Origin of the sequence: Paenarthrobacter sp. 2TAF44, from assembly GCF_052114885.1 — a bacterium.
GTDB lineage: Bacteria > Actinomycetota > Actinomycetes > Actinomycetales > Micrococcaceae > Arthrobacter.
Window position 1 is genome coordinate 56,755 of the sequence record NZ_JBFRFP010000010.1, and the last position, 55,444, is coordinate 112,198.

Annotated in this window: 53 protein-coding genes and 1 tRNA gene (1 of these 54 cut by a window edge); 28 read left to right on the forward strand and 26 right to left on the reverse strand. The window is 61.8% G+C overall.

Features of this window, described 5'->3' with window-relative positions; translation table 11 throughout:
- Positions 1–108: the final stretch of a hypothetical protein gene (locus tag AB4Z15_RS11455; protein WP_442017369.1), read on the forward strand. 723 nt of this gene lie to the left of the window's left edge; only the last 108 of its 831 coding nucleotides appear in the window; its start codon lies off the left edge, out of view; it ends in the stop codon at positions 106–108.
- Between the two features lie 185 nt (positions 109–293).
- Positions 294–1,052 (forward strand): MerR family transcriptional regulator, encoded by a 759-nt coding sequence (locus tag AB4Z15_RS11460; RefSeq protein ID WP_442017370.1) that lies wholly within the window; start codon positions 294–296, stop codon positions 1,050–1,052.
- A gap of 29 nt (positions 1,053–1,081) precedes the next feature.
- Here the strand turns inward: AB4Z15_RS11460 and AB4Z15_RS11465 are convergent, their stop codons facing one another.
- Genes AB4Z15_RS11465 through upp form a run of 4 tightly spaced genes read right to left on the reverse strand, consistent with a single transcriptional unit; the run spans position 1,082 to position 4,336 of the window.
- Positions 1,082–2,473 (reverse strand): pyridoxal phosphate-dependent decarboxylase family protein, encoded by a 1,392-nt coding sequence (locus AB4Z15_RS11465; RefSeq protein WP_442017371.1) that lies wholly within the window; start codon positions 2,471–2,473, stop codon positions 1,082–1,084.
- A gap of 51 nt (positions 2,474–2,524) precedes the next feature.
- Entirely contained in the window at positions 2,525–3,229 is a 705-nt protein-coding gene (locus AB4Z15_RS11470) for an HAD-IA family hydrolase (protein ID WP_442017372.1), read from the reverse strand.
- Between the two features lie 45 nt (positions 3,230–3,274).
- Entirely contained in the window at positions 3,275–3,652 is a 378-nt protein-coding gene (locus AB4Z15_RS11475) for a VOC family protein (RefSeq protein WP_431118300.1), read from the reverse strand.
- Between the two features lie 48 nt (positions 3,653–3,700).
- Positions 3,701–4,336 (reverse strand): uracil phosphoribosyltransferase, encoded by a 636-nt coding sequence (gene upp, locus AB4Z15_RS11480; RefSeq protein ID WP_442004713.1) that lies wholly within the window; start codon positions 4,334–4,336, stop codon positions 3,701–3,703.
- Between the two features lie 22 nt (positions 4,337–4,358).
- Here upp and tadA point away from each other — a divergent pair, with 22 nt between their 5' ends.
- Together tadA and AB4Z15_RS11490 are read left to right on the forward strand one after the other, a co-directional pair.
- A complete protein-coding gene (gene tadA / locus AB4Z15_RS11485) occupies positions 4,359–4,895 on the forward strand; it encodes a tRNA adenosine(34) deaminase TadA (protein WP_442004712.1) in 537 nt (178 codons plus the stop codon).
- A gap of 21 nt (positions 4,896–4,916) precedes the next feature.
- Positions 4,917–5,297, forward strand: coding sequence for a VOC family protein (locus AB4Z15_RS11490; RefSeq protein ID WP_442004711.1), 381 nt, complete (start codon positions 4,917–4,919; stop codon positions 5,295–5,297).
- Positions 5,298–5,318: 21 nt separating this feature from the next.
- On the opposite strand, the gene AB4Z15_RS11495 is transcribed toward AB4Z15_RS11490, so the two are convergent.
- From AB4Z15_RS11495 to AB4Z15_RS11510, 4 genes are read right to left on the reverse strand one after another with little or no spacing between them, the layout of a single operon-like run.
- Positions 5,319–6,542 (reverse strand): DNA glycosylase AlkZ-like family protein, encoded by a 1,224-nt coding sequence (locus AB4Z15_RS11495; RefSeq protein ID WP_442017373.1) that lies wholly within the window; start codon positions 6,540–6,542, stop codon positions 5,319–5,321.
- A 4-nt stretch (positions 6,543–6,546) separates the two neighbouring features.
- Complete coding sequence (locus tag AB4Z15_RS11500; RefSeq protein ID WP_442017374.1) at positions 6,547–7,554, reverse strand: glycosyltransferase family 4 protein; 1,008 nt, start codon at positions 7,552–7,554, stop codon at positions 6,547–6,549.
- On the reverse strand, positions 7,555–7,953 hold the full coding sequence (locus tag AB4Z15_RS11505; RefSeq protein ID WP_442004708.1) for a 6-pyruvoyl trahydropterin synthase family protein: 399 nt from the start codon (positions 7,951–7,953) through the stop codon (positions 7,555–7,557).
- 3 nt (positions 7,954–7,956) lie between these two features.
- Positions 7,957–8,958, reverse strand: a complete 1,002-nt coding sequence (locus AB4Z15_RS11510) for a zinc-dependent alcohol dehydrogenase (protein WP_442004707.1) — start codon at positions 8,956–8,958, stop codon at positions 7,957–7,959.
- A gap of 171 nt (positions 8,959–9,129) precedes the next feature.
- On the opposite strand from AB4Z15_RS11510, the gene AB4Z15_RS11515 reads away from it, so the two are divergent.
- Together AB4Z15_RS11515 and AB4Z15_RS11520 are read left to right on the forward strand one after the other, a co-directional pair.
- A tRNA-Ser gene (locus tag AB4Z15_RS11515) sits at positions 9,130–9,219 on the forward strand.
- 297 nt (positions 9,220–9,516) lie between these two features.
- On the forward strand, positions 9,517–10,518 hold the full coding sequence (locus AB4Z15_RS11520) for an Abi family protein (protein ID WP_442004706.1): 1,002 nt from the start codon (positions 9,517–9,519) through the stop codon (positions 10,516–10,518).
- Positions 10,519–10,727: 209 nt separating this feature from the next.
- Here the strand turns inward: AB4Z15_RS11520 and AB4Z15_RS11525 are convergent, their stop codons facing one another.
- Complete coding sequence (locus tag AB4Z15_RS11525; protein ID WP_442004705.1) at positions 10,728–11,216, reverse strand: hypothetical protein; 489 nt, start codon at positions 11,214–11,216, stop codon at positions 10,728–10,730.
- Positions 11,217–11,522: 306 nt separating this feature from the next.
- Here AB4Z15_RS11525 and AB4Z15_RS11530 point away from each other — a divergent pair, with 306 nt between their 5' ends.
- The gene (locus tag AB4Z15_RS11530; protein WP_442017375.1) at positions 11,523–13,106 is read left to right on the forward strand and encodes an ArnT family glycosyltransferase; all 1,584 of its coding nucleotides are present in this window, start codon (positions 11,523–11,525) and stop codon (positions 13,104–13,106) included.
- Between the two features lie 421 nt (positions 13,107–13,527).
- Complete coding sequence (locus tag AB4Z15_RS11535; RefSeq protein WP_442017376.1) at positions 13,528–14,574, forward strand: glycosyl hydrolase family 28-related protein; 1,047 nt, start codon at positions 13,528–13,530, stop codon at positions 14,572–14,574.
- A gap of 429 nt (positions 14,575–15,003) precedes the next feature.
- Here AB4Z15_RS11535 and AB4Z15_RS11540 read toward each other — a convergent pair whose 3' ends face one another.
- Positions 15,004–15,666 carry a hypothetical protein gene (locus AB4Z15_RS11540; RefSeq protein ID WP_442004703.1) on the reverse strand — a complete coding sequence of 221 codons (663 nt, stop codon included), beginning with the start codon at positions 15,664–15,666 and terminating at the stop codon, positions 15,004–15,006.
- 151 nt (positions 15,667–15,817) lie between these two features.
- On the opposite strand from AB4Z15_RS11540, the gene AB4Z15_RS11545 reads away from it, so the two are divergent.
- From AB4Z15_RS11545 to AB4Z15_RS11570, 6 genes are all read left to right on the forward strand, one after another.
- Positions 15,818–16,378: an SRPBCC family protein gene (locus tag AB4Z15_RS11545; protein ID WP_442017377.1), complete on the forward strand. Its 561-nt coding sequence runs from the start codon at positions 15,818–15,820 to the stop codon at positions 16,376–16,378.
- Between the two features lie 138 nt (positions 16,379–16,516).
- Complete coding sequence (locus AB4Z15_RS11550) at positions 16,517–17,134, forward strand: hypothetical protein (protein ID WP_442017378.1); 618 nt, start codon at positions 16,517–16,519, stop codon at positions 17,132–17,134.
- Between the two features lie 100 nt (positions 17,135–17,234).
- A complete protein-coding gene (locus AB4Z15_RS11555; RefSeq protein ID WP_442017379.1) occupies positions 17,235–17,972 on the forward strand; it encodes a YcnI family copper-binding membrane protein in 738 nt (245 codons plus the stop codon).
- 114 nt (positions 17,973–18,086) lie between these two features.
- Positions 18,087–18,716 carry a DUF4232 domain-containing protein gene (locus AB4Z15_RS11560; RefSeq protein ID WP_442017380.1) on the forward strand — a complete coding sequence of 210 codons (630 nt, stop codon included), beginning with the start codon at positions 18,087–18,089 and terminating at the stop codon, positions 18,714–18,716.
- A gap of 55 nt (positions 18,717–18,771) precedes the next feature.
- Entirely contained in the window at positions 18,772–23,679 is a 4,908-nt protein-coding gene (locus AB4Z15_RS11565; protein ID WP_442017381.1) for an ATP-dependent helicase, read from the forward strand.
- A complete protein-coding gene (locus AB4Z15_RS11570; protein ID WP_442017382.1) occupies positions 23,672–24,502 on the forward strand; it encodes a DNA-formamidopyrimidine glycosylase family protein in 831 nt (276 codons plus the stop codon). The genes AB4Z15_RS11565 and AB4Z15_RS11570 overlap by 8 nt, the downstream gene beginning before the upstream one ends.
- Before the next feature lie 29 nt (positions 24,503–24,531).
- On the opposite strand, the gene yczE is transcribed toward AB4Z15_RS11570, so the two are convergent.
- Complete coding sequence (gene yczE / locus AB4Z15_RS11575; protein ID WP_442017383.1) at positions 24,532–25,170, reverse strand: membrane protein YczE; 639 nt, start codon at positions 25,168–25,170, stop codon at positions 24,532–24,534.
- Positions 25,171–25,230: 60 nt separating this feature from the next.
- Between yczE and yczR the strand changes: the two genes are divergently transcribed.
- A complete protein-coding gene (gene yczR, locus AB4Z15_RS11580) occupies positions 25,231–26,685 on the forward strand; it encodes a MocR-like transcription factor YczR (protein ID WP_442017384.1) in 1,455 nt (484 codons plus the stop codon).
- Between the two features lie 14 nt (positions 26,686–26,699).
- Here the strand turns inward: yczR and AB4Z15_RS11585 are convergent, their stop codons facing one another.
- Positions 26,700–27,197 (reverse strand): DUF4188 domain-containing protein, encoded by a 498-nt coding sequence (locus tag AB4Z15_RS11585; protein ID WP_442004694.1) that lies wholly within the window; start codon positions 27,195–27,197, stop codon positions 26,700–26,702.
- 80 nt (positions 27,198–27,277) lie between these two features.
- On the opposite strand from AB4Z15_RS11585, the gene AB4Z15_RS11590 reads away from it, so the two are divergent.
- Complete coding sequence (locus AB4Z15_RS11590) at positions 27,278–27,853, forward strand: TetR-like C-terminal domain-containing protein (RefSeq protein WP_442017385.1); 576 nt, start codon at positions 27,278–27,280, stop codon at positions 27,851–27,853.
- 88 nt (positions 27,854–27,941) lie between these two features.
- Here AB4Z15_RS11590 and AB4Z15_RS11595 read toward each other — a convergent pair whose 3' ends face one another.
- On the reverse strand, positions 27,942–28,634 hold the full coding sequence (locus AB4Z15_RS11595) for an SRPBCC domain-containing protein (RefSeq protein WP_442004692.1): 693 nt from the start codon (positions 28,632–28,634) through the stop codon (positions 27,942–27,944).
- The gene (locus AB4Z15_RS11600) at positions 28,627–29,262 is read right to left on the reverse strand and encodes an ArsR/SmtB family transcription factor (protein WP_442004691.1); all 636 of its coding nucleotides are present in this window, start codon (positions 29,260–29,262) and stop codon (positions 28,627–28,629) included. The genes AB4Z15_RS11595 and AB4Z15_RS11600 overlap by 8 nt, the downstream gene beginning before the upstream one ends.
- 95 nt (positions 29,263–29,357) lie before the next feature.
- Here AB4Z15_RS11600 and AB4Z15_RS11605 point away from each other — a divergent pair, with 95 nt between their 5' ends.
- Positions 29,358–30,287: an RluA family pseudouridine synthase gene (locus tag AB4Z15_RS11605; RefSeq protein WP_442017446.1), complete on the forward strand. Its 930-nt coding sequence runs from the start codon at positions 29,358–29,360 to the stop codon at positions 30,285–30,287.
- 87 nt (positions 30,288–30,374) lie between these two features.
- Here AB4Z15_RS11605 and AB4Z15_RS11610 read toward each other — a convergent pair whose 3' ends face one another.
- Positions 30,375–30,914, reverse strand: coding sequence for an O-acetyl-ADP-ribose deacetylase (locus AB4Z15_RS11610; RefSeq protein WP_442017386.1), 540 nt, complete (start codon positions 30,912–30,914; stop codon positions 30,375–30,377).
- Positions 30,915–30,967: 53 nt separating this feature from the next.
- Between AB4Z15_RS11610 and AB4Z15_RS11615 the strand changes: the two genes are divergently transcribed.
- Positions 30,968–31,600, forward strand: a complete 633-nt coding sequence (locus AB4Z15_RS11615) for a DedA family protein (RefSeq protein ID WP_431118258.1) — start codon at positions 30,968–30,970, stop codon at positions 31,598–31,600.
- Between the two features lie 7 nt (positions 31,601–31,607).
- Here the strand turns inward: AB4Z15_RS11615 and AB4Z15_RS11620 are convergent, their stop codons facing one another.
- From AB4Z15_RS11620 to AB4Z15_RS11655, 8 genes are all read right to left on the reverse strand, one after another.
- Entirely contained in the window at positions 31,608–31,913 is a 306-nt protein-coding gene (locus AB4Z15_RS11620) for a hypothetical protein (RefSeq protein ID WP_442017387.1), read from the reverse strand.
- Positions 31,914–32,061: 148 nt separating this feature from the next.
- Entirely contained in the window at positions 32,062–34,860 is a 2,799-nt protein-coding gene (gene ppc / locus AB4Z15_RS11625) for a phosphoenolpyruvate carboxylase (RefSeq protein ID WP_442017388.1), read from the reverse strand.
- A 117-nt stretch (positions 34,861–34,977) separates the two neighbouring features.
- Complete coding sequence (locus AB4Z15_RS11630; RefSeq protein ID WP_442017389.1) at positions 34,978–35,307, reverse strand: hypothetical protein; 330 nt, start codon at positions 35,305–35,307, stop codon at positions 34,978–34,980.
- Positions 35,308–35,351: 44 nt separating this feature from the next.
- Positions 35,352–36,482: a hypothetical protein gene (locus AB4Z15_RS11635; protein WP_442017390.1), complete on the reverse strand. Its 1,131-nt coding sequence runs from the start codon at positions 36,480–36,482 to the stop codon at positions 35,352–35,354.
- Positions 36,479–37,756: a glycosyltransferase gene (locus AB4Z15_RS11640; RefSeq protein WP_442004685.1), complete on the reverse strand. Its 1,278-nt coding sequence runs from the start codon at positions 37,754–37,756 to the stop codon at positions 36,479–36,481. The genes AB4Z15_RS11635 and AB4Z15_RS11640 overlap by 4 nt, the downstream gene beginning before the upstream one ends.
- Entirely contained in the window at positions 37,753–38,676 is a 924-nt protein-coding gene (locus AB4Z15_RS11645; RefSeq protein WP_442017391.1) for an ATP-grasp domain-containing protein, read from the reverse strand. Before AB4Z15_RS11645 ends, AB4Z15_RS11640 begins: the two co-directional genes overlap by 4 nt.
- Entirely contained in the window at positions 38,676–39,590 is a 915-nt protein-coding gene (locus AB4Z15_RS11650; RefSeq protein ID WP_442017392.1) for a PIG-L deacetylase family protein, read from the reverse strand. Before AB4Z15_RS11650 ends, AB4Z15_RS11645 begins: the two co-directional genes overlap by 1 nt.
- A gap of 111 nt (positions 39,591–39,701) precedes the next feature.
- Positions 39,702–41,297 (reverse strand): sigma-70 family RNA polymerase sigma factor, encoded by a 1,596-nt coding sequence (locus AB4Z15_RS11655; protein ID WP_442017393.1) that lies wholly within the window; start codon positions 41,295–41,297, stop codon positions 39,702–39,704.
- Positions 41,298–41,506: 209 nt separating this feature from the next.
- Between AB4Z15_RS11655 and AB4Z15_RS11660 the strand changes: the two genes are divergently transcribed.
- The 3 genes from AB4Z15_RS11660 to AB4Z15_RS11670 all read left to right on the forward strand — a co-directional run bounded on the left by AB4Z15_RS11660 (position 41,507) and on the right by AB4Z15_RS11670 (position 44,840).
- The gene (locus tag AB4Z15_RS11660) at positions 41,507–42,202 is read left to right on the forward strand and encodes a hypothetical protein (protein ID WP_442017394.1); all 696 of its coding nucleotides are present in this window, start codon (positions 41,507–41,509) and stop codon (positions 42,200–42,202) included.
- A gap of 91 nt (positions 42,203–42,293) precedes the next feature.
- Positions 42,294–43,721, forward strand: a complete 1,428-nt coding sequence (locus tag AB4Z15_RS11665) for an Ig-like domain-containing protein (protein WP_442017395.1) — start codon at positions 42,294–42,296, stop codon at positions 43,719–43,721.
- Between the two features lie 291 nt (positions 43,722–44,012).
- A complete protein-coding gene (locus AB4Z15_RS11670; protein ID WP_442017396.1) occupies positions 44,013–44,840 on the forward strand; it encodes a DUF1684 domain-containing protein in 828 nt (275 codons plus the stop codon).
- Between the two features lie 27 nt (positions 44,841–44,867).
- Here AB4Z15_RS11670 and AB4Z15_RS11675 read toward each other — a convergent pair whose 3' ends face one another.
- Positions 44,868–46,139, reverse strand: coding sequence for an acyl-CoA dehydrogenase family protein (locus AB4Z15_RS11675; protein ID WP_442017447.1), 1,272 nt, complete (start codon positions 46,137–46,139; stop codon positions 44,868–44,870).
- Positions 46,139–46,987 carry an SDR family NAD(P)-dependent oxidoreductase gene (locus AB4Z15_RS11680; RefSeq protein ID WP_442017397.1) on the reverse strand — a complete coding sequence of 283 codons (849 nt, stop codon included), beginning with the start codon at positions 46,985–46,987 and terminating at the stop codon, positions 46,139–46,141. The genes AB4Z15_RS11675 and AB4Z15_RS11680 overlap by 1 nt, the downstream gene beginning before the upstream one ends.
- 91 nt (positions 46,988–47,078) lie before the next feature.
- Between AB4Z15_RS11680 and AB4Z15_RS11685 the strand changes: the two genes are divergently transcribed.
- The 4 genes from AB4Z15_RS11685 to AB4Z15_RS11700 all read left to right on the forward strand — a co-directional run bounded on the left by AB4Z15_RS11685 (position 47,079) and on the right by AB4Z15_RS11700 (position 52,247).
- Positions 47,079–48,236, forward strand: a complete 1,158-nt coding sequence (locus tag AB4Z15_RS11685; protein ID WP_442017398.1) for a glycoside hydrolase family 76 protein — start codon at positions 47,079–47,081, stop codon at positions 48,234–48,236.
- Between the two features lie 183 nt (positions 48,237–48,419).
- On the forward strand, positions 48,420–49,478 hold the full coding sequence (locus AB4Z15_RS11690; RefSeq protein ID WP_442017399.1) for an iron ABC transporter substrate-binding protein: 1,059 nt from the start codon (positions 48,420–48,422) through the stop codon (positions 49,476–49,478).
- 4 nt (positions 49,479–49,482) lie between these two features.
- The gene (locus tag AB4Z15_RS11695; protein WP_442017400.1) at positions 49,483–51,084 is read left to right on the forward strand and encodes an ABC transporter permease; all 1,602 of its coding nucleotides are present in this window, start codon (positions 49,483–49,485) and stop codon (positions 51,082–51,084) included.
- Complete coding sequence (locus AB4Z15_RS11700; protein WP_442004674.1) at positions 51,081–52,247, forward strand: ABC transporter ATP-binding protein; 1,167 nt, start codon at positions 51,081–51,083, stop codon at positions 52,245–52,247. The genes AB4Z15_RS11695 and AB4Z15_RS11700 overlap by 4 nt, the downstream gene beginning before the upstream one ends.
- 1 nt (position 52,248) lies before the next feature.
- On the opposite strand, the gene AB4Z15_RS11705 is transcribed toward AB4Z15_RS11700, so the two are convergent.
- A complete protein-coding gene (locus AB4Z15_RS11705) occupies positions 52,249–52,872 on the reverse strand; it encodes a YdeI/OmpD-associated family protein (RefSeq protein ID WP_442017401.1) in 624 nt (207 codons plus the stop codon).
- Between the two features lie 81 nt (positions 52,873–52,953).
- Between AB4Z15_RS11705 and AB4Z15_RS11710 the strand changes: the two genes are divergently transcribed.
- The 3 genes from AB4Z15_RS11710 (at position 52,954) to AB4Z15_RS11720 (ending at position 55,402) form a co-directional block, all read left to right on the forward strand.
- Positions 52,954–53,667: a hypothetical protein gene (locus tag AB4Z15_RS11710; RefSeq protein WP_442017402.1), complete on the forward strand. Its 714-nt coding sequence runs from the start codon at positions 52,954–52,956 to the stop codon at positions 53,665–53,667.
- 77 nt (positions 53,668–53,744) lie between these two features.
- Positions 53,745–54,284, forward strand: coding sequence for an NUDIX hydrolase family protein (locus tag AB4Z15_RS11715; RefSeq protein ID WP_442017403.1), 540 nt, complete (start codon positions 53,745–53,747; stop codon positions 54,282–54,284).
- Between the two features lie 110 nt (positions 54,285–54,394).
- Positions 54,395–55,402: a DUF6707 family protein gene (locus AB4Z15_RS11720; RefSeq protein ID WP_442017404.1), complete on the forward strand. Its 1,008-nt coding sequence runs from the start codon at positions 54,395–54,397 to the stop codon at positions 55,400–55,402.
- Positions 55,403–55,444 lie beyond the last annotated feature (42 nt).

Consider the following 55,444-nt stretch of genomic DNA (forward strand, 5'->3'; position numbering starts at 1 on the left):
GAGACCAACTACCAAACCCAGATCAAGTGGGGCCTGAACTACATCAAGGAACGCTACGGCTCCCCCTCGGCCGCCCTCGCCTTCCACTTGGCCAACAACTGGTACTAAGCCAACTCAATAAGCAGGTTTGAGCCCACCCCAGCGGGCTCAAACGTGCAGGGCCTGATTACCGCCCCGTTTTCCGCCGTTCGCAGCAGTGATTACTGCAGCTGACAGCGGGAACGGGGCGGTTTTCGCGTTTCAGGTGGCGACGGCTTGCACCTCACGTAACGTCAGGACTTAGCGTTGTGCCCATGACGGGAACAACAGGAACCGGACCGTGGAGCATCGGTGAACTGGCCACAGCATGTGGCGTCAGCGTGCGGACGCTCCACCACTACGACGAGATCGGGCTGCTGTCCGCAAGCCAAAGGACATCATCTGGTCATCGCCGGTATTCGGAGAGCGACCTGCGCCGCCTATACCGGATCAGATCGCTTCAGATGCTGGGGCTTCCGCTCGCTGCCATCGGCAAGGCGCTGCAAACGCCCGAGGATGATCTGGAGTCTCTTCGAGGCCTCCTCAAAGAGCAGCTGGTCCATGTGCAGGAGCATGCCCAGCAACTCCAGGCGCTCCAAAACCGTTTGGGCGAGCTGTTGTCACGCATGGACGGACACGCCATGCCCACCCCTGAACAATTCATGTCAACGTTGGAGATGATTACCGTGCTCGAAAACAACTTCACAGCCGAACAACGCCAGCAACTCGCGGACAAGCGGGAAGAACTCGGCGCAGAAAAAGTCGAAGCCGCCAAGCAGCAGTGGGCCGTCCTTGTGGAAGAAGGACTGGCGCACGTGGAAGCCAACAGGCCCGTCACGGATCCTTCCGTCCAGGAATGGGTGCACTCATGGGACGGCATCGGTTCCATGTTCCACTCGAGTGAGGACACCAAAGGTGCAGCGCGTGCAGCCTGGCAGGAAAACAGCAAGGCCATCAGCGCCGGCCTGCCTTGGAGCGCTGAGCAGTTGGCCGGGCTGATGGCATATTTGGAAAAGGCGCGCTCGGCCCGGTAACTGGACTGTGCCTATACTTCCGGTTCGGCCTATGCTTCCGGTTCGGCCTCTGCCGCACCTCGAACGGCTGCGATGGAGGCAGCGACGTCACCTGCGTCGGTGGCCCAGTTGCTGACCGAAATCCGGAAGATGTCGCGTCCTCGCCATGAGGAACCTGACATCCACACAAGCCCTTCGGCCATGAGCCGCTGGGTGACGCGGTGTGTGCGGTCATCACTGCCGAAGGCTACCGATACCTGTGTGAACACGACGTCGTTCAGAATCTCCACACCCGGGATCTCCGCGAGTCCCTCCGCCAACGCGCGGGCGTTTGCTGCAAGCCTGTCCACCATGGCAATGACTCCGGACCGGCCCAACTGTCGCAGCGCTGCCCACACCGGGATGCCGCGGGCCCTACGGGACAGTTCCGGAACTTTGTCGAACGGATCGCCCAGTCCGGTCTCCGTTGCAATGAGGTAACTCGTGTGAACGCTGAAGGCGCGTCTAAGGGCTTCCGGCCGGGAGACGATGGCCAAGCCGCAGTCGTACGGGACGTTCAATGTTTTGTGGGCATCGGTGGCCCACGAATCGGCTGCCTCTACTCCGGCCAGCCGCCCGCGCAGATTTGGGCTGACTGCCGCCCACAGCCCAAAGGCGCCATCCACATGCACCCAGGCCTCCCGGTCATGGGCTACCGCGATGGCTTCGGACATCGGATCGAACGCACCGGAATGCAGGTTGCCGGCCTGCAGGCACACGAGGGAAGGCCCGGGTTGCTGGTCCATGGCGTCGGCAAGGGCTTCCGGCAGGATCCTGCCTTGATCGTCCGTGTCCACGGGCACGCACGCTCCCAGCCCCAGATACCGCAGGGCGAGATCCACGGCGGCGTGCCGTTCCCGGCCGGCAAACGTTGTGATGAGCGGCGCGCCGGTCAGGCCCAGGTCCGCCAGGTCCCATCCTGCCTCGTCCATCAGGTATTGGCGCCCGGCGGCCAGGCCCGCGAAGTTGGCAGTGGTAGCGCCAGTTGTGAACCCGATGTCGGACCCTCGGGGAAGATCCAATAGTTCCAGGAGCCAGGCCGCCGCGGATTCTTCGATCGCAGCGGCAGCGGGAGTCGCAAACCTGAGCCCGGCGTTTTGGTCCCACGCCGAGACGAGCCAATCTGCAGCCATGGCAGCCGGCAACGTCCCGCCCATGACCCAGCCGTAGAAGCGTCCGGACTGGATGGCCATCAACCCGGGCTCCGCCAATGCGGCGAGCTCGTCTACTACGTCAGCCGCGTCCGTTGCTTCGTCGGGAAGGCTCGAAAGAAGGCTCGCGGCAACTTGGTCGGCGTCGGACGTGGGCCGGACTGAACGGCTGGGCACTGACGCAAGCCACTCCGTAGCGTGCGCCATGGCCCGCTCCAGTGCAGCACCGTACGCCTCCGGCAACGCAGACATGCGCACAGCCTACTCCCGGTTCACCGGCTGGAACAGCGAAGGCGAACAGTGCTAGAGCGTGAAGGTGATGAGGTGACCGCCGTCGTCGTCTTTCACTGCTGTGACCATCACGGCTGAGTAGTCCGGGATCCGCCACATGCCCGGCTCAAGCTCGCCTCCGGCGTCGCCCACCACCACGGTTCGCATCCCGGCGGCGCGGGCTGCGGCGATACCTGCCGGAGCGTCCTCAAAAACCACGACGTCGGCCGGTTCCGCGCCCAGCAACGCTGCGGCTTTGAGATACCCCTCCGGGTGCGGCTTGCCCCGCGTAACGCCTTCGGCGGTGACGGTAGTCGATGGCATGGAAAGTCCGGCAGCCTTCATCCGGATGTCGGCAAGGATGCGGTCCGCGGACGTGACAAGCGCGATGGCGTCGTCCGGCAATGATGCAAGCAGGGCTTCTGCGCCAGGAAGGGCAATCACGCCGTCGGTCCTGGTGCGTTCCATCTCGCCCAGCTCGGCCGTCAAAGCTTCAAGATCAGCTCCTGCCGGAGCATAACGGCGCACAGTATCGCCCGCTTGCACCCCGTGTGACGTCCGCAGGATTTCGTTGTAGTCGAGGCCGTATCGTTCGGCGAACTCCAGCCATACTTGCTCGACGATCGCCGTGGAATCAACCAGTGTTCCGTCCATGTCGAACAGGACAGCACGAACCGTCAGGGTAGAGGATCGCTCGGCGTGTGCGGAAGGCGAGGTTGGCTCGGCAGGATGGCTCATGCATCCATCCTGCCGCACCATGCAGGGGTTGCGGCTAACTGTGACTTAGCCGTTGGGCCGGTGCGGAATGTACTGCACAGCCCACTTATTGCCGTCGGGGTCCGCAAAATGGACGAAGTGTCCCCAGTCCTGAACGTCGATATCACTGACCTCGACGCCATTGGCCTTGAGCTGTTCGTGGGCTTTATTGATGTCGCTCACCACTATTTGAAGGGATGGCGCTGTCCCGGGAGGAGCATCGCTGAGGCCCTCCCCGATCGCGATGGAACAAGCCGATCCCGGCGGCGTCAACTGCACAAAGCGGATGCCGTCCATGGGACGCTCATCGAAATCGGCATTGAAACCAACTTTGTTGACGTAGAAATCCTTCGCGCGATCCACGTCGGACACAGGGACAAACACCAGTTCAAGTTTCCAGTCCATGCGCCACAGGCTAACGGGGCGCGCAGGAAAGCGGTAGAGGCGTACGGATTAGCCGGCCACGCCGTAGAGGCGGTCGCCGGCGTCGCCCAAGCCTGGAACGATATATGACCTGTCGTTCAGCTTCTCGTCAATCGAAGCGAGGACTACCGTCACATTGGCGTCCTGCAGTTCCTCCTCCAACTTGGCGAGGCCTTCCGGAGCAGCCAGCAGGCAGATGCACGTAACGTCGGAGGCGCCGCGTTTGAAGAGGAATTTGATGGCTTCGCGCAAGGTGCCGCCGGTGGCAAGCATGGGGTCCAGCACGAAGATCTGACGTCCGGTGAGGTCCTCGGGAAGGCGCTCGGCGTAGGTGATGATGTCCAGTGTCTCTTCGTCGCGGGCCATGCCCAGGAAGCCGACCTCAGCGGTGGGGACCAGTTTGGTCATGCCCTCAAGCATTCCCAGCCCAGCGCGCAGGATGGGAACCACCAAGGGCGTCGGCTTGGTGAACGCCGTGCCGATGGTCTTTGTGACAGGAGTCTCGATCTCCACTGGCTGTGTCTTGACCTCGCGGGTGGCCTCGTAGGCCAGGAGGGTGACGAGTTCTTCAGTGAGCTGCCGGAAGACCGGTGAAGGGGTGTTCTTATCCCGCAGTACGGTGAGCTTGTGAGCGACCAGCGGGTGGTCCACGACGAGTGTGCGCATCGTCCAAAACTATCATTGAGACATGAGCGCCACGGAGCCGTATCACGCTGAACACATGGCTTGGATGGGCCTCGCCCTGGACGAGGCCCGATTGGCGATGGAAACGGACGACGTGCCGATCGGCGCGGTCGTTCTAGGACCCGACGGCGGTGTGCTGGGTTCAGGGCGCAACGAACGGGAAGCACACGGGGACCCGACCGCCCACGCAGAGATCGTCGCCATCCGCGAGGCCGCGGCTGCCCTGCAACGCCATGCCCTCGAATTGGGCGAAGGCGGCGACGGGTGGCGGCTCGAGGACTGCACCTTGGTGGTAACCCTTGAACCGTGTGCCATGTGCGCCGGGGCGATCGTCCTGGCACGGATTCCCCGCGTCGTGTTTGGCGCGTGGGATGAGAAAGCCGGGGCCGCAGGTTCGGTGTTCGATATCCTCCGCGAGCGCCGGCTCAACCACTGGGTGGAGGTGTATGCAGGAGTGCGCGAGGAAGAATGCGCAACGCTCCTCCGGGACTTCTTCGCTACACATCGTGTGCCGGCAGCGGAGCACCGCTCACCCGCCTGAGCTCTATGTAAGGAGCCAATCATGACAATCGCTTTCAACCACACCATCGTCTACGCCACGGACAAGCACGCGTCGGCTGCGTTTCTGGCCCGCATCCTTGGGCTTCCCGCACCACAGCTCATGTGGTCCTTCGTCACTGTTTCCTTGGAAAACGGCGTCACCCTGGATTTCCTCGATGCCACAGGAACCATCGCGCCCCAGCACTACGCCTTCCTGGTCAGCGAAGAGGAGTTCGATGCGATCTTTTTGCGGATCACGGCCGAACACATTCCCTATTGGGCCGATCCCGCACGTTCCCGTGCGCAACAAATCAACCACAACGACGGCGGCCGCGGGATCTACTTCAGCGACCCGGACGGGCACTTCCTTGAAGCAATCACCCGGCCGTATGGTTCGGGCTGAATGCCTTTCGGGCTGAGTGCGTTACAGACCAGCGGCCTCGTTGAGGGCGTCGATCCGTAGCTGCCGGGACGCCGGTGAGTCCAGGCTGAACGACCTGAAGTCGCCGAGTTCATCGCGGATCCATGCTTCTATTTCGGCGATGCGCTTGCTGACTGCGGCAGTGGGCTTGGCGAACGTCCACGCCGCGATGCGTTCGTTGCCGGGATCATACTGCCACAGGCCGATGATCCGGCCCCGGTCCAGAATCGGGTGATCCGGGAGGTCGGCCTGAAGCGCAAGGGTGGTGTCCAGGACCTTCTTTCCTTTGTCCTCCTCTGCGAACATCTCAGCCGAATTCCGCCTGTGGAGGACCAGTGAGTCGGTGCCTGCAAGCAACTGGATCTGCTCGTCGCCGGGTTCTTGGAAGTCGGCCAAGCGTTCGACGTCGTCCGGCAGCATCCACAGCACGTCACCGTTCGCGGTGGCCACTTCCACGGCCCCGACGCCGGCGAGCGCCGCTTTGGTCTGGGCTACGGTGAACGCAGTGAACCACTGGCTCTGCTTGAGAGTCGCTCCGCCTGTCCAGCGCAAGTACCGTTCGAGCAGGAGGCGGCGAGCGCCGTCGTCGTCGATTTTGCTGGGCCCAAGGCCCCACTTGGTGTAGGCATAACGCTGCTGGTCGAGGCGGCCGTTGATGGGGACCCGGCGGATGCGGCCGTCGGCCTGAAGCAGGCCCAGGGCCGTGGGCAGCGTGGTGGCTGCACCCTTCTTCTTGCCTTCCTCCCCGAGGCTCCGGACAGAATCGCCCAGTTGGTCCTTGAGCTGCCTGGGATCCAGGGGATCGCTGGACTCCTGCAGGGCGTGCTCCACTTGGTCCTCTAGAAGGGTGATCTCGCTGCGCTCCACGCCGAGTCGCGCCAATACCTTGAAGGGTGCAACGGCGGCGTCGCGGCCGATCTGCAGGCCCCAGGCGAAGTCGGCCCGGCCCAGTACGTACGTGCAGCCGCGGGCAGTGGGGAGTTCGTGGATGTTGAGTTCTTTGACATCGCGGTCGGCCTGTTCCCGACTGATTCCCGCCCTCGCAAACAGGGTGAGGTACGGATTGGCGCCGCCCACCGAGCGTGCCCATCCGGCGTGATCGAGGACTTCCTCGGATGTCTTTCCTGCGAGCGACCCGTCGAGGCCCTGTTTGTGCCAGGCCCAGGCCCGGAGGTGCTCCGCGGTGAGGGTTGCTGCGGCCGGAATGGTCTGGACTTTGGGCGTCATGGCCCTATTCTGCACCCTCGCCGGTTCCGAGGGCTTTCAGAACCTTTGCTGCTGTGGTGTCCCACCCGGGAAGGTTGGCCCGGGCCTGGATTGCGGCAGTGCGCCAGGTCTGCTGGAGTTCGTGGTCGCTAAGCCATCTCCGGATGGTGCTGGCAAGGTTGTTGGGCTGTGTTAGGTCAAGCGCCGTCCCCGCTCCTGCGCTTCCGAGCGCTTCCACGGCACCGGTCCCCTGCCGGACAAGAACCGGTACGCCATGGGCCAATGACTCCGTCACCACCAGGCCGAACGCCTCGGACTTCGAAATGAGGATGCTGAGATCGGCTTTGCGCCACTGATCCTCCAACAATTCTCCGGTCAACTCGCCGGTGATGATGATGCGGTTTTGGAGGCCATGACGTTCGACGGCGGCCCTCACCTTCGTCGCGTACGCCGGGTCAGCGTGTTCCGTGCCGATCAGGGCCGCGGCCCACGGAAGGTCCTTCAGTGTGGCGAGGGCTTCCACCAGTTCTGATTGGCTCTTATTGGGCAGCAGCGCGGCGAGGGCGATGATGTGCGGGGGTTCCGAGCCCTTGGCAATTTCAGCCGCTTCAACACCGGGATGGGCGATCACCACGTTTTTGAGGCCATGCCTGTTTTCCAGTTCCGCGACGGCGTGGGCGCTGGGGCAGACAACGCCTGAGGCTGCAGCCAGAGCCCGGGCTTCAAGATCCGCGTGATCGGCCAGCGCCATATGAGAGAGTACCCACACCTTGGTTCCTGCACTCACCGCGCCCGCCACCTCTTCCGGGGCCCCGCTCGCAACCAAACCGTCGGCAATCACTGTAGCGCCGCCGTCGAGCACTTCCGCGAACCGGCGCCGGTCTGCCGCGCTCCCAACCGGCCAATCGCCGTCGACGATGACTGTCTCGACCCCGACGCCCAGGGCCATCAGGTGCTCGGCGAGTTTGGCGTTGTACTTGTTCCCGCCGGAACCATGCCGGACGTTTCCCGGCACCAGGAAGCGGATGTGCACTTACTTGACCGGGAGCTCCAGTGAATATCCTGCCCACGCGTCCGGATTCTCGCGAAGGACGACGTCGATACCGCTGAGGGCCGGCCCATCCTCTGTGTTCTGGATCCGGGTGGCAACGGCGTCGGCGATGTGCTTCGCCAACGCCTCCGTGGTGGACAACTTGCCCTTGAACGCAGGGTGTTCGTCGAGGTTCTTGTAGTTCAGGTCTTCAAGAATTTCCTCAAGAATGCCGCCTGCCGCGCCAATATCCAGGACGATTGCGTCCTCGTTGAGCTCGGTGCGGCGGAAGGTCACTTCGGCGACGAACGTGGCACCGTGGAGGCCCTGCGCTGGGCCGAAGGCTTCGCGGGGAAGGCTGTGGGCGATCATGAAATGGCGTCGGACGGTCAGGCTGAACATGTCTTACTCCTCCGGCTTTGGATAGGCGACCACATGGCAAAAGCCGCCAGGCTTTTCAAACAACTTAACGAGGCTGGTGGGCAGATTCTGAAATTGGCATTCGCTGCTCAGGAACGTGTCGAACACCGGGTCTCTTAATTGGTTCGCGGCGAGTTCGAGGCGCTGGGCGTTGGTTCTTCTGTGTCTCCTCGGCAGCGCCACCACGCCCACTTGGCTGGAGCGGATCGTCAGCCTGCGCGCGTGGAAATCCTCGCCCAGCGGCAGAGTGACTTCCTTGTCAGCGAACCATGAAAGCTCGATCACGTCGGAATCGTCGCCAGCAAGTTGAAGGCTCAGTTTGAGTCCCTCGTTGGCGGCGGAGCAGTGGAAAACGATGTCGCAATCGTTCTCTGCTTCGTCCGGGAGCGCGAAGTTGATGTTGAGTTTTTCGGCGAGATCTCTCTTGTCCGTATCTGCGTCCACGAGTTGCAGCCGGCCGAGCGGATACTTTCGGAGTATGGTCGCCAGAACGCCGCCCACCAAGCCACCCCCGACGACGGCGACACGGTCTCCCAGCCTGGGCCCGGCTTCCCAGAGGGCATTGATGGCCACCTCCACGATGCCCGTGAGTACGGCCCGGCGCGCAGGCACGTCGGCCGGTATGGCTGTGAGCTGATTCGTCGGGACGACATAGAAATCCTGGTGCGGGTGCAGACTGAAAACCGTTTTGCCGAGCCAGTTGTCCGGGCCTTGTTCTACGACGCCCACGGACAGGTAGCCGTACTTGACCGGGCCGGGGAAGTCGCCTTCTTGATGCGGCGCATGCATCAGATCCGCCACGCGCTCCGGGACCCGCCCCTCATGCACAACACGCTCCGTGCCGCGGCTGACGCCCGAGTAAAGGGTCCTGACGAGGGCTTCTTTGGGGCCCGGCGTTGGTATGGCCTCCGGGCGCAGCTCACCGTGCCCCGACTCAGTGACCCAGTAGGCCTGGGCCTCGTGTTCTTGTTCGCGCGAGATAGTCATGATGCTTATGAATCTATCGCTGGGTTGGGGTGGGCGGAAGCTGGCGTTGGTTGTCGGCGTTTCCTGGGTGGTTGGCTTGCGTCTGCTTGGTGGCTCGTTTGTGGCGCGTTTGTGGCGCGTTTGTGGCTCGTTTTGGGGAACGGGCCCGAACTCCGGTACCCTATTTCAGTTGGTGACGTGTCCGAGCGGCCGAAGGTGCAACACTCGAAATGTTGTTTGGTGTAAAAGCCAACGTGGGTTCAAATCCCACCGTCACCGCCACTTGAAAGGCCCTGCTTCCCTTTGTTTATGAGGGTTGCGGGGCCTTTTGCTTTGCTTGGATCCCCTTGACGTCATAACCCCGTACCTGTCCTGACAACCTGTCCAACTTCGTAGAGGGTTGAAGGACTAACCTCGAAGGATCCTACCTGGGGCTACTTCTGATGCTGCCATCACCCCGGCTGGGGGTCGTGTATAGTGAAGTCCATAAACACCGGCACCGCTTTCAGACTTTGACTGCTCGCAGATCAAGACTTGATAAGTGCCGGTCTTCATTTAACAAGCGTTCTAGGATGGCGTGTGACCTACCAGAAGCCGCACCTTCAATACAGCGAACTTAGAGCGACTCTTTCGCGTCGCGGCATGGACGTTGGCGACAGGTCGACGGCGGAAACCACGCTAAGAACCATCGGCTATTCTCGCCTGAAGGCGTACACATATCCATTTCGAGTGCCGCTGCCGTCCGCCTCCGAGCAGGAAACGCCCTATCAAATGCGTGGCAAGGATTTTTTCCCCGGAACTTGTTTGGAACATGCCTCAGCCCTATACAAGTTTGATCAGAACTTACGAAGAATCTGCCTTGACGGACTTCAGGATCTTGAAATCTCCTTCCGGGCCGCTATCGCTCACACCTTGGGGAAGCGCTCCCAGTTCGCTCACCTAAATGCCGCTCATTTGGACACTGGCGCCTGCACTGCGCTGGATATCGAGGGCAAGGCGGGTTGGGACCACTGGCTGAAGACCTACAGGGAGGCGCGGACTCAGGGGAAAGAAGAAGATTTTGTCGCCCACCATCTCATCAAGTACGGCAACGATCTCCCGATATGGCTGACGACCGAGATCCTGACTTTTGGTTCACTTGTTCGCCTCTTCAGTTTGTTGGTTGACTCCGACAAGACCGCTGTAGCCAGGTACTTTGGCGTGACCGACGGCAGACGATTTCACAAGTGGCTTCTCGCGATGAACGGGCTGCGAAATGTGTGCGCGCACCATCATCGACTATGGAATCGAATCCTCACCTATGAACTTAAGGTGCCGTCAGCAACTGTGGGCCCCGAGCTGGCGCATCTGTCGGCACTCCCAAGGGAGAAGCGCCTCTATGACGCACTGGCCCTTCTTAGCTACCTCTTGAAGTCCCGCGACTCGGGCAGCCAGTGGCCCGCGACGCTGAGAACGCAACTTAAGAAGTTCCCGAAAGCAAGCGAACTGCTGACGGAGGAAGGCCACCCCGTGCTGGATATGGAGTACAGCATGGGCTGTCCGAAGGGGTGGGAAACTCTCCCGCTGTGGCAGCCTAACTAGATCGGTTCGGGCTCCACTTCACATAGGAAGATATCGAGAGGAATTCTAGGAACTTTCCGTATTACTGGTGATGCAGGAGAGGTTTCAAATCCCACCGTCACCACCACTTGAAAGGCCCTGCTTCCCTGTGTTTATGAGGGTTGCCGGGCCTTTTCTTTGGTGGACTGGGGGCAGGAGGCATGCCAGCGGTTTGAACTCCTGACGGCACCTTACGGCAGTTGCAATAGGAGCGGATTGACCGGCTTGAACCGCAGCAATCTGATGGTTTGCGCGAGGATGGCGACGCGAAAGATCAAGCTGACGACGTTGGGCATCTCCCCTGTGGTGGTTACGGTATCAACAACGCTTACGACGTCGAGGACGAGCTCTAGTCCGACCAGGACCAGTGCCGCTACCAATGGAGTTTTGGAGTTGCTGCGCCGGGTGGCAACATTCCAGATTCCGACGGCCAGCAGGAAAGCGGTCAGAATGATGTTCTGAGCATCAGCCATCATCAGTTCTGTTCGCTCAGTCTCATTGAGAGCGGCAATTTCCGAACTGGCTCCGCCATACGTGCGCCACAAGAGCAGTACCCATGCCAGGCCGATAAAGATCAGACAGAGGCCGACGCCGGTCCGCCCGTTGCGGGATCTCTTCGCTTCCAGTGCACCGGCTTCTGTGGTTGATGGAGCAGTTGGCTCCGGAAACTGCATGCTCATGTGGGACCCCTGAAGATTCCAGGGAGTACCCGATGCGCCCCCATCGAGAACAATTTAGCAGCCTGCGTCTTATGTTCAAGGGCACGGCTGCCAAAAAGGACCCAGCCTCGCAGCGGTCCAGGGGACGCTAAACCTAACTTTCATTTCGTGACGCGAAAAACTAAAGAATTAATCAAATCGAGACTAAATCTTTAAATGCTTACCACCACCAAACTGCAAGGAAAAAGCTCGATTGTTTGAATCGAGAAAAATACATTACCTTTGAAAATCGTGCATGTAGCGCATCCAACCACGCTGAGGAGCGTCATGAACTCGCTGGATCAAGCCGAAGCATCTCCGCCCCATTTTCGAGTGCGGAGCTTGGCCATCATGTCTTCCAGGACGCTTCGAAATCCTTGGTGGATCGCGGTGTTTGTGGGATTACTGGCCCTGCTGTTCCGGGTGTTCGGCGTTCAGCGGGCGAACGATGTATTTATCGACGAGGTTACTTACGCGGACCTCGCCAGAGAAATTGCTGATGGGAAAATGCCATCAATTCTCGGCAACCCTTTTTTTCTTCATCCCCCGGCCTCGTACGCTCTGAACGCGCTCGTAATACGCGTGCTCGGTCTTGAGGGCCACCCCATGGACCTGGCTTTGCAATTGCGCTGGGTCAACACGGTCCTCGGAGCATTGACGGTGGTTGTCTGCTTTCTGTTGGTGCGCCGTCTGGTCGGAGTAGGACCAGCTGCGGTGGCTGCCGTCATACAGGCCAGTGATCCCTTTGTCCTCCGCATGGACGGGCGCTTGATGATGGAGACTCCAGCTGGCCTGGCTGTACTGTCGGGATGGCTACTCGTCCTTCACCTGATAGACCGCAAGTGGGACCGCACACGCTTGTGGCTTGAACTCAGCGCCGGGTTGGTCTTCGGGCTGGCAATCGTCACCAAAGACATGACTGCTGCGTTCACTGTCGTCCCGCTCGTGGCCGCCACGTTCTGGCGTAGAACCGTTCCACTGCTTACAGCTCTGCGAATCCTCGTCGTTTCCGCCGTGCCCTATTTGATCTATCTAGGCGTGATCGGAGCAAACGGCCTGCTTCCGCAGTTCATCGAACAAAAGTCGGTGGGCGTTCTAAGAATGATGGGAGCCGTTCAAATGACCGGCTTCAATTCAGTTCCGGGCGTGAACCTGACAGAACGGCTTATAGACATGGCTGGCCGGTTCGGCACCAGCTATCTGCTCCTGGGGCTATCGATTCTGGCCGGTGCCGTGGCCGTCACCTCACAGGTGACGAGTCGGCGCGTCATTGGCTTGTTTTCGCTTTTCACAGGTTTCGTGGGCATCTATTCAGTTTTCTTTGGGGCGGCAGAAGAACAATTTGGATACTGCGTTGTTCTTGCAGCCCTGGTTTCAACGCCGGTGGCTCTGGCGATGTTGGTTTCGTGGCGACCCCGACTTCGCAGGATCACAACTGCCGCAGTGGCAGTCGTGGCAGTTCTCAGTCTCGGTTTGGGCCTACAGGCAAGGTCAGTCGTGGACGACGGGCTTGTCCGCGCACGAGATTGGATGAACGCCGAACTGCCCGGATCTTCCAAGGTGGGGTTGACGTCGGTAACCGGTGAATTCGCACTAATGCCACACGAAGGTTGGGAGGTTTTGCCCTCGTTGCAGTCGTTAAGGAACGCTGGCGCCGAGTACGTCCTGACTCAGGGAAGGCCGCTGAGCGAGGGCTACGGCTTCGCGGCTCCTGAACTCCTGGACTGGCTGGAGGGCAATGCTCAGCCGGTTTTCATTTTTACCGGACCCACTTCAGGTGAGACGGTCATTTGGAAGCTGGACCGAACTAAGCTGGACGCCGCAGTCGCCGGAGGGACGATCCTGCCACCGATAAATGGCGGATACCGGTAGAGGCAGGATTCTAATCTCATGGCCGGATCCCAGGCATGAAGCACGGCCCACGCCTGAATAGATGCCAGCCGAGACACCCTTGGGAAGTCGTTCTTCACGTCACGTTTACAGAGCTGCAGGCACTAAAGAAGTAAAGGCGACCGGGACAAGTGAACGATCCGCGTCGTAGTCATCAGCCTCGAGAATTTGATCGGACACTAAATCAATGACTTATTACATCGACAGCTCTGGGCTCCACTCGTCGCCGCCGTGTGGTGCAAATGATGAGTCTTCTCCGGCAGCTGCAAAGGTGTCAGGTAGGAGTCGGAGCAAGCGCCAGCGCCTGCTCCATTTCGTAACTTCTGCAAGCGCTACACTTCTGGTCTTGATTGCAATGACGCCGGCAGCGCCCGCCGCGACTGCGACATCGGTTCAGAATTTCGTGCCTCTTGCAGTTACGTCGTCCTGCACTTTAAGTGGTGCCACGGGTAGCAGCGCGACCAACCTTTACCCCGTCACGGCCACTCCAGATGACGCCATCGACGATACGGCCGCCATCCAAGGCAGGATCAATGTGGCAGGCGCGGCCGGCGGTGGCGTTGTGAAACTATCTGCGGGGACGTTTGTTATCAACGGCAAACTTCGCATGGCGAGCAATGTGAAACTCGAAGGATCCGGGCCAACAACCGTTTTGAAGGCCGGGCCAACCTTCATGAACAACAGCGGTCCGGCGGGCGGTTTTCCGATCGTGACGACGGCAGGGGCCGACAATACAACACTGACGAACTTCACTGCAGATCAGTCAGGTGACACTCTGAACGGCAACGTCACGGGCCGGTTGAATGAGTACATGATTGACGTCCGCGACTCGTTGAACTCGCTCGTCCAAGGTGTTCACACGAAAAACCCTTTGACGTACTCAATTGCGTTCGTCGGCGGTTCCACCTGGTGCGTCAAGGACAGCAGCACTGAATCTACAACCAACGGCAAATATGTTGAACTGGACGGCATCCACGCAATGAACACGAGTAACGGCGACATTGTTGGGAACGTCGTTGACCAACGCAAAGGCACCGATGGGGATGACGGAATCGCCATCCACACGTACGGCGCCGAGGACGTTCACGACGTCAGGATCGCGAACAACGACGTGCGCGGCGGTCGTCATGGCGCCGGGATCGACCTCGCTGGCGGATCCGGCGTGATTTACAACATTGATCTCACGGGTAACACCGTCTGGGGTTCCCCACGCGGGCTGCACGACGCTTATTACGATGGAACGCAGCAAATCCATCACATCCAGATCGTGGGGAACACCTTTAGGAACAACGACATCCAGACTGCCGGAGGGGCCATCGACTTCGAGCGCGCGGTGAGGTACGTGACAATGACGGACAACACGGCCTGCAGCTCAGGCGGTTACAACCTTCCGGCCGGCACGGGGAATGTGAACCTCAGGAACACTCTGACCGCGACGTGCGGAGATTGACTGCTCCCGGTAACTAATCCTGATAGGTTTCCCTGTAATCCTTGGGAGCTTCAATGCGTGCTAGGCGACGGTTTCTGAGAGCCACTTTGCTGGCCGCGACTTTAGGGCTTCTCGCTGTTTCTTCGTGTGCGCAACCAGGCGATCCTGCCTGTGAAGTATCCACTTCCACTGCGAACCCGGTGGAGGTGTCTTCAGGGACATCTGGGCCTGCATCCGCCACAACGATGCAATCGCCGACACCTTTGCCGAGTCGCACCCCTACGGATAAGTGCTTAGACAACACACAAGTGTTGAGATAGGACCACAGCTCAGCGCAGCGGGCCTCCCGGGGAGCCAGCATCACCGTCGATTCCTATGGCGGTGTGCTCGGTCAGGAAACTGCCGCAGTGCCAACAGCCTGGATATAACCGTTCATTTCTCATCGGTAAATTACTGCCAGGACATCGTGAACCAGATGATCGCGATGGCATAGCCCACCAGTGCAAGCAAAGCGAAGCGTCTGGGCGTGCCGACTGGGTTCTTCTTGGTAAAGCCGAAGAACGAGTTGATATTGAACAAATGAAGCAGCAACCCTCCGCCGAGCAGTCCGGCGAACATCGAGGGAGGCGCCACCAAAAGAACAGTTACGGCAAAGAACGCATACTCCAGGACGAATGCCAGTCGAGGGCGGCTCCATAAACCAAAACCTACACGTCGATCACTCCGGCCCCAGCCAAGAACTGGAAGGTCCCGGAGGTGGACCACCACATCCAGAAGCCAGTGAGACAGGACGCCAACCCAGAACAGGACACCCACAAGGACACTCTGGTAGATCACGCCAGCCAGCAGTGCAGGCACAATGCTGAGCGCACCACCGAGGACCAGCGAATGCGAGTATGGGTATGAAGTGAATTTGACGCGGGATTGCAACGGATTATTGGGGTCCACTTTCACCGACTCTTTGCCAGCGAAGACCAATGCGGGCCAAACAATGTCCGGCCACGCAACTGCGACCGCGATTGGTAAGGCGGGCGTTTCAGGCGCCACTGCGAGAATGACAGCAGCTGCGGCGAAATGACCTATGTACACAATCGCCAAGCCTAGTGTCGGCAAGATCTGCATCCTCAATCTGCCAGCGCGAGTCGCCCTTTTGAGCATCAGCAGAGAGCTCACCAAAAGTGAGATCGGGCCGCTCCTGGAAAGCTAAGGCGCCGGGACCAACCTCTCGGTACGATTAGCAGCGGAGGCACCAATGGCCAGGTCAATGCAACGAACCAGCAAAAGCACCGACTACGAGTTCCTGACGGTCTGGAGAGTGGCCGGAACGCGCGAGGAAGTGGTGGATGTCCTCGGTAACGCGGCCACCCTCAAACAGTGGTGGCCCTCGGTGTACCTCAAGGTGACACCCGTGGCGCAAGGCAACGCGGACGGCGTGGGCGCCTCGTTCGACCTCCACACCAAGGGCTGGCTCCCGTACACCCTGCGTTGGCGGCTCACCGTTACCGAACCCATTACCCTGCACGGCTTTGCGCTCAAAGCCGAGGGAGACCTCAACGGCAGGGGCCGCTGGACATTCGAAACCGACGGCCCGGAAGTCGTCATCACCTACGACTGGCGGGTCAGCACAGCGAAGCCACTCCTGCGAAAGCTGAGCTGGCTGCTGAAGCCTGCGTTCTCGGCCAATCACCACTGGGCCATGGCGCGCGGCGAGGAAAGCCTGAAACTTGAGCTCCGCCGTCGTCGGCCCGGTGCGGATCCCAGCCGCATACCGGAACCACCGGGACCAACGTTTGTGCGTACCAAGGGCCGACTTTCAGAGCAATAAACCCGGGGCCAGCATCTCCACACGCGCGCAAAGTATCCACATAGGCACCCATCCGAGGCCAGTCCGGCTCCGAACTCCCGATAGAATCAAGACGCTGACACCAGGCAGCATCCGGCCAGACGATCGAGGGAGGACTCCGTGCGCTCATTGCAGCCCCGGGCACCCTTCCATGCGTTGCGGTCCGGTGCGATCTCGCTCGTCATAGTGCTTCTTGCAGCTGGGGCTCACGTGATCGGCGGCGGGGAACTACCCACTACCGTGGTGTTGTTGGCCCTTGTCGCATTGACAGGATTGGCCGCGACGCTGGCTACGCGCTTCAAGCTCAACTTGACCGCCATGACGGCCTTGCTTGGAACCAGCCAGCTCGTGCTCCATGAGGCCTTCACGGCGTTGAGTCCAGTAACGGCAACAGCTCCAGGGAACTCGCACCACGCTGCCGAACCTCTGACTCCCTTGCTCTACACAGCGACGCCCCACGTCCATGAGCTCGGCACCACCCTGGGCACCGCGATGCTGGCTGGCCACATCCTGGCCACGATCGGCTCTGCCGTGATCCTGGCCAAGGGCGAGGATGCGCTGTGGCAGCTGGGGGCCTGGCTGCGTCCTTTAGCTGCCCTGCCAACCCTGCTGTTCAGGCCCGACGCCGGCGCCTCTCCTATCGCAGTCGGCGCGCCTGACGTTTTCCTGCCGCGCCCTTGGCGGAACCTGAGGCAAGACAGCCGCCGCGGCCCGCCCGCCGTCGTCGTTCTTCCCTGATTCCGCCCGGCACCAGCGCAACGCACTCAGCAGACGCCCTTGGTGACGGGCCACAAACCCGTACCCAGCGCCGACACTGGCGCCCCCGAAAGGCAATCCCATGAAGAAGTCCACCCTCCGCCGCACCCTGTCCGCGACCGCCGCCGCTGGCGGAACCGCTGTTCTGATGATGGCCGGCCTCGCCGGAGCATCCGCACATGTATCAGCCGATCCAAACAAGACTGCTGCCAACTCGTACGCACTGTTGACGTTCGGTATCCCCCACGGCTGCGACACGTTTGGCACAACAAAAGTCGCTATCTCGTTGCCCGAGGAACTGACCGATGCCCAGCCCACGGTCAACCCAAATTGGACGGTTGAGAAGGTCACGGAGACGTTGCCCGCACCGAAGAAGCTGGACGATGGCACCACCATCACCAAGCGGACCAGCCAGATCGTCTACACAGCCAAGGCCCCGCTGGACCCGCATCTTCGTGATGCTTTGGTTCTCTCGGTCAAACTGCCCGACGCCGCGGGCAAGACGCTCTACTTCCCCACGCTGCAGACCTGCGAGCAGGGCCAGACTGACTGGTCGGAGATCCCAAAGGATGGACAAGACGAGCACGAGCTCAAAGCACCGGCCCCGTCCGTCACCATCACACCTGCCGAAGCCGAAGGTGACCACCACGCAGCAGGCACGGTGTCCACCGAGCAGGCGTCATCGGTAACCGACGATGGATCACAGGCCCGCAGCTGGGCCGGCCTTATCGCCGGCATCGCTGGTTTGGGCCTGGGCGGCGCCGCGTTCTTCCGCGGCCGGTCAGCAAAGACAGCAGCAGTCAAGGACGACGCCAAGTAAAAGCGTGAACCTTTAGAGGATTGGCGTTCGGAAAGATTACGATCCGGACGCCAATCCAATTTCCTTGCCGTGGCTCAATTGACTCCCGTCACACCCGGCGCAAGGCTGGTGCCCATGTGGACTCAGCGCATCAAAACTGGACTTGTGACGACGACGGCCGCAGCCTCGCTGCTGCTCCTTGCTGCTTGTGGGCCAAGCCCAAGCCCGGCTGGAAGCAGCAGCGCCCCTCCCACCTCCTCTTCCGCATCTCCGACGTCGGCCTCTCCCAGCGCGAGCAACTCGCCTTCGCCGTCCGGAACGGCCACCTCCGCAGCGCCTGCGGCCGAAGGCCAATGCAAGGCCGGTTCCCTCACCGCCGCCACTGATTCCACCGGCGGCGGCGCTGCTGGGAGCATCTACGAGAAACTGATCCTGACGAACTCCGGAACCACGCCTTGCACCTTGGAAGGCTTCGCGGGAGTTTCCCTGACGGCCGATGCCAACGGCGCCCCTATCGGTGAGCCCGCTACCCGTGAAACCACTACGCCCGTCACCAAGATCGAGCTTGCCCCAGGGAAGTCGGCGTGGGCTGAACTGCGTTACACCCAGGCTGGAAACTATGGCGATTGCACCAAGGTTCCGGCGGCTGGTTACCGCATCTACCCGCCTAACGACACAGCGTCACTGTTCGTCGCTGAGCAACACGATGCCTGCAGCAACGCAGGCATCAAACTCCTGACCATCACTGCCTTCCAGGCTGTCTAACCATCAGCCCACGGCTCGGGCTTATTCTGTCTGAGCCGTGGGGCATGATGGAGGAATGCAGGAGCAGCAGGCGTCCATCGGCGCCATAGGCCGTTTCAGCCAGGCAACCAGGGAATGGTTCCTTGGCGCTTTTTCCGCGCCCACTCCCGCCCAGGATGGTGCGTGGAACGCTATCTCGTCGGGCTCGCATGCCCTGGTGGTGGCCCCCACTGGTTCCGGTAAGACCCTCGCCGCTTTCCTTTGGGCCTTAGACCGGTTGCATTCCACGCCGTCGGATACGTTGCCCGGATTGGAGTCCGTCCCCGACGGGAAGGGCCGCGCGAAGCGTCCCAAGACAAAGACCCGCGTCCTTTATATATCGCCCCTTAAAGCACTGGGTGTTGACGTGGAGCGGAACCTTCGCTCACCGCTCATCGGGATAACGCAAACTGCCAAGCGATTAGGGCTCCCGGCACCACTGGTGACAGTCGGCGTCCGTTCCGGAGATACGACGGCGGCAGATCGCCGCTCGCTGTTATCGAACCCGCCGGACATCCTGATCACTACGCCGGAGTCCCTGTTCTTGATGCTGACGTCCCGTGCCAGGGAAACGCTGAGCGAAGTAGACACCATCATCATTGACGAAGTTCACGCTGTCGCAGGAACCAAGCGTGGGGCCCATCTTGCGGTGTCTCTGGAAAGGCTGGATGCTCTTCTACCGAAGCCGGCCCAGCGGATTGGCCTCTCTGCTACGGTGCAGCCGCGTGAGCTTGTAGCCCAGTTCCTGGCGGGCCAAGCCCCTGTGGAAATTGTGGCCCCGCCGTCCAAGAAGAACTGGAATCTCACAGTCACTGTGCCTGTGGAGGACATGTCGGACCTCCAAGGGGCTGCGGGCGCCTTTGACTCCGGCCCTGCTTCCGGGCTTCAACCCCAAGCATCCATCTGGCCCCATGTTGAGGAACAGATTGGCGATCTTGTCCTTTCCAAGCAGTCCACCATCGTCTTCGCCAACTCACGCCGCCTGGCCGAACGGCTGACAGCCCGATTGAACGAGATCTATGCCGAACGGCAAATGCTGGCCGCGGCCGGAGGAGAGTGGGGCGCTCCCGACAACGCAGAGGATTCGGGAAGCTGGGGCACCGGGCCGGCCACCAAGTCAGCGGGCGCTCCCGTGTCCACGGCGACGCCGGCCCATATGATGGCCCAGGCCGGCAGCACGAGCGGAGCAGATCCTGTCTTGGCGCGCGCCCACCACGGTTCGGTCTCCAAGGACCAGCGGGCCATGATCGAGGATGACCTGAAGTCAGGCAGGCTGCGCTGCGTCGTTGCCACCTCATCTCTGGAACTTGGCATCGATATGGGAGCCGTGGACCTGGTCATCCAGGTAGAGTCACCGCCCTCGGTAGCCAGCGGCCTGCAGCGTGTAGGGCGTGCCGGCCACCAAGTGGGCGAGATCTCCGAGGGCGTGTTGTTCCCCAAGCACCGGGCTGACCTCCTTCACACCACCGTCACAGTCGAACGGATGCTAAGCGGCCAAATCGAGCGCCTAAGCATCCCCACGAATCCTTTGGACATCCTTGCCCAGCAAACTGTGGCCGCTACGGCCCTGGGCAGCATCGACGTCGAGGAATGGTTCAGCACGGTCCGCCGGTCGGCGCCTTTTGCCAGCCTGCCCCGGTCCGCATTTGAGGCCACGCTGGACCTTCTTGCCGGCAGGTATCCGTCCGACGAATTTGCAGAACTTCGGCCACGCATTATCTGGGACCGGCATGCAGGAACTATTGAGGGCAGACCAGGGGCACAGCGCCTTGCCGTCACCTCAGGCGGCACCATTCCTGACAGAGGCCTCTTCGGCGTGTACATCATCGGCACGGAAGTTGAAGGATCCTCATCCTCTGCCAACGCCGATGGGGAAGGTCCCAGCGCCTCCGCCCGTGCCGCGAAGGGTGGACGCCGCGTTGGTGAACTCGACGAAGAAATGGTTTACGAATCACGGGTAGGCGATATCTTTGCCCTCGGAGCCACCAGCTGGAAAATTGAAGACATCACCCACGACCGCGTTTTGGTCTCCCCTGCTTTCGGCCAACCGGGAAAGCTCCCCTTCTGGAAAGGCGATTCGCTCGGCCGTCCGGTGGATCTCGGCCGCGCTTTGGGGGCCTTCATCCGCGAACTCTCCGCGGCCGATCCTGCGCCGGCAATGGAGCGCTGCCAAGCGAGTGGGCTCGACGCCTTTGCTGCCGGCAACCTGCTGCAATATCTGGAAGAACAGAAGCAGGCTACGAACATCGTTCCCAGCGATCGAACATTGGTCGTGGAACGCTTCCATGATGAGCTCGGGGACTGGCGTGTTGTCCTGCACAGCCCCTTCGGCATGCCTGTTCACGCGCCGTGGGCTCTGGCCGTTGGTCAACGCCTTCAGCAGCGCTACGGCTTGGATGGCTCAGCCATGGCCGCCGATGACGGCATCGTTCTTCGCGTCCCCATGATGGAGGACGAGCCACCCGGCGCCGAGCTGTTCCTCTTCGATCCCGAAGAACTGGAACAGATCGTCACCGCTGAGGTTGGGGGCAGCGCGTTGTTCGCCTCCCGGTTCCGTGAGTGTGCCGCCCGCGCGCTGCTGCTGCCCCGCCAAAACCCCGCCAAGCGCCAACCCCTGTGGCAGCAACGTCAACGCTCTGCCCAATTGCTGGACGTCGCCCGGAAGTACCCGTCGTTCCCCATCGTGCTCGAAACCGTCCGGGAATGCTTGCAGGATGTTTACGATCTGCCCGCCCTCAAGGACATCGCCGCATCCGTCGAGCGCCGCGAACTGCGCATTGTGGAGACCACCACCCAGCAGCCGTCACCGTTCGCGAAGTCCCTGTTGTTTGGCTATGTGGCACAGTTCCTCTACGAGGGCGATTCCCCCTTGGCCGAGCGTAGGGCGGCGGCCCTCGCTTTGGATTCCACGCTGCTCAATGAGCTTTTGGGCAGGGTGGAGTTGCGCGAGCTTCTTGACGCGGCGGTCATCGATGCCACGGAACGCGAGCTGCAGCGTCTGGTGCCGGACCGTCGCGTGCGCGGAATGGAAGGTGTCGCTGACCTCCTCCGGCTCCTTGGTCCACTCAGCGTCGAGGAAGTGATGGAGCGTCTTGAAGAAGCGGCGGATGCGGGCTCACACCTTGCCGCACTCCAGAAAGCCAACCGGGCGCTGAAGGTAACGATCGGCGGCGTCGAACGTTTTGCAGCAGTGGAAGATGCCGCCCGTCTGCGCGACGCCATCGGTGTTCCCCTGCCCATGGGCGTGCCGCTTGCCTTCATTGAGCCTGTCCACGATCCCCTGGGCGATCTCGTCTCACGGTATGCGCGCACCCACGGACCGTTCACAGCAGCCGAGGCCGCGTCCAGGCTGGGACTTGGCGTCGCCGTCGTCAATACTGCACTGAAGCGGCTCGCGGCCGATGGCCGTGTTGTGGAGGGTGAGTTCCGGCCGCATGCCGTGGCGACGGAGAGCAGCACGGTGGAAGCGGCAAATCCAGAGCTCATGTCCGCAGACGCACCGCCGTCCAGCGAATGGTGTGATGCCGAGGTCCTACGGAAGCTCCGGCGTCGTTCGCTGGCTGCTTTGCGCGCAGAGGTTGAGCCCGTTGACACTGCCGCGTATGGGCGGTTCCTGCCGGCGTGGCAGAACGTGACGGCACCGGGGAAATCCCGGAGCCAGGCATTGCGCGGACTCGACGGCATCATCACGGCGGTCGATCAGCTCTCAGGCGTTCCCATCCCCGCTTCCGCATGGGAGCCATTGGTGCTCTCGAGCCGCGTGGCGGACTACAAGCCCGCCATGTTGGACGAACTGATGGCCGCCGGTGAGTTGCTGTGGTCCGGGGCTGGGGCCTTGCCTGGAAACGACGGCTGGATCACGCTCCACGTGGCTGACTCCGCCGAGCTGACGCTCAATCCGGCGCCCGATTTCGAACCCGGCGATGCCCAACAACGGCTCCTGGACTACTTGGGTGCAGGAGGCGGTTACTTCTTCCGCCAACTCACTGAGGTGGCGGGCGGAATGGACTCTGTGTTGAGCGATGACGCCGTGGTCTCGGCACTCTGGGACCTGGTGTGGGCCGGCCGCGTCACCGGCGACACCTTTGCTCCGGTGCGGGCCATGATCGCCGGCGGGCGCACAGCACACCGGCAGGTCGCCAAGGCACCTCGCGCCCGTGCCCCGAGAATGAGCAGGTTGGGGCGCTCCCACGGCACGGGCCTTCTGGGATCCCCCGGGCTTACAGGTGGGCGTTATGGTTCCGTCTCCGGCACCGCTCCCGCCCCGCCATCAGCCGTAGGACGCTGGTCCGCGCTGCCTTCGCCCGAACTTGACCCGACCATCCATGCACGCGGCACCGCCGAGTTGCTGCTGGACCGGTATGGCGTGGTCACGCGGGGGTCGGTCATGGCCGAGAACATCATTGGCGGTTTCGGGCTCATGTACAAAGTCCTGGCAAGACTCGAGGAAGCCGGGCGTTGCCGCCGTGGCTACTTCATCGAGCATCTGGGTGCCGCCCAATTCGCCGTCCCCGCAACGGTGGATAGGCTGCGTTCCTTCACCGAAGATGCGCGCATCGCCAAGGCAGAACCCGCGGCTTTGGCACTCGCAGCCACGGACCCGGCCAACCCTTACGGCGCAGCGCTGCCTTGGCCGGCGCTGTCCGTCGACGCCGGTTCCGGACACCGCCCCGGACGGAAGGCCGGCGCTCTGGTGGTGATGGTCGACGGCGCGTTGGTCCTTTACGTTGAGCGCGGCGGTAAGACTCTTCTCACCTTCAGCCATGACGACGCCGTCCTAGGGGTCGCTGCCGAAGCCTTGGTGGATGTGGTGCGTCGCGGAGCGGTGGACAAGCTTTTCATGGAGAAGGTCAACGGTCACGACCTCCTGGATACGCCGATTGCTGCAGCGCTTGCGGCCGCAGGAGCGTATTCAACTCCGAAGGGGCTGCGGATCCGTGCCTGAGGGAGATTCCATTTGGCGGGCAGCCTCGCGCCTCAACGCGGCCTTGGCCGGGCAGGTCATTACAGCTTCAGACTTCCGGGTGCCGCGTTTCGCCACCTTGAACCTTGCGGGTTGGACAATGACCGAGGTGGTTCCCCGAGGTAAACACCTGCTCATGCGCTTGGTGGGGCCTGAGGACGAGGAACCTGGAGCGAGCAGGAAACCCCGTGAGCTGACCATCCACTCCCATCTCAAGATGGAAGGGAGTTGGATGGTCTACCCGCCGGGAGGTCGCTGGACCAAACCGGGGCACACTGCACGATGCGTGTTGCGGACGGCTTCCGCTGATGCGGTCGGGTTCTCGTTGGGCATTCTCGAGGTGGTGCCAAGTGGCGAGGAAGATCGGATCGTCGGGCACCTAGGGCCTGATCTGCTCGGCCCTGACTGGGATGAGGAAGAAGCCCTCCGCCGGCTCCAGGCTGAACCCGACGTCCCCATCGGCTACGCCCTGCTCGATCAGCGGAAGCTGGCCGGGATCGGCAACATCTACCGCTGCGAATCATGCTTCCTTTCCGGAATCCACCCCGCGTTGCCTGTGGGCTCAGTGCCGGATCTCGCCAAGACCGTCAACGATGCCAAGAGACTCCTGGGCGAGAACCTCGGTCCAGGCCTGCGGACCACCTTGGGTCCCCGGGCGATGAGGCCCGGCTACTGGGTTTACGGCAGGGCACGCCAGCCATGCAGGCGCTGCGGAACGCCTATTCGCCGCGACGTCCTTGCAGCGCCGGATGGAACCGAGGAGCGCGACATCTACTTCTGTCCCAGATGCCAACCCCTCCCGTAGTCCGTGGGTAGCGTTGGGACGGCTGGCCGTCAGGCGGCCGGCGCGGCCTCCACAGCCTCCGTAGCTTCAGCCGGGGCCGGAGCCTTGGCAGGTTCAGGGACCATGAACTTCGGCAAGAGAACCTGCACGATCGGACCGATTGCCAGCGCGTAAACTACCGTACCGACACCTACGGACCCACCCAGCAAGAAGCCGACGGCCAGGACCACTACTTCAATTCCCGTTCGGACAAGGCGGACAGACCACCCTGTCCGGCGAACCAGCCCCGTCATCAGGCCATCACGGGCTCCCGGGCCGAGGCGTGCTCCGATGTAGCAAGCGGACGCGATCCCATTCAGGATCACCGCGCCGGCCAGCATCGCAATTTGTCCGCCCAGGTGTGAGAACTCCGGGATCAGCCATAAGCCCAGATCAGCAAAGACTCCCACAAGGATGGCGTTTGCCAAGGTTCCGAATCCGGGCATTTGCCGCAGGGGGATCCAGAGGAGGAGGACGAGGAAACTGACGGCGATCACCACAACCCCAATGCTGAAACCGGTCTTTTCCGAAACGCCCTGGTGGAAGACGTCCCAAGGGTCAAGGCCAAGACCGGCGCGGATGAACATGGCCAGCGAGATGCCGTACATCGCCAGGCCGATCAGGAGTTGTGTGATTCTTCGGGTCATCATGAATCCATGGTCGTGGAAATCTGGCCTTGTATTCCATAGCCAGTTTGGAATACTGGTCCTATGCCAGGCTCATTGAACCCCACCGCACTCGTCCGCCTCCTGGGCTCTTGGAGTAGCGGCGCCCTGCCCGCCTACCGCGAGCTGGCCGATGTCGTGCGTTTGCTGGTGATGGATGGGCGCATTCCGCTGGACGTCGCACTACCCAGTGAGCGTGCGCTGGCGCAGACGCTCGGCCTGAGCCGCACCACTGTCACTGCGGCCTACGCGAGCCTTCGCGAACAAGGTTTCCTCACCGCAGGCCAAGGCAGCCGCGGCCGGACAAGCATCCCCCACCGCGACGCACCTGTGAGCGTTCCGGGCCTTGCTGCGCCTGAAGGACTCCTGGACCTGGCATACGCATCGCTTCCGGCGGCCGGTGAAGTTGTCCACCGGGCGTTCGCTGATGCCCTCACTGAATTGCCTGCGCTGCTCCCCGGTTTCGGGTACGACGCCCTTGGAGTGCCAGCCCTGCGGCAGGCAATCGCGGAGAAGTATGCCGCGGAAGGAGTACCCACTACCGCGGATCAGATCCTGGTGACATCCGGTGCGCAGCACGCCCTCAACGTAGTTCTCCATACCCTCGTGGGAAAGCAGGACAGGGTTTTGGTGGAACACCCCACTTATCCAAACGCCCTGGATGCCATACGGGCGGCGGGCTGCAAAGTGCTGCCTGTCGGGTTGCCACCCCACGCTTCCCCTGCTTGGGACGTTGATGCCATGGTGTCCACGATGAACCAGCAGCGCCCCGCAATGGCCTACCTTGTCCCTGACTTCCACAACCCCACAGGGCGCATCATGTCCGATCTGCAGCGCCGCCGTTTAGCCCGGGCGGCCGCTGCCGCCGGGACCGTGCTGGTGGTGGACGAGACATTGCGCGGATTGAACCTCGACGCCGTCAAGACCTCGCCGATGTCAGCCTTCAGTGCCAGGGTCGTTTCGATCGGCTCGCTCAGCAAGTCGCATTGGGCCGGACTCAGGACGGGCTGGATCCGGGCGGACGAAGCGATGATCACCCGGTTCGTGGCGACCAGGACCACCATGGACCTCGGTGGACCCGTGGTTGAGCAGTTGGCTGCCGCGCGACTGGTGAGGTCATTCGCCGAACCGCTCGATGCCCGCCTGCACGAGCTGCGTCACAACCGGGAGTCCCTGCTCGCACTGCTTGCCGAACACCTGCCGGAATGGGAGGTGGAAAGGCCCCGCGGCGGACTCACGGCTTGGTGCCGCCTGCCCACAGCCTGCAGCACTGCTCTCACTGTGCTGGCGCCGGATTTCGGGCTTCGTTTGGCAGCCGGACCGCGGTTCGGAGTGGGTGGCGCCTTCGAGCATTACCTACGCGTCCCCTATACATTGCCACCAGCGCAGCTCGAATTCGCCGTGAGCGCCTTGCGCGCCGCCCAGGACAAGCTCGACGCCTCTCCCCAACTCCGCCGGACCCTCAAGGCCGGGCGGCCACCCGCCGTCGCAGTCGCCTAAGAGCCGCTCACCCGCTACTTGGGCGCCACGCCAGCAGCTGAACCCATGCGCTGTTTCGCCGTGTTGCTGCCCGGGCCGACGGGAACATGGGAAGTTGCCTTGGCCAAGCCAAAGAGCGGCATGCCGTTGTACACCACTTCAATGCCCGACGCCGGTACCTGGTACGTCTCGTGCCACACCCCGATATCGCCACTGCCGGAAATTTCCTTCATGAACTTCCGCCATGGACCCAAATGTGGGGATTCACGGTCCGCCGCGAAGCGCCTCAGATGCTCGGGACTTTCCCAATAACTGAGCAGAATGGTGGTGCGCCCGAACCATTGCTCACTCCCGAGCAACCCGGCCTCGGGATTGGCGGCAAGATGCCGCATCATCGTGGGCATGGATGATGCTACCCGCGCCACCTTGCCCATCTTCCACCACCGGTTGGCCCGCATCCCGATCAGGAAGACAGTCATTGTTTCTCCCCCGATGTCAGCCGTAAAACGTCCGGGAAAAATCTCCTGTGCCATGTCGCTCCTTTGGTTGGGAAACTTTGGATTCCCAGTTTCGTAACGTTGTTATGAAACGATGTTATGAAACACTTGGAGACATGGCAAGACCCATTGTTCATGATCAGCACGTTCAGCAACGGCTCCTGGAAGTAACCGCGGAGCTCGTGGACCGCGAAGGTCCCGCTCGTGTCACTCTCCGCGACGTCGCCGCGGCCGCAGACACCTCCACCTCGGCGATTTACTCGCTCTTCGGCGGGAAATCGCAACTCTTGACGGCCGCCGTCGACGACGGTTTTCGCTCTTTCGGCGAGTCTCAACAGGACGCGGCCAAAGACGGACTCCTGGGCCTGGGCCGGGCGTACCGCGTCTGGGCTTTGGAACATCCGGCGCTTTACCGGCTCATGTTCAGCGGCGCGCTGGCCGCGTATGTGGATTGCAGCCCGACGCCGGAAGTCGCCTCAGCCTCGATGCTCCCGCTGGTGGAGGCAGTAGTCGCCGCCCAAAGGGCCGGGAGGATCCGTTCCGATGATCCCCCCCTCATCGCAATGGCCATTTGGGGGCAGGTTCACGGACTCGTCAGCCTGGAGCTGGCGCGGATGAATGAACCCGAAACGGACTGGGCCGGGATCTATGACGCCTCCCTTGAAGCAGTCGCCCGCGCTTGGGCCCCTTAAGCCCAAAAGTAGGTAGCAGTTGATGCCGTTCTGAACGTTCAAAACGGCATCTACTGCTACCTACTTGGGGCAGGCCCGGAAGGTGACCCTACGCGTACACCTTCTCCAGGAACGCACCCCACGCCTTCGCCGTCAGCTCGGAGTCCCCCGAGCCACCGAATTCATGCACGGTCATGCCCACCGGCGCACCAAAAGCATTCCTGCCGAAGAAACGGAGCAGCGTGTCGGAGGTGCGCAGGCCCAGGAAGTTCTCGTTGGAGAAGTCCACCTCGCCACTCAGCCGACCCACGCCGTCGACGTCCACCTCAAACGGGGTACCGGCCGTCATGCCATCCACGCCCAAAGCCCTTTTCAGCTGCACGAATCCATCCGGAGTCTGCGAAGAAGCCGGCGCTTGGACATCCGTGAAGACCACGGGCTGCCCATCGAAATACTGCAGGTACTGGCCCAGGGTGTGGAGGTAAAACTCCGTGTGCTTGCTGGCGCCGTCGTACTGTTCGTCCCAGTTGTCGGCGAAGATGCCGCTGTGGACATAGTGCAGCTTGGCGCGGCCACCCTCGACGGGCTCCAGGACGTGCTCCAATTGGTTGAACCAACCATTGGGACCCTCCATCCGCGACACAAGGTGGCTGGGGTATTCTTCGACGGTTTTCACATCGGGCCACTGATCCGTGGGGAACATCCAGGCCGCCGTGTCCTTGGTAACCGCCTGCCACACCCGCTCTGGAGTGCCCGGCAGTTCGGCGTCCGCCACGATCTCGAATTTCCGGTTGTCAGTCATTGCGTTGTTCCTTTTCTGCTGTTTTTTCCGTTGACGGTGTCTTGAGTGTTGGATGAAGTACGACGACGAGCCGGTGCTTTCGTGCTCCGCCCGCCACTGCGGCAGCACCGCCGTCGTGGTACTTATCGACGAGCCGCGTGACCGCCACGCCGAGCTCTTCAGCGAAAGCGGCGCGTTCTGCGGCTGAGCGGAAGGTAATTTCGCCGTCGATCGCGAAGCTTGCGAGCTTCTTCTTGGCAGCGGCCGCACCGGAAATAAGCTTGCCCATTTCCTGGACTGTGCGGGAGGCGAGCGCCAGGAGCCAGAAGGCGGAGAACCTGTCGGAGAAACGCTGCGGATCCGGGGCCACCGAAGCCAACGCGACGGGCGAGATCAGGTACGAGGCCGCCGTCGCCTGAAGTACGCGCTCCGTGACGTTGCCTTTCCGGCGTTCTTCCACAAGCTCCACCAAGCCATGCCGCTCGAGAGCTTTGAGGTGATAGTTGACCTTTTGCCGGGGCAACCCCACCTTGGCGGCCAGTTGAGTGGCCGAGCCCGGCTCCGCCAGCTCTTGAAGTATGCGTGTGCGGATCGGGTCCAACGAGGCCTCTGCCGCCGCTGCGTCCTCAATCACTTCGATGTCCAACATGCTTCAAGTATGCTCACCGACAATTTTTATTGTCAAGAACTATTTTATCGTCGGCTAGAGCTGCGTTGTGGGAGCCACAGTAGAATTGTCCGGTGATGCAATCCCCCCTTCCCGTGCGCGACGGCGTAAACGCGACCCGCCTGCGCCTCCCGGACGAGGGGCCCTGGGACACTGCGATGGACTACATGATGCACCGCTGGGGACACATCGACCCCCAAGGCATCGAGGACCGTTTCGACGCCGGCGAAATCGTGGGCGAAGGCGGCGTGCGCCTGAGCAGGAGCACCAAGCTCGAGGACCACACCTTCATTTGGTACTACCGCACACTCCCCCCGGAAACGCGCCTGCCGGTGGACATCAACATCCTGCATCAGGACGAACACATCCTCGTGGTGGACAAGCCGCATTTCCTGCCAACGACACCCGGCGGCACGTACATCCAGGAGTCCGCGCTGGTCCGGCTCCGGAATCTGCTCGACCTTCCGGACCTCATCCCCATGCACCGCCTCGACCGCATGACCGCCGGCATTTTGCTGCTCTCAACCAACCCGGAGACCCGCGGCAAGTACCAGGTTCTCTTCGAGAAGCGCCAGGTCCAAAAAGAATACGAGTGCGTGTCCGCCGCGGCGCCTGCCGCAGGTTTTCCCACCGTCGAATTTCCGGTGGTGGTCCGCAACCGCATGACCAAGTCCCGCAGCTATCTGCTCGCCGAAGTTATCGATGGCGAACCGAACGCCGAAACGCGTATCGAACAGACAAAAACGTTCGACGCCGGGACTCACCAGCGCGCGCTGTACCGGCTGGAGCCGCACACCGGAAAGACACACCAGCTCCGGGTGCACATGGCATCGCTGGGTCTGGGCATCGTCAACGACGCCTTCTACCCGGACCTGTTGGACAAGGCCCCGGACGACTACAGCAAACCGCTTCAATTGTTGGCACGCGGTATCACTTTCGTGGATCCCATCACCAAGGAGCGCGTGGAATACCGTAGCCAACTGGAGCTCAGCGAAGCCCACGGCTGACCTTGCTCTCAACGACGCCACAGGCGCTGTGTTCAACGTGCTCGTCATCCCGGTGACCTGCCTGAGCGGGAGCAGCCCAGCGGAGGCTCAGGACTCAAACACAGACCGGAAGACCGCCGTCGTGTCCTCCGAAAACAGCACGAACTCCACCAACTCAAGTCCGCTGGCGGTCGTGGCACCAGCTGAAGACTCAGATGAGAACGACCTCACGGCGTCGAGCGCTACTTTAGCGACCTCGCGGGCGTCCCAACCATAGATCCCGGCGCTGATCGCGGGAAAAGCGACGGACCGCGCACCCACCTCCACAGCGGCTTTCAGGCTTTCGCGGAAGCACGAGGCGAGCAGCGCGGGATCGGTTTGCCCGGCGTGCCGGTTGGGACCCACGGTATGAATCACCCAGCGCGCCGGGAGCCCGAATCCGGGGGTCACGACGGCGGCCCCAACAGGCAGCCCGTCCGGCAGTTTGCTGCGACGAACCTCGCGACAAGCCTCAAGCAGTTCTGGCCCGGCGGCCCGATGGATCGCTCCGTCCACTCCCCCTCCACCAAGCAGTGACGAGTTGGCGGCGTTGACGATCGCGTCGACGTCGCGCATGGTGATGTCCCCGGGCAAGATTTCGATCTGCATTGCGCCAGTCTCCCGCCGAGCGGCCGGAGCGGCAAGTGCGGTACCTTGTGCCAATGGACTTCATCGCCCCCGAGACGTGGGGATCCGCAATTTACTTGTGGATCGTTCCCATGGTGCTGGGCGATGCCATCTTCCCCCCGATCCCGTCCGAAATGGTGGTCATCACCGGTGGAGCTCTGGCAGCCGACGGACACGCCAATTTCTGGCTCATCCTGCTGCTAGCGGCCTTCGCGTCCTGGCTCGGAGACATGGCTGTCTACTTACTGTTTAAGCGGCGCGTGAGCCATGTACTGGATCGCTGGGCATGGGGCAGGAAAGTCCACCGTGGAATCCACGAGGCCATCGCCAAGGCAGGCCGATCCTCCACTTATGGGGCTATCATCGGTGCCCGTTTCGTCCCTGGCGGCAGGCTCGCAACCTCATCCGCAGCTGGAATCGCCAACGTCTCCGTCCGTGGTTTCAGCCTCTGCGCCGGATTGGGCGCCGTGCTGTGGGCCGTGTGGCAGGTGGGCCTGGGCTACTTCACGGGCTCCGCGACCAAACTGCCATTCTGGGCCAGCTCACTGATTGGGGTGGGCGTCGGCTTGGTCATCGGCGTGGTGGTCGGACTGATTGTCACACGACGGCGCGGGAGCCGCTCCCCAGTGGATGAACCCTTCGATGGCGACGTGCCCCAACCGGAATGACGTTCGCCTAGATCGGCGCCCAGCGACCACGGCTGCGACGCAGCACGTAAAGGCTTCCGGTCAGCGCAACGCGTTCGACGGCGTCGCGCATCATGGCAGCCGAAGTCCGGGCTTCGTCGTTCTCACCGGTATAGTCGCGGTCGTTCACGGTGAAGCGCAGGCTGAGCTGCGGGACACCGCCCACAATGTCCAGCTGGTTCGATTCCACATGATGGCGGGTTTCCAATGCTTCGATGGCCGCCGCCATGACCGATTCGGGAGGGTTGCCAGGCTTGAGGCCAGTGATCTTTAACTTGGTCTGGAACGACGGCATCCAACAACCTTAACGCCCACGCGCAGCTGCTTTAAGCCGGAACGCTCCCCCGCCCCGTTGACGCTTCGTGGGGCGAGAGAGCGATCCGGAAAAACCGGCCGGATGTGAGAGAAGGATCCGGAAAAACCGGTGGGACGTGAGAGAGCGTCTAGCCGGTGTTGCGCAGGCCGGCGGCCACACCGTTGACGGTGATCAGCATGGCGCGCTGGAGCCGTTCATCAATCTCCGCGCCGGACACCGATTCCTCGCGCACGCGGCGGAGCAACTCCACCTGAAGGTAACTGATCGGGTCCAGATACTGATCACGGATTTCCAGCGATCGCTTCAGGGTGGGCTGCGCGTCAAGGAGCTCGAGCTCCCCGGTCAGGCGCTCGATTTCGGCAACTGTGAGCTCGTACTCGTCCCGGATCATGTGGAACAAGCGGTGCAGTTCCTCAGGAACCAAGGAAGAAACGTAGTGTCCCGCGATCTCCATGTCGGTCTTGGCCAAGGTCATTTCGACGTTGGAAATCACCGAACGGAAGAAGTGCCAACGGTCCATCATTTCCATGAGCTGGTCAGCGTCACCGGCTTCGCGTGCAGCCTTCAGACCCGAGCCCACGCCGAACCAACCTGGAACGATCTGGYGCGACTGCGTCCAACCGAACACCCACGGGATGGCCCGGAGCCCACCGAGGCCGGCCCCGGAATCGGGACGCTTGGAGGGGCGTGATCCGATGTTCAAGGAGCCCAACTGCTCCACTGGTGTGGACGCCAGGAAGTAGGCGGGAAGATCGGCGTCGTCGATCAATGCCCGATAGCGTGCAAAGGCAGCATCGGAAATGGTTTCCATGACATTTGCGTAGCGCTCGCGCTCGTTTTCGGAAGTACGCGGAGTCCGGTGCAAGGCAGAACCCTGCATGACAGCTGCCAAGGACAGCTCAAGGTTCTCGCGGGCAAGTTCGGGAAGGGAGTACTTGTCCGAGATGACCTCGCCCTGCTCCGTGAACTTAATTTCGCCCTCGAGCACACCATTGGGCTGGGCCATGATGGCGTCATACGTCGGACCACCGCCACGGCCCACGGAACCACCACGGCCATGGAACAAGCGGACCCTCACGCCGTGCTTGGCAGCCACATCACGCAGCTTCCGCTGGGTCTTGTGGATCTCCCACTGGCTGGTCATGACACCGGATTCCTTGTTGGAATCGGAGTACCCGAGCATGATTTCCTGGACGTCGCCGCGGAGACGGACCAAGTCACGGTAGGACGGATCAGAGAGCAACTGATCCACAATCTCAGCGGAGGCGCGGAGCTCCTCCACGGTTTCCAGCAGTGGAGCAAAGCCAATCTTGGCATGCGGCTTGGCCCCGAAGAGGTCAATCAAACCGGCCTCGCGTGCCAGCACAGCGGCGGCCAGGACGTCATCGGCGCCCCGGGTCATGGAAATGATGTACGTTTCCACGACGTCCGGACCATAAGTGTGCAGGGCCTGGCGGATGCTCCGGAAGACGTCGTAGGTGCCGTCCGCAGTGCCTTCGAGCTTGATCGGATGGCCGGAGAGCGGACGGCGTGAGGCCAGCTCGGCACCGAGGAATTCGAAACGTTCCTCGCGGGTCAAGGAGGCATACGGCTTCTCGGTACCAAGACGGTCCACGAGCTGTCCGACGGCGTCGTGGTGGTAATCGGCATGTTCACGGATGTCCAGGGTTGCCAAGTGAAGGCCAAAGGCGGCGATCGCACGGCGGACACGAGCCAAGGCACCGTCGGCAACAAGGCCCGCTGCGTGGTTCCGGAGCGACTCTTCGAGCAGGCCGAACTCGGCCAACAGCTCACTTGTGGTGGCGTAGTCGCGGCCGGGCTCGTGGTACGTCGAGGCGGAAACTCGGCGACCCGTGTTTATGAGCTTGGCTTTGATACACGTGAGCTTGAGTCGATAAGGCTCCTGGGCATTGAGCTCCAGGATGCGCTTGTCCAGACCGGGCAGGTTCTTGAGATCCACGTCGATCGAGTCCAACAGCTCCTGGTCAGCCCCGAACAAGGCGGTGGAGTTGGACAGGACCGAGATCAGCTCGTCGATCAACGCGATACTGATCCGCACCGCGTTCTGGTTCTGCAACTGCAGGATTTCGCGTGTAACGGCCGCAGTGACGTTGGGGTTTCCATCGCGGTCGCCACCGATCCAGGATCCGAAGCGCAGTGGCGCGCTGGCAGCGGGCAGGACCACGCCGTGCTCGGCAAGGAGCTCGGAGAGGTCAGTCAGCATCTCCGGCATGGCATCGGTGAGGATGCTGTTCAGGTAGTAGATCGCGTTGCGCGCTTCATCCACCGGCGTCGGCCGGACCTGCCGGAGCTCATCGGTCTGCCACATTTGGTCGATGATTTCCGAGAGTTGGCGATCCTGCCGGCGCCGGGCAGACGTTCCCTCTTCAGTGGGCTGGGCCAAGACGTCGGAGAGTTTGCGGACCTTGTCCAGCACTGAACGTCGGGAGGCCTCGGTAGGGTGTGCCGTGAAAATGGGCCGAACATCCAGCTCATTCACAACGTCCTGAAGGACCTGCGGCCCAGCTTGGCCGGCGATTTCCGTGACAGCCTTCGCAAGCCAGCCGTCCTTCTCCTGCCTGGTCCGAAGCCCACGGACGCGGTGGACCTGCTCGGCCGCATTGCTGAGGTGGAAATAGAACGCGAAGGCACGAACCAGATCCGTCGCCTGGTCCAGAGGCAGGGAGGCGAGCAACTCGCGGACCTGGGCAACGACGTCGTGCGCGCTCCATGGACCGGTCGCGTCGGCTCCGCCCCGCGCGGCCTCTTTGGATTCCTTGGTCAGCAGGCGGACCTGCTCCACGAGCTGCAGCAATTCCGGGCCGTGTTGTCGCACCAGGGACTCACCCAACAGGGTGGAAACGCGGCGCACATCGGCGCGCAGTTCTGCGGCGAGATCGGTGTCTTGATGGGCAGTGTGAACCATAGATACTTACCTTCGGGATCTGGTTTGGCTCGTACACTGCGCTGGATACTGTGAGCCGGGTTACTAATGTTTCCTACGGGATCTTACCCGCACGGGACTCTACTGCGGGAATACGTCTCAGATTTTGGCGTCACCGGATTGCTGCTTAGCGGCTTTACTCGTCGACGGCGGCAGGACCACCTTCCCGGCGAACAGTTCGGCCTCTGCGGTGCCCGGGCCGGCCACCAATTTCTCGTGCCTTCGCTGCCGCACTTCCTCGCGTGCTGCCGCCGCCTCCATCTTGGTCGGCGCACCTGTGGCTGGTTCAATCATGGAGAGGACACTCCCGAGTGTGCCGGTTGCCCCCTTCGCGGAAACACCCTTCTGCACCAGCCGTGTGCCAGCCCAAACCGACCCCACAATCAGTGCAAGGCTTACTACTGCCGCCATCACGGATTCCATGCCCATGCGCTCAGGGTACGCCCCCGGGGTGAGCACCGGACAGCCCATAATTACCGGGCCCAGGCTTTCCGCAAGACCTCCCAATGCCCGGCGTCCATGAGGCTTGCGGGTGTCACCGACACGGATGTGGCCCCGCCCCGAACAGCCTCATGCAAGGCCGTTCCGAACCTTTCCGCAGAGATCGTGCCGTCATCGGACCACAGCCCGATAGACAACGACATGCGGTCGCCCGCGCGGCGGGTCAGGGCTTCAGCGAGGTCCTTCGTCTGCGGCGAGCGCTCTGCATTGAGTCCTACGTACTCCCAAACGTGGAGCCGGTAGAGCTGCTTGAGCAAGAGGTCGTAGTCATGGCCGCTGTCAGCGCGATCCGCCGACGGTGAATCCCGCGGCGACCGGACGTCCATTTCCAGCCGCACACTATAGGGTTCGACGGCGGCTCCCACCCTCCGCACGATGTCCGCCATGGCTTCGCTCCGCCACGTGTTGATCCGGGCATCTGACTGGTCGATGCCGCCTTCGTGGTTCCGGGGCCAGTCATCTTCACCGGTGGTGGCTTTGAAGTCATCGAAGTCTTCACTGCCAAAGGTGAAATCATCGAACATCAATTCCGTGAGATTCACGGCTGTGGGCCGGTACTTCTTCGCGACGGCGGCAGCCAAGGAAGCCAAGCGGGCGCCTGCCTTGCCGTGCCGCAGGGACGACACACTGGCGAAGGACTCGGATGGCTCTCCAGCGATATTCCGTCCTGCCAGGGAGGGGTCCTCACTCAGCGCACGGTCCAACAGGACATCGATCGTGAGGATCACATCACGTTCCTTGCCGTCATGCGCCACCCCCAAAGCTGAGATCGACTCCCCTACGAAGTCTCTTTTCGTGCTGGAAACCTCATAAGATCTGGCCTCTGCGTGGCCGGACCAGGGAAAAGCCGTCCAGTCTGTGCGTCCTACGGAAATCGATACAGCTGTTGCGTTCACTGCGTCCAATCGCTCCGCCAAGTCAACAAGGTGCGAGGTGTCCTCGTTGACGACGTCCTCAAAGCCAAGATTTACCATGCGGTCCACGGGACGATGCTCCGGTTCTCGTGCGCAGGCGGTGACGCCCGAGAATGCAACAACGAGGATCGAGGCCACCAACGAGGCAGTTAGCCTGGCAACGAACGTCGGAGGTCCAATAGCCTTCATACCCCTGCCTCGTAACGGGGGCTGGCCTCGGCGGCAGTTACGGAGATCACGCCGGTCCGTTGCAACTTGTTCCACACGGCAGGGCTACCGCGGATCTCCTTGACGATTGCGCTGGCTAAAGCCAGTCCAACGAATACCGAGTACAGGGGCCACAGTGGCAACGTCCACAGAAAACGAAGATCCTTCCATGACCTGTTGAGGCCAATGGAGAAGACGATCAGCGCGAGGGATACAAACAATCCCAACCAACCAAGAATGGCGAGGACTTCAGCGGGTACGGGACCCGAACCAGCAAGGTACAGGAAAGGAAGCACCGCCAAGATGGCTAGTTGCAGCATAGGGATCACCACCATGGTGATGGCGTTGAACAAAAGGAACATGCCAAACAAGCCGTAACGCCTCCGCCCAAGCATCCCGATGTGCATCCGGAGGGTCTGCAGCAAGCCCCGCGACCACCGAACGCGCTGCCGCCACAACCCGCCCATCGTTGACGGCGACTCGGCATAAACCAGCGCTGAGGGCTGGAACCTTACCCGGTAGCCGGCCTTATAGACACGCCAAGTAAGCTCAAGGTCCTCACCGAGCGTGTCCTCGTGAAAACCGCCTACCAGCTGGACTACGTCACGGCGGAAGGCACCTATGTTCCCGGAGACGATTGGCAGGCAATGCAACAAGGACAAGGCTCTGCGGACCAGGCCGGTCCCGACATGGCTTAGAACGGCAAGCATCATCGTTTGAACGCGATTCAGGTTAACCGGCCGGTCGTCGCCGCACACCGCTCCCACCTTGGTGTGATCAAAACCCTCGAGCATGCGCATCAGGGTGTCAGGGGCAAAAATTCCGTCGGCATCGACAAACATCAGGATGTCGCCATTGGCCTTAGCGATGCCATAGTTGAGCGCAGCTCCCTTCCCCGCGTTCGTTTGGGAGAGAAATCGCACCCGATCATATTGATCTGCAAGCCCGGCCATGATGCTGGCGGTGGAATCAGTGGAACCGTCGTCCACCAGAATCACTTCCAGACGAAGATAACGGCTGGCAAGGATCGACTCGACGCAACTGGTGATCACGACGGCCTCGTTGTAGCCGGGCACGATCACCGAGACCAACGGCCGGTCAGTGATGACGGAATAACGATGCTTGGCAGAGTTGGAACGGTAAAGCCGGTTGAAATACAAGGCCAGTGGAACATAGACGATTTTGACCACACCGAAACCGAGAATCAGTACGCCTCCAACCTGGACAAATGCCAGGGCAGCATCAAGAGGTGTCACGCAGGCCTTCCGGTTAATCGACCGGCCACATATCGGCCAAGAACGTTCTCCAGGAGTTCGGGGGCGAACGCACTGTTTGCGCCAAACCTCGCGTTAATTTCCAGTACCACCGGACTTCCGTCCTGCAGACGGCGCACGTCCACGTCGATAGGTCCAGTCAATCCGAGCGCGGTCACGGCTGAATCAGCCAATTGAGCCACGTCGGCACTCTCGGCTCCCTCAATCCTCCTGACGGACACGGCGTTACCCACCCGCCCCTCTTTGAGTTCTGTCTTCTCCAACACCACCACAAGATCGTCCTGACCCGGCTCCGGCCTGCTGTGGAGGACCACGGGCGCGTACTCTGTTCCAGGCGCGAATCGTTGCACGATCCAGGAATCGTCCAAGGAGGACCAGACGCGGGCCGCGTTCCGGCCGCCGTCGCCAGTCTTTTCCAGGATCTGAACCCCGCGTCCACCGCGCGAAATCCGTGGCTTGACCACCAGGGACCCCCCTAACCGCGCCATCGCCTCGTTGACAGAGGCGAAATCGCCGGGGAGCCCGAAATCGGGGACAGCGACGCCTGCATTGGCAAGGCACCTCATGGTGAGGAACTTGTCATTCGCGATTCGAACGGGTGCGGGTTCGGCAATGAGGACCTCGACATTAGGAGCGAACCCTTGCCGGGCTTCGGAAACGAGCACGAGTTCATCGCTGACGGTTGGCACCACGAGCTCGATGCCATGGGCGCCCACGAGTCCCCGCAATTCCCACAGGTAGTCGGGAGAACTGGAGGCCGATACCAAGGAGACCATGTCAGCCGCTGAACCGTGGACCGGTTGCATATCAACGCCCAGGACCCAGTGTCCCAGTTCCCTCAGCTGATCCGCCAAGGAGGAGCCAGCTGGCCCTCCAACGCCTGTTACCAGTACCCGGACCATCAGAACTCCCCTACCGCAGAGCCAAGTAGTCGAACAGGTTCGAAACCCTCTGCATATGTCGTCTTCACTTGCGAGCCCCTGAACGCTGCGAGGCTGCGGACTCTTTCTGCACTCATATATGGCTTGCCCTTTTGGTTCCGGTGCATGGCAACGGCGTGAATCTTCACGTCCACATACCCCGCGATATCCACGAAGACACTGGGATCGAACTGCCGTGTGGATGAAGGACTCTCGAAGCACAGGATGGAGGAGTGCTGGCGGGCGGCCCGCATAGTCGCACTGTGTACGGCCTGATGGTCCTGGTGGTAGTCGTTACGGGAATGGGTAATCACAACGTCAGGGCGAAAATCGGCCATCACGGCTTCAATCGCTTGGACCATTTCATCCCCATGTTCCGCGAGGCTGGTGTCCGTAAAGTCGTGGACATGGACCTTGGACGCACCCATGAAATCCGAGCCCGATGCGGCTTCGGTGAGACGGATGGCGCTGTCTCCTCCCTTTCCCCCCGAGCTCATAACCATGGTTCGGACTTCATGCCCGGCATCGGCCAATTTGGCGAGGGTGGCACCGCAAGCCAATTCCAGGTCATCAGGGTGCGCTCCTATGGCCAGCACCCTTCGAGGCTGAATGGCCACACCATGGTGAATCCTGAAGGCTGGCGCGACAAGAAAGCCCACAATCAACGCGGCTCCTGCGAGCAGGACTACAACCTCAAGCCATGGGCGCTGCGTCGGCCCCATTGCGCATCCCACCAGAGACAGCAGCAACAGGGCGCCCAAACTTGCCATGGCCCATCGGAGGCCATGCGGCGAGCTGAACCTGCGAACGAACCAGTTTTGACCGATCGGGAGCAAAGCCCAAACCGCCGCCAACGCGCCCAGCAAGCCCGCAGCGGCCAACAACGTCGCTTTCATATTTCCCCTAAATTGCACAGATAAATGGGCGACTGCCCTCTCGGGGCACCGCCTCTGAGGTAGTGGCCTGAGCAATAGGTTCGTGACGCTGTATCCAGCAGTGATTCGGGGTCAGTATTTGTGCACAAATTCGCCAGCTGCAAGACCACTTCCACTCAAGGAATATGTCAGGACACCGGCGCCCTTTTTTCGCTTGGACTGGGCTGAAACCTGAAAATGGAGGTCGCTCCGCCGTGCCGAACCTGTAATGCACGTGACGGCTGTCCGCCCGTCCATCGAGCACGACCACCCTTCCGGAGCAATCAATGAACTCTCCTGGATCCGTGCATCCGGCTCCACAGAGAACACGGCTTTGGCCGGTCCCAGGGACTGTGAACCGCCGATCCCAAAGTCCACCTCCATGGCCGTCATGCCGGAACCATGGTCCTTTGGTATCCGCACCGAGGCTGTCACCGCTACAAGTGACGCGGGAAGGGCAGTTGCCGCTGATGAGGCGGGGTCCGGCGAAGGAACAGATTGTTGCGAGGGCGGCTGGGATTCCATGCCGGAAGGTACCGGGGCGGCGACCAAGGGTTCGGCCCCAGCGTTTGAGCCCTCATGCCCGGCGCTTGACGGCGCTGGCTCAACTGCTGCTGGCGACGCCGGCGATGGCAGGCTCGGCATCGGCGTCGCTGTGGGAGTGGGGGCATGAGTCCCCACGAATGACTCCTGATGGGAGGAACTTGTCTCAATGGCCAACTGCTCCATGGGGACATCCGGCGTCAAGCGACCAACGATTCCAACCGCGCCTAGAGCCAGGCCCAATCCTGCTACCGCCACCATGGCCATTACCGCTGGTTGCCCGATAGCCGGGACCACTATCGCTGCCTTGATGGGGACCAGCCCTCCCAGGAAACCCAGTCCGGCACCCTTGGCTGCCAAGGTGGCGAGAGGTACGCCGGTCACCAGCGGAATAAGCACAGCCCTCATGGTTCCCTGAACGTCCTTTAGTTCCGAGAGAGCGCCGGTGCATTTCGAGCAACCATTAAGGTGTTGACGCATCTTGCGTTCAGCAATCCTTGAAAGTCCACCTCGAATGAAGGTACCGAGTTTCGATGCGAATCCAGCGCAGTCGCTGTCCGGTTCTTCCGCCACATGGGCCTGCAGGTATTGCCTCCTCAGGCCTTCCCGTGCCCTAAGCGCCAGTGCTGACACGGCATTCGCGGACAGGCCCAGAAGCGGCGCCACCGCCGCTGGCTTCATTCTTTCCACGTCCAGATACCACAGCACGGCCTGCCACCGTTCGGGAAGGGCGCGAAATGCCTTTGCGACCGTATGGGATTCGAAGGCTTTGACTACAGCATCGGGATCCGGCAGCGTACGGTCAAGAATTGCGTCATCGCTACTGGGCAGCGACCTCCCGGCCTTCCGGTTCCGATGATGTGACAGACGGGTGACAGTGGACAGCAGATACGCCCTGAAGAAGGTGTCCGGCCCCCGTCCCGCAACCAGGCTCTGCAATACGGCTTGGAAAGCCTCGGCCACAACATCCTCGGCGTCACTTGGATTGTCCACGTTTCGCCGGGCCACTGTGGACGCGACGGACATGTGGCGTTCGTACAGTTCGTCGAATGCGGACATGTCACCGCCCCGCACCAACCCGATAAGATGACCATCGCTCTCAACTCCCGCGCTGGAAGCGTTGTCAGTACCTGTCCCGGATGCCATTTAAGGCAGCCCCACAACGTATAAAATCGTGCCCATATATACGCAGTGCGCATCAAGCTCAAGTCATGACGCGAATTTGTATAGGCTCTTTACCAAAGAGATCCTTCCACCGCTTTTCGTCATGAATCCTTAGTCGGACGCACTATTCGGATATGACATCGTTCCGGACAAAATCATTCGCCGAATGTACATTTTCCCGACACCTGTTGATGCGCAGATGGCAGACCACCAGTTATCAGAATGGTTGGCGGTTCCCCGCAGACTGGTTCCTGCCTGAGGTCCGCACGGTGGTGACATCGCTGGCAACTCGAGCCAATGTTCCACCTCCTACCGCAAGATCCTTGGGCGCGGCGCGGGCTAGGAACGGCGTTGGAATCAGCGAAACCATGACGGACTTCCGCGCCCTCTTCCTGGCGGCAGACCGGAACATGGATATAGAGGCTCTCCAATCCTTGGCTGAGGGATGGGCAGAGGCCGCCGATTCTGCACCAGCGATTTCGTGCACGGACGTTGAGACGGGCCTGGCCACGCAAGCCCATTTCCAGCGACAAATCCACGAACTCTCCATTTTTGGAACGGCCTGTTCCCACCCTTACGCCCTTGCGATCCTGTCCCTGCCCCAGCCCCTTGAGAGCCGCGGCCATCGCTGGACGCTGCTGGCGCGGCTCGGAGAAACTGTTCAACGGCAGCTGCACGGGACAGGTGCTACTGCCATGTACAAGAATTCTGCTGTCCACGTGCTGTTACCTCTCTCGGCGAACAACCTTGGGCAACTGATGGAGTGCAGGACTGCCATGGAAAGCCTGGGCGAAGGAGCCCTGCGACCCGCGCGCATGCAGTTCTTCCCGTTGGCAAATGCCTCTTCAGAGCCCGCGTCCCAGGACTACATTCCCGAGGCAATGTGAGTGAAGCCTATTGGTGCCGTCACGAACAGCGTTGAGCCGCCACTCACCATGCGACGAGACACGCTTCCGCATTCGAAGGACCATCCAACACATGAAGAATCAGCTCCATCTAAAGTCTGCCTCCTTGGTGGCCGCGCTACTGGCTGTTGTGGTGACAGCCTTCGGGCTCGCCTGGTCGGCAGGGCCAGCCAATGCTGCCGTGATCCCGGGTGCGGCGGTCACCATCAGCACGGATTCAGTAGTTACGAACCAATGGGACCAAGTAGACCTGACCTGTCAGTGGTCCGTTCCTGACAACTCGCAACCGGGCGATACCTTCAACCTCCAGCTACCACCAGAGCTTCGATGGTTTGGTGCCGCGTCATTTGATCTTGACAACGCCGACGGCGTAACGGTCGCCAAGGCAGCAGCGAACGATGCCGGACAAGTGGTCTTCACGTTGACCGACTTCGTGGCGGACCATCCCAACAATGTGGGTGGGACGTGCAATTTCAGTACGCAATATGCTGTGCAGCCGGGCACCGGCGAAACGACGGAACTGAACTTCACCGTGGGATCCACAGTGGTGCGCGTGCCTGTGAATGTCGATGGTCCATGCACCAAAGACTGCGATCCCGCTCCCCCTACTTCGGCGGGGAAGTCCATGTGGTGGGCCGACGCTCCCCAAACTGAACTTGAATCCATCTTTTACATGCCTCCGATGCCTTCAGAATCAAACGACGTCGTTGTCACCGACACGCCCGCCGCTAGCATGGAAATCGATTGTGACCACGTCACTCCGCGGGTGGGCAAGGTTGTCAGCAGCTCCGGAAACATCACCGAGCCAATGGACAACGAGCGATACCCCGCAACTGTCGAGTGCACTCCCCAAGAAGCAACGGTGCGATGGACGGGCCTGCCCAAGGGCGAACGGGTGGAGCTGTTCGTCGTCACCAAAGTGACCGACAAGAAGCTGGACGTCTACACCAACAGCGGAACCGTGACTATTGCAGGCGAGGAAACCCCCGTTGGGGCCGAAACCCGGCGGACGCGCGCTGACGGAACAGGCAACGGAACGGCAAGCCCGACACCGACGCCCACGCCGACCCCGAGCCCCAGCACCGCAACACCCACACCGACTCCGACGCCAAGCCCCAGCACCGCAACACCCACGCCGAGCCCCACCACCGCAACACCCACACCGACCCCGACACCCACACCCACGCCGAGCCCCACCACCGCAACACCCACACCGACCCCGACACCCACACCCACGCCGAGCCCCACCACCGCAACACCAACACCCACGCCCAGCCCTAGCACCAGCACCGCAACACCCAGCCCAAGCGCCAGCACCACAAGCCCGGTACTTGTAGCCACTGACGAGCCCACTCAGCCCGCGGAAGTTGCAGGACCAGAACCCCTGGCTACTACTGGCGCTCAAAGCCCAGCCTTCATCTACGCAGCCGCTGCACTGTTGGCCTTGGGATCGTTGCTCGCTTTCCTGGGCGTCAGGCGATCGGCTCGTCGTCAGCACTAAATAGCAAAAGGCCGAGTCGGATGGCCACGGACATCCCGATAGCCATGCAAGACCGCAAGGACTCATAGGCTCCACTGCGAATGGCGATCTCAAGCAAACGATGGGCCGCGCACACGATGCGCGGCCCATCGTTGCACGCATAGGGTTGCACTCATAGGGTTAGACGCATCCGGATGCATGGTCGGGGTTCCACGCTCAATGCTGCACGCTTCCGGGAATGCACCGGTGCGGCGCATAGTTGAGGAGATTGCAAAGCCGCCCAACCGTGGCTCACATCTGACGAGGAGAATCATGAGCTCGCCCACCACTGCAACAGATGCCCAGCTTGCCCGTTGGGAGCGGTTCCGAGCGTCTCGAAATGCAGCACTGGCCTCGGATCACGGCTGGCTGACGCTCACATCGTTTCAGTGGCTCGAGTCGGAGCCGGCAGAAGTCGAGTTTGCCCCGGGCCTGTGGTCAACGGATGGCAGGACTGCAACCCTCACGGCCACCAGCGAGGACGGCCTGACCCTCGTTGAAACCGGCGAAAGCGTTGATGGCACCGTGACGGCAACCCTGCAGGATGAAGAGTCCCTGATGTGGGTGCAGTACGGCGGCGAAGACGGCAAGCAGGTGGTGGTGGAGCTTGCGATGCGGGCGGACAAGTATGCCATCCGGACCAGAGATGCGGGCTCGCCTGTTTTTACGGACTTCACTGGGGTTCCCACCTACGATTACAACCCGGACTGGGTGATTCAGGGTCGGTTCGAACCCTATGACCAGCCGGTGGATGTACCCATCGGAACGGCCAACCCCTTGGTGGACGGCGTTCATCGTTCGGTCGGGGAGGTGGTGTTCCGGGTTCCTGGCGTTGCCCATGAAGTTCGACTCCATGCTGAGGAAGAGAAACTCGGCGCTTTGAACGTGACCTTCCATGATGAAACCAACGGCGACACCACGGACGAGTGGAGGAAGGTTTTCATTCCCCGCCCACGCCCTGATGGATCTGTGGTGATCGATTTCAACCGCGCCATCAACTACCCCAGCGCCTTTACCCCTTATGGCACCTGCCCGATGCCGGTCCGCGGAAATTCCATCGACGTCCGCGTTGAGGCTGGCGAAAAGATCCCTCAGGAGTAAAGCGCCGGGAACCCGGACAGCGGCTGGCTAGACGATCGCAGAGACACCCGTTACTGCACGGCCCACGATCAATGAGTTGATCTCGTATGAGCCCTCGTAGGTGAAGATGGCCTCAGCGTCGGCGAAGATCTTGGCAATTTTGTAGTCGGTGACGATACCGTTTCCGCCCAGGATGGAGCGTCCCAAGGCCACACTTTCACGCATGCGTGCACTGCAGTAGGCCTTTGCCAGAGCCACCTGTGACATGTCGGCACCGCCGTGCCGGGCACCTTGTGCGTCGCGGGAAATGCCCTCCTGAAGTTGGGCGATCCGCACCATCATTCCCATGCTGGCCACGGCGTTGCCGAGCATGTCCACCAGGTGCTGTTGGATCAGCTGGAACCGGGCAAGGGGTTTACCGAACTGCAGTCGTTCCACCGCATACTGCCGTGCGACATCGAAGGCTGCCAACTGCTGGCCGACTGCCTGCCAGGCAACCATGATCCGTGAGCCGCGCAGGAGGTGGTTCGTGTCCGCGAAACTGCTGATTCCTGCGAAACGGTCTGATTCCGTGACGTGGACGTCTTCGAAGAGAATGTCGGCATTCTGCACTGTCCGCAGGGCAATTTTGTTCTCTATCCGGCTCCGCGTGATACCCGGTAGTGAGGCGTCCACAATGAATGCTCGTACAGCACCATCGCTTTCATCTTTGGCCCAAACCAGCATGTAGTCGCAGAACGTCCCGTTGCCGATCCAGCGCTTGGCGCCGTTGATCACCCAGTAATCGCCGCCGTCGGACTCCGCCCTTTCCACACGGCGTGCTGTTGTCTGCATACCGCCCGCGACGTCGGATCCGTGCTCTGGTTCGGTGAGCGCGAAGGCGCCCGTTGTGCGGAGGTTTGAGGCGTCGTCGAGGTATTTGTCCTGCTGGACATCGCTGCCAAAGTCGTAGAGCGACTCAACGAAGAGATCATGATGGACCATGAAGAACGTCGCGATGGAGGTGTCCACCCGTGTCATCTCGGCAATGACCAGCCCGGCGAACAAATGTGTGTAGCCGCGCTGGGCGGGAGCACTGAGCCGGAGGGCCGCGAGCTTGGGCAGGATGTGTTCGGGGAACTCGGCTTTGTCCCACCACTGTCCGGCGTAGGGCGCGATCTCGGCGGCAAGGAAGGAGCGGAGCTCGTTGAGTTTCCGCTGTTCCTGGACACTCAGGAGAGACTCAAAGTCGAAGAAGTCGGCCTTGGGCAGGTCCGCCACAGACGCCGGTATGTAGCGCCCCGAACCCGCGGGAGCCGGCCCTCCGCTGTAGTCCCCCATCATTTCAGGCCCATGCGGATGGCGCCGTCCAGCCGGATCGTCTCGCCGTTCAGCATCGCATTCTCGACGATGTGGGCGGCAAGATTGGCGTATTCGGGCGCGCGGCCGAGCCGCGCAGGATGGGGTACTTGCTGGCCGAGCGACTCCTGGGCAGCTTGGGGCAATCCGGCCATCATCGGAGTCTCGAAGATGCCGGGGGCAATGGTAGCAACCCGGATCAGGGAGCGGGCGAACTCGCGCGCCAGGGGCAGTGTCATCGCCGCAACAGCACCCTTGGATGCGGCATAGGCTGGCTGGCCGATCTGCCCTTCGAAAGCGGCGACGGACGCCGTATTGATGATGACTCCGCGTTCCGGGCCGCCTAATTCGGTAGTGACCGGCTCATTTTCCACCATGGCTGCAGCTGCCAGGCGGATGACGTTGAAGGTTCCAACGAGGTTGATCTGGATGACTTTGTTGAATGCCTCGAGGGGCAGGACACCCTCACGGCCCAGGACCTTGCCCGGCGTCGCGATGCCTGCGCAGTTAACTACGATCCGCAGGGTTCCCAGAGAAGCGGCGGCGTCGACGGCGGCCTGGACCTGGGCTTCGTTGGTCACGTCTGCGGGGGCAAAGACAGCCCGTGGAACTGAGTCCCCAGCAGCGGAACCCGCGGCATTCGAGCCAGCTCCGTTCGAGCCAGCCGCCGAGCCAATGGTGTTCAACTCCGCCGCGTAATCCTCCCCTGCAGAATTTGGCAGGTCCACCAACACCACCGACGCTCCGACGTCGAACAAGCGCTTAGCGGTTGCCGCGCCCAAGCCTGACGCACCGCCGGTGACCAGCGCGACCGTGCCCTTGATGTCCATCCATCCTCCTTGATGCAGAACTCAAATCCGTTAATGCATGTTAACTGGAATTGTGATCCGGCGCACCTTGGGCCCCCGATAGGCTGGTTCCATGCCCACCGAAAGCAATCCCGCCGGCCAGCAACCACCCGCAACGGAGGCGGCAATGTGGGCCATTCGCGCAGATGAGGCCGCCCGTTCTGTCACACGGGCCTTCGGCAGACGGCTGCTTTTCCTCCCAGGCACCCACATCGGCGCTATCAGCATCCCCTTCCGCGGCATCCGCAGCCTTCTCGGTCCATGGCACTACTGGTGGCAGGCGCACTACGTCGACTGCTTGGTGGACACGGGTCGGAGGGAACTGGCCACCAAAACGAGGTTCGACGGCGACTCCCGCCCGAGCGCGGGACGGCTCGCTTCCCGGCTGGTCACCACCATGCGGTTCAGAAACTTCTTCCGGTACGTCAACGATTACTACGACGACATGGCCTGGCTGGCATTGTCCACGCTCCGGCTGGAAAAGCTGGCCGAGGAGACGCGAAAGCCCGGACGTCGCCGGAATGCATACATCCGCCGGAAGCTGACGCTTCAATTCGACTCAGCCTCCACGGACGACCTGGGTGGCGGAACATTCTGGAGTACCAAGAGGGACTTCAAGAACACCCCGGCAACGGCCCCTGTGGCCCTCTACTTCGCACGAACCGATCGCCGTGAGAGGGCTCAAGCCCTGGTGAATTGGCTGAACGGTAAGCTCCTTCACCCCGATCGAGGCCTTTATCTCGACGGATTACGGCTGCGCAAGGGGCAAGTAATCCTCGAAGATGCGATCTACACCTACAACCAAGGGCCAATCCTTGGGGCACTCCTGGAACTGGGCGGAGTGGAGAACCTGGACCGCGCCGCCCATCTGGTCGAAGCCGTTGCGAGGGAGCTCACGGTGCCCGGCACGCAAGTAATTCACGGTGATGGAACCGGGGATGGGGGCCTCTTTACCGGCATCCTGATCCGTTACCTTGCACTCGCCGCGAGGGATCAGCGCCTCCCGGAAACCACGCGCAAGGCAGCCAGAGGCCTTGTATTCAGCACAGCCGGGGCCTTCTGGGATGGCCGCTGGGAGTCCACCAGTGATCCCAAGTATCCGGGTCCCACCTTCTCCCCCAACCCCCTGCGCCCGGCGAGGGAGACGTATCCAGCGGGGACCGCCGTCGAGCTTTCCACCCAACTGCAGGCATGGATGACACTGGAGGCGGCAGCCACGCTGGCGAGCTAGCAATTAGGGCACGCAACAGTTACGTAATTGTTGTGATCCTTGTCACATAAGCCCTTCACGCTTTGGAAGCATAGGTTTGCCTAACCTACGCTTTTCTCAGCGGGTTCCCCCAAACCTTCCCGCTCACACGGAACAAGCCCAAAGCTTGGCACTCTGTGTCTTTGTTCGCAGAAAGAAGCCCTTATGAAGCTCTCCAAAAACGCGCTGGCGGGCATCGCCCTGCTCGCATCCGCCGCCCTTGGCCTCACCGCCTGTGGCTCCAACGCCAGCACGCCTGCCGCCTCCGGTTCGCCGTCGGATGCGGCTGCTTCGGGCGAAGGCATCACGGTCTACAACGCGCAGCATGAGAGCCTGACCCAGGAATGGGTGGACGCCTTCACCAAGGAAACCGGCATCAAGGTCACCATGAGGCAGGGCTCGGATACCGAACTTTCCAACCAGATTGTCCAGGAAGGTGCAGCTTCTCCGGCAGACGTATTCCTGACAGAGAACTCCCCCGCAATGGCGCAGGTTGAGAATGCCGGATTGTTTGCCGACGTAGACAAGGCCACACTGGACCAGGTCCCCGCTGAATTCCGTCCTTCCACGGGCAAGTGGACCGGCATCGCAGCCCGCTCCACCGTCCTGGTGTACGACAAGAACAAGATCAGCGAAGACAAGCTGCCCAAGTCGATGCTGGACCTGGCGAACCCGGAGTGGAAGGGCAAGTGGGCCGCTTCACCGTCCGGTGCTGACTTCCAGGCGATCGTCGCAGCGCTGCTCGAACTCAAGGGCGAAGCCGCCACGGAAGAGTGGCTCAAGGGCATGAAGGAAAACTTCAAAGCCTACAAGGGCAACAGCACGGCCATGAAGGCCGTCAACGCTGGTGAAGTGGACGCCGCCCTGATCTACCACTATTACTACTATGGCGACCAGGCCAAGACCGGCGAGAACTCCAAGAACGTCACACCGTACTTCTTCAAGAACCAGGATCCGGGCGCGTTCCTTTCGGTCTCCGGTGGCGGTGTCCTGAAGTCGTCCAAGAAGGCAGCGGATGCCCAGGCATTCCTGAAGTTCATCACCGGCAAGAAGGGACAGGAAATCCTGAAGACCGGTACCTCGTTCGAGTACGCCATCGCCTCGCAGGTAGATGCCAATGACAAGCTTGTGCCCATCAAGGAGCTGCAGGCACCCACCGTTGACCCGGCCAAGCTGAACTCCACAAAGGTCACCGATCTGATGACCAAGGCAGGACTCCTGTAATTCTGTGATCACTGATCTTTCGGCTCCCGACATTCCACAGTCGGCAGGGAGCACGACGACGGCGGGCAAGGGCAAACGCCCTCGCCCGCCATTCGGCGTTTCCACGGTGTCCTTGCTGGCGGTGTTGATCGCGCTGTTTTCCCTGATGCCCTTGGGCTACGTCATCTTCATGACGGCAACGACAGGCTGGGACACCGCCGTCGAACTCATTGTTCGCCCCCGCGTGGGCGAACTGCTGTTGAACACCATCATGTTGACGGTCTTGACGGTGCCGTTGTGCCTCATTCTTGGGGTGGGCGGCGCTTGGCTGGTTGAGCGCACCAAGCTGCGAGGGAGCCGCTGGTGGGCCGTTGCACTAGCGGCACCGCTTGCCATTCCCGCCTTCGTCAACAGTTACGCGTGGGTATCGGCCGTACCTTCCATGGAGGGCATCTGGTCCGGCGTGCTGATCGCCACCCTCTCCTATTTCCCTTTGGTTTACATTCCCGCCGCCGCCACGCTGGGGCGCTTGGATCCGGCGATCGAACAATCCGCCGCGTCGCTCGGCTTGGGTTCCTGGGCCGTGTTCTTCCGAGTGGTGCTCCCCCAGCTTCGTATCGCAATGACCGGAGGTGCATTGCTGGTCGCCCTGCACCTCCTTGCGGAGTACGGCGCTTTCGCAATGATCCGCTTTGATACCTTCACGACGGCGATCATGGTCCAGTTCCAGTCGACGTTCAACGGTGCCGCTGGAAACATGCTGGCCAGCGTCCTGGTCTTCCTCTGCCTGCTTCTTCTCCTTGCCGAAGTCAAGAGCCGAGGCACCGCCCGCTATGCCCGGATTGGCTCAGGTGCCCAGGCCAAAGCAACACGGGCGCCTCTGGGCGGATACCAAGCTCCGGCGCAGCTCGCTTTGCTTGCCCTGACAGGGTTGGCGTTTGGGCTTCCTGTCTGGTTCGTCCTGCGCTGGCTTTTTGCCGGAGGTGCTGAGGTATGGGCCGCCGACGAATTCATGCCCGCGCTGCTGCAGACCCTCCTGTACGGGGCTGCCGGTGCAGCAGTTACCACGATCGTTGCCTTTCCCATGGCCTACTTGGCGGTTCGGCATCCCAGCTGGTTCAGCAAGATGCTCGAACTGTCCAACTACGTCACCAGCTCCCTGCCCGGAATCGTGGTGGGCCTCGCCTTCGTCACCGTGAGCATCCGCGCAGTTCCCGGCATCTACCAAAGTGCCGGCGTGTTGGTTGCCGCCTATGTCCTGCTCTTCCTTCCCCGGGCGCTGGTCAACATCCGCTCCGGGCTGGCCCAGGCACCTAAAGAGCTCGATGAAGCCGCCCAATCCCTTGGCAAAGCTCCGATGGTGTCCTTCTTCCGTGTGACCCTGCGGCTCACGGCGCCGGCTGCGGCAGGTGGTGCCGCACTCGTCTTCCTGGCCATCGTCAATGAACTCACGGCAACCCTCCTTCTCTCGCCCAATGGAACCCGCACCCTGGCAACAGAGTTCTGGAGCAAGAGCAGCGAGATCGACTACACAGGCGCCGCACCCTATGCGCTGCTGATGATCGTGCTTTCCGCCCCGATGACCTACCTTCTTTTCCAACAGTCCAAGAAAGTGGCCGGACAGTGACCGAACAATCCCCACCCAGGCTCCCGTCACCCCGCGTGGCGCCGTCCATTGTGCCCACCACCAACACGCACTTGGACATCTCTGAGGTCACAAAGAATTTCGGTTCCCAGGCTGTGCTGAAGGGGGTCAATCTTTCCGTGGCCAAGGGCGGAACCACCGCCATTGTGGGTCCTTCCGGCTCCGGCAAAACCACGCTGCTTCGCTTGATCGCAGGCTTCGAGCACCCAGACACCGGGACCATTTCCCTGAACGGCTCAACGGTTGCGGGCAATGGAGTGTGGTTCCCTGCGCACAAACGGCAGGTGGGATACGTCGCCCAGGATGGAGCGCTTTTCCCGCACCTGACCGTGGGACAGAACGTCGCTTTTGGCTTGGATTCCGGAAAGCTCGACGGCGGCCGCCGGGCCGTTGCTTCCCGCGTCCAGGAACTGCTCGAAATGGTGTCCTTGGACGGCTCCATGGCGAAGCGGCGTCCGCACCAGTTGTCGGGCGGCCAGCAACAGCGCGTTGCCTTGGCACGTGCCCTGGCCCGCGAACCGGAGCTCATGTTGCTGGATGAGCCGTTCTCGGCTCTCGACGCCGGGCTCCGCGTAGCTACGCGCCGGGCTGTGGCCAAGGTGCTCAACGCTGCAGGCGTCACAACCATCCTCGTAACGCACGACCAAGCCGAAGCTCTTTCCTTTGCCGACCAAGTGGCCATCATGCGCGGAGGAAAACTGGCGCAGATTGGCAACCCATTCGTGGTCTATACGCGGCCAGCTGACCGCGCGACGGCCGAATTCCTCGGCGACGCCGTGATCCTGGACGCTTGGATGGAAGGGTCCCTGGCCACGTGTTCACTCGGCGGGATTCCCGTCCGCCGGCCACCAGCACAGGGCAAAGTGCAGCTCATGCTCCGCCCGGAGCAGATACGCATCGCACCCGACGGCCCGATCCGGGGCGTCGTTGTAGACACGGACTACTTCGGTCCCGAAACGACCGTCCGGATACGGCTCGGCGCTTACACCGCGGCTGACGGCGTGCTCTCCGGAAATGGCCACCGCTACCCCGGCGGAGGAGAGATCATCACCATCAGACACTGGAACGCTTCCATCACCAAGCCTGGCACCGAACTCTGCCTTCGCGTCGTGGGCGAAGGCGTGGCGTTCGCACCCGAGGCCTGAGCTATCCGGATTGGGAAGCCTGCCTGGGCTCCGAAGCCGGACGCTTCTTCTGCGGGTATGGCGCCTCGTGCCGGGCAAGCATCTCCACGAAACCAGCGATCTTCCGCTCCCTCGTCTCTGCCCTTTTGACCAGGTTGGTCCGGTGTATGAGGGCGAAGCGGTTCTGGGACGTCAGGACGTCGAACATGGCCTGTGCCTCCGGGACAGCGGCGATGGCAGCAGCGAGATCATCAGGAACCACGGAATCCGCAGGACCGGCGTAGGCAGCTTCCCAACGCCCATCGGCTTTGGCGGCGTCGACGGCGGCCCATCCCGCGGCGGTCATCTTGCCTTCCTGGTCCAAGCGGGCAATATGCCCAACGTTCCGTGCTGACCAGATGCTCCGGCGCCCCCGGGGTGTCATGCGCTGGAAGTAGCTGTCGGCGTCGCGGCTTTTTGATTGGCCGTCGATCCAGCCGAAGCACAGCGCCTCGTCCAGCGCGGCGTCGTAATCCAGCTCCGTGACGTTCCCACCCTTTTTATGCAGGACCAACCACACACCCGGGCTGTCGGCAGCGTACGCCTCAAGCCACGCACGCCATTCGGCCGCGTCCTTGACGATCAATTCTTCGAGCTCGATGGGCATGGATTCATTCTGCGGCAAACCCGACCGCATAGTGTGGAGGTCAGAAGCCGGAGTGCCAGCGAAGCCAGCCCAGGAGGACCCATGTTGCGAGCCCGCCCCATCCACTACACATCGCACTTTGAGCAGTGGACCACGCTGCTGCAGGCGCTGGGTTTGGTGAAGACGGTGGACGACGGCGACTGGCAAGAGTTCGACGCCGGCTCGGGTCGCCTCGCGATGGGCCGGCTGGAGCACGGCCACCCACTGGATGGTTACACGATCTTCAGTGTGGAGGTAGGGAATATGGAGGAGTTCGCACGCCGTACTGAGGAAGAGGGCAGCCAAGCAGAGCTCCATGAGGCCTCCTACGGGCCCACGGTGCGGATCTCGGCCGATGACGGTTTCGAGTTCTTTGCTTTCCCCGCGCGACGGGCAGCAGATGGCAGCTGGGCCACATCCACTGATGCCGACCCAGCACTCACGGTGGCAGGGACGTGGGTGAGCCCTTTGGTGGCGTTCTCCGCAAATGTTTTGCGCAACATCGGAGCCCGGCCACGCACGGAGGACGACGAATCGGCGACCTTCACCACCAAGAACGGCGGCATACTGCGCATCATCCACGGTGCGGACGCCACCAACGGGGACCTCGCGTTTGAGTACGACGGCGATTTGGAACCACTGCTGGAGCGCCTCAAGGCTGCGGGCATCGAGGCCAGGATCACCGAAGACGTCCTGTACGTCGCCAACCCGGATGCTGTGAGCGGCGCGGCGCCGGCGTCGGTTGTCGTGGAGAAGTCACCAGTCCCGGCCGCGTAATACAGCCGAGAGCGTAACCCCGCAGCCACGGCGCCGCTGCCACCAAACTTCGGCTGGGGATGCGGTAGAACTTAACCATGAGCGTACGTACACCCGACCCGTATCCAGGCTGGCTTTCCGACGAAGACCTGTTCGAAGCCCGCGGCCGCCTTCCCATGGTCTACGTGGAGGCAGTCCCCGTTCGCCTGGATCCGCTCGGGTACGTCAATGAAGTCGGTTCCCTCCTGCAGGGCGACGCCGACGGCAACATGGTTCGCTACCTCGTCTCCGGCCGCGTCCTTTACCGTGAAACCATCCGGGCAGCCCTGCTGCGGCACATGGAAAAGGACCTCGGCCCCCTCGCGTTCCCGCAGCTGCCCATCAGCCCCGTTCCCTTCACGGTGGCCGAATACTTCCCCGCACCGTCCCAGACAGGCTTCACCGACGACCGTCAACACGCGGTGTCGTTGGTCTTCATCATCCCCGTCACTGGCGAATGTGAACCGCGCCAGGACGCCCTGGAACTCACGTGGATGACGCCGCAGGAAGTCCTGGGTGACGACGTTCAGCAGGAGTTCGAGGGCGGCCGCGGCAACCTCGTGCGCCAGGCGCTGGCTTTCTCGGGCATCGTCCTCTAGTTCGGGCATAGTCCCATAGTTCGGCATCGTCCTTTAGCGGGTCCCGCGTCCTGCGGCGGCTGGAGTTTGTAGACTGGACGGCGGACCGCAAGAGAACCAAAGGACTTCCGATGACTCACAGCCCAGCCTCACAGCAATACCGCGAAAAGCAGGCTGGGGACCTGCAACCCGGAGACTTTGTGTTCCTGCCCGGAGACGGGCCTGCCGAGGAGATCGGCAGCGTCGAGGTCCAGAACGATGATTATGGCGTTGCCGCGCTGCTGCTGGTGACAACGGTCGACGGCGGGACGGTGCGGATCGCTGTTGGCTCCAGTGTGCCCGTGGGTGGCGGAGCTTCCGCTGGCTCGGCCGCACCCGAAGCCGCCGTCCGCCTGCCTGAATCCGAAGCCGACGCGGACTCCAGCACCTCGACGGAGGGCGACGCGGAAGCGGCGGCGGGTTCCGCCGTCGTCGTTCCCCCACGCCCGGAAACGCCGCCTGCGGTTACCACGCCGGTCCCCGAAGAGCTCGCGCTGATCCCCGAGCCGGACGGAACGCCAGAAGCAGTGGTGCGGGCCGCCGTCGCCAATCACAAGGGCAAAAACGGCGTTCAGGTGCTCGCCGAAAGGTTGGCGAAGGGCATCAACACCAAATCCGGCAGCTGCCTCCGGGATCTCAGTAACCTGGCGTTCGATCTTTGCATAGTGCTGCGCGATCCGGACAATGCCTTGGCGGTCGCGGATCTCCTGAACGTGCTTCCCTTTGACGGCAACCCCGACCGCTGGGCGTCGATCGAACGCGCCCTGGCACTTTCCAGCTTCATTTGCCGGGAGGGTGGACAAACCGAACGCGCGGCCGTCTACGAGAAATTGCTGCGCGCCCATGAGTCCGAGGAGACGGACCCTTTCAAGGCCCGGATCGCCGCCAAAGTCCGCCAGCGCGCCCTGAACGAACCGAATTTGTACGACAAGGAAATCTTCCGCGCGATCGATAACGGCAACCACGAAGCCGAGCGCGAATGGCGGTTCCTCCGGCTGGAAGCGCTGTTGTTCCTGCGGGCCCACGGTGGATCCGAGACACTCGGAGAAGAGGAGCTGGGCCGGCGCATCGGCATCGAACTGGATGCCGTGCGGGCCTGAAATGAGCGGTGCCCGGATTCGTCCGCCCAGTCCCGGCACTTC

Excerpts from the sequence above, each read along its gene's own strand:
- AB4Z15_RS11460 (WP_442017370.1), top strand. The coding sequence starts at position 294 with ATGACGGGAACAACAGGAACCGGACCGTGGAGCATCGGTGAACTGGCC.
- AB4Z15_RS11465 (WP_442017371.1), bottom strand. The coding sequence starts at position 2,473 with ATGTCTGCGTTGCCGGAGGCGTACGGTGCTGCACTGGAGCGGGCCATG.
- AB4Z15_RS11470 (WP_442017372.1), bottom strand. The coding sequence starts at position 3,229 with ATGAGCCATCCTGCCGAGCCAACCTCGCCTTCCGCACACGCCGAGCGA.
- AB4Z15_RS11475 (WP_431118300.1), bottom strand. The coding sequence starts at position 3,652 with ATGGACTGGAAACTTGAACTGGTGTTTGTCCCTGTGTCCGACGTGGAT.
- upp (WP_442004713.1), bottom strand. The coding sequence starts at position 4,336 with ATGCGCACACTCGTCGTGGACCACCCGCTGGTCGCTCACAAGCTCACC.
- tadA (WP_442004712.1), top strand. The coding sequence starts at position 4,359 with ATGAGCGCCACGGAGCCGTATCACGCTGAACACATGGCTTGGATGGGC.
- AB4Z15_RS11490 (WP_442004711.1), top strand. The coding sequence starts at position 4,917 with ATGACAATCGCTTTCAACCACACCATCGTCTACGCCACGGACAAGCAC.
- AB4Z15_RS11495 (WP_442017373.1), bottom strand. The coding sequence starts at position 6,542 with ATGACGCCCAAAGTCCAGACCATTCCGGCCGCAGCAACCCTCACCGCG.
- AB4Z15_RS11505 (WP_442004708.1), bottom strand. The coding sequence starts at position 7,953 with ATGTTCAGCCTGACCGTCCGACGCCATTTCATGATCGCCCACAGCCTT.
- AB4Z15_RS11510 (WP_442004707.1), bottom strand. The coding sequence starts at position 8,958 with ATGACTATCTCGCGCGAACAAGAACACGAGGCCCAGGCCTACTGGGTC.
- AB4Z15_RS11525 (WP_442004705.1), bottom strand. The coding sequence starts at position 11,216 with ATGAGCATGCAGTTTCCGGAGCCAACTGCTCCATCAACCACAGAAGCC.
- AB4Z15_RS11530 (WP_442017375.1), top strand. The coding sequence starts at position 11,523 with ATGAACTCGCTGGATCAAGCCGAAGCATCTCCGCCCCATTTTCGAGTG.
- AB4Z15_RS11545 (WP_442017377.1), top strand. The coding sequence starts at position 15,818 with ATGCAACGAACCAGCAAAAGCACCGACTACGAGTTCCTGACGGTCTGG.
- AB4Z15_RS11555 (WP_442017379.1), top strand. The coding sequence starts at position 17,235 with ATGAAGAAGTCCACCCTCCGCCGCACCCTGTCCGCGACCGCCGCCGCT.
- AB4Z15_RS11560 (WP_442017380.1), top strand. The coding sequence starts at position 18,087 with ATGTGGACTCAGCGCATCAAAACTGGACTTGTGACGACGACGGCCGCA.
- AB4Z15_RS11565 (WP_442017381.1), top strand. The coding sequence starts at position 18,772 with ATGCAGGAGCAGCAGGCGTCCATCGGCGCCATAGGCCGTTTCAGCCAG.
- yczE (WP_442017383.1), bottom strand. The coding sequence starts at position 25,170 with ATGATGACCCGAAGAATCACACAACTCCTGATCGGCCTGGCGATGTAC.
- yczR (WP_442017384.1), top strand. The coding sequence starts at position 25,231 with ATGCCAGGCTCATTGAACCCCACCGCACTCGTCCGCCTCCTGGGCTCT.
- AB4Z15_RS11585 (WP_442004694.1), bottom strand. The coding sequence starts at position 27,197 with ATGGCACAGGAGATTTTTCCCGGACGTTTTACGGCTGACATCGGGGGA.
- AB4Z15_RS11590 (WP_442017385.1), top strand. The coding sequence starts at position 27,278 with ATGGCAAGACCCATTGTTCATGATCAGCACGTTCAGCAACGGCTCCTG.
- AB4Z15_RS11595 (WP_442004692.1), bottom strand. The coding sequence starts at position 28,634 with ATGACTGACAACCGGAAATTCGAGATCGTGGCGGACGCCGAACTGCCG.
- AB4Z15_RS11600 (WP_442004691.1), bottom strand. The coding sequence starts at position 29,262 with ATGTTGGACATCGAAGTGATTGAGGACGCAGCGGCGGCAGAGGCCTCG.
- AB4Z15_RS11605 (WP_442017446.1), top strand. The coding sequence starts at position 29,358 with ATGCAATCCCCCCTTCCCGTGCGCGACGGCGTAAACGCGACCCGCCTG.
- AB4Z15_RS11610 (WP_442017386.1), bottom strand. The coding sequence starts at position 30,914 with ATGCAGATCGAAATCTTGCCCGGGGACATCACCATGCGCGACGTCGAC.
- AB4Z15_RS11615 (WP_431118258.1), top strand. The coding sequence starts at position 30,968 with ATGGACTTCATCGCCCCCGAGACGTGGGGATCCGCAATTTACTTGTGG.
- AB4Z15_RS11620 (WP_442017387.1), bottom strand. The coding sequence starts at position 31,913 with ATGCCGTCGTTCCAGACCAAGTTAAAGATCACTGGCCTCAAGCCTGGC.
- AB4Z15_RS11630 (WP_442017389.1), bottom strand. The coding sequence starts at position 35,307 with ATGGGCATGGAATCCGTGATGGCGGCAGTAGTAAGCCTTGCACTGATT.
- AB4Z15_RS11635 (WP_442017390.1), bottom strand. The coding sequence starts at position 36,482 with ATGAAGGCTATTGGACCTCCGACGTTCGTTGCCAGGCTAACTGCCTCG.
- AB4Z15_RS11645 (WP_442017391.1), bottom strand. The coding sequence starts at position 38,676 with ATGGTCCGGGTACTGGTAACAGGCGTTGGAGGGCCAGCTGGCTCCTCC.
- AB4Z15_RS11650 (WP_442017392.1), bottom strand. The coding sequence starts at position 39,590 with ATGAAAGCGACGTTGTTGGCCGCTGCGGGCTTGCTGGGCGCGTTGGCG.
- AB4Z15_RS11655 (WP_442017393.1), bottom strand. The coding sequence starts at position 41,297 with ATGGCATCCGGGACAGGTACTGACAACGCTTCCAGCGCGGGAGTTGAG.
- AB4Z15_RS11660 (WP_442017394.1), top strand. The coding sequence starts at position 41,507 with ATGCGCAGATGGCAGACCACCAGTTATCAGAATGGTTGGCGGTTCCCC.
- AB4Z15_RS11665 (WP_442017395.1), top strand. The coding sequence starts at position 42,294 with ATGAAGAATCAGCTCCATCTAAAGTCTGCCTCCTTGGTGGCCGCGCTA.
- AB4Z15_RS11670 (WP_442017396.1), top strand. The coding sequence starts at position 44,013 with ATGAGCTCGCCCACCACTGCAACAGATGCCCAGCTTGCCCGTTGGGAG.
- AB4Z15_RS11675 (WP_442017447.1), bottom strand. The coding sequence starts at position 46,139 with ATGGGGGACTACAGCGGAGGGCCGGCTCCCGCGGGTTCGGGGCGCTAC.
- AB4Z15_RS11680 (WP_442017397.1), bottom strand. The coding sequence starts at position 46,987 with ATGGACATCAAGGGCACGGTCGCGCTGGTCACCGGCGGTGCGTCAGGC.
- AB4Z15_RS11685 (WP_442017398.1), top strand. The coding sequence starts at position 47,079 with ATGCCCACCGAAAGCAATCCCGCCGGCCAGCAACCACCCGCAACGGAG.
- AB4Z15_RS11690 (WP_442017399.1), top strand. The coding sequence starts at position 48,420 with ATGAAGCTCTCCAAAAACGCGCTGGCGGGCATCGCCCTGCTCGCATCC.
- AB4Z15_RS11705 (WP_442017401.1), bottom strand. The coding sequence starts at position 52,872 with ATGCCCATCGAGCTCGAAGAATTGATCGTCAAGGACGCGGCCGAATGG.
- AB4Z15_RS11710 (WP_442017402.1), top strand. The coding sequence starts at position 52,954 with ATGTTGCGAGCCCGCCCCATCCACTACACATCGCACTTTGAGCAGTGG.
- AB4Z15_RS11715 (WP_442017403.1), top strand. The coding sequence starts at position 53,745 with ATGAGCGTACGTACACCCGACCCGTATCCAGGCTGGCTTTCCGACGAA.
- AB4Z15_RS11720 (WP_442017404.1), top strand. The coding sequence starts at position 54,395 with ATGACTCACAGCCCAGCCTCACAGCAATACCGCGAAAAGCAGGCTGGG.